We start from the raw sequence: 57,671 nt of genomic DNA, 5'->3' as shown, positions 1-57,671 counted from the left end.
CTGCCCGAACCGTCCTCGTACACCTGGTCTGCGTACTGCACGTGGTAGCCGTCGCTGTTGCCGCGGAAGTCGAACACCAGCCGGTCGTAGCAGTCGTGCCGGCCGGCACGCAGACCGGTCATCTCCCCGGTCACGGTGGGCGTCGCCGACTTGGTCAGCGATCCCCACGTGATGCCGCAGTACGGTGCCGCCGTGGCGGTCGCGGGCACGACCAGGACCATCGCGACCAGTGCCGCCACCACCAGGATTGCTTTGCGTAGCATCTCCGTCATCCCTTCCTGAACGAGCCGAGCACCCCGGCCCTGCAAAAGGTGACGTGCATCACGCGGAGAGGTTGCCTGCCGATGCCGGTCGAGGTGTGATGCTCCGCAGCCTGCTCGTGCCGCTGGGCGCCGCCCTGGGTGCGCCGCCGGCGTTCGCCGTCGTGCAGAGCGAGAGCCAGGAAGCCTACCTCGACCGGCTGGGCGACGCGAGCCAGCTCGGTGGCGAGGCGGGCCAGGCGCTGCGCCGCGAGCAGTCCGCGACCGCTCAGCCCTGAAGCTCGGACGAGTTCCGACCGGTAGGCGTCGACGGCCGCAGTCGCCAAGGCGGCGTCGACGGAGAGTTGCATGCGGGCGTCGGCCAGGTGTCGCACCGGGTTCTTCGCCTGCCTGACCACAGTGGACAGGTGCTCGACGACCTCTGCGGACTCCTCCCGGAACGCCCGCAGCACCACGGCGGCGTAGTTTGAGCAGTTCTCCTTGGATTCTGCGGTAGCCCAGCCGGGGTCTTCTCGTGCCATCCGTCCGATCAACGCCACGACGGTGTCGTCGACCGGCGGGTACCCGGTCCAGTCCGGTTCGGGTAGGCCCACTTCCTCGCGACCAGGCGTCGGTGCCATCGCAGGATGCTGCTGCCCGGTGTCGCCAACCGGCGTCCACGCAGCAGGTGGGGAGTCGCCGCACCAGTGCGGCGAGCACCGCGCGGTCGGCCCAGCCCAGCCGCGGGGGTTTGGTGTAGACGGCGGTGATGTCGTCGCTTTGTGGGTGGGCGTGGCCTGCGTAGCGGCGGGCGATGGAGGGGCCGTAGTGGCGTTCGACCCAGGTGAGGGTGGTGTGGCGTGGCCGGTGGGTGGAGGTGTTGCGGGCGGTGACCAGGGGGTCGGTCGTAGAGGCGTCCGCGATGAGCGCAGCCGCTCGCGCGTGCTGCTCGGGTGTCGACGCGACGTCGGAGCGGGTTTGGACGGCGGTGTCACGGTCGCCGAGGATGCCGGTGGGATCACGTCGTGTTCACCCCCCGCGTTGCCTCCTGGTGAACCGCGTTGCCGACAAATGAAATCCGCCACATCCGCACACGCCGATCTGGTCTTTCGCCCATATGGGCCAGTAGTGTCTGGTCTCAACAGGGCAATGCGAAACACCCATACGGACGCAAGTCGGAGTGTGACGACGGACCTGAAATCGTCCCCTGTGGCGTCCCTCACGACTTTAGGGGAGTGAGTGAGAAACATTCAGCTTGCGGGCGCACCGCAACCGTGCGCCGTCGAGACGCGATCGGTGGACGGTGTCGCCGTGACGCGCGTGACCGGCGAAGTGGACATCGGCACCTGCGATCTCGTCCGCACGGAACTGATCAACCAGCTCACGGAAAGACCGGCCGGCCTGATCGCGGACCTGTCCGACGTCACATTCGTCGGCTCGATCGGCATCGCCATGCTGGTGACCGTGAGCGGCGAGGCCAAGCAGGAAGATCTCAACTTCACCGTCGCCGCCGACTGCCGCCCCGTGCTGCGGCTGTTGCACGTCGCGGGCGCTGTCGGGTTCCTCGCGCTGTTCCCGACACTGCCCGAGGCGCTGGCCGCTGTCCGCCCGGCCCCCGCGTAGCTGAGACATCAACGCTCGCTGCTTGCGCGCGTCGGCACTGTGGCTCTGATGTGGACGTAGCGGGTGGCGACTTCGAGCACAAAAAACACGGAGACCCTTTGAGCGTGACCGCGCAGTCGACGTGGAAGAAGTCGCAGGACAACATGGCGGCGGCCTGAGTGTGCAGGAATCGAACGTGCACACATTGGCGCAGTCCCTGGTCGATCTACTCATGGCCGCCTGACCTGTCCTGGGGCGTTGGCAGGCGCTGCTGGAGCGCAACATCTGCCGCCACCACGACGTGCCAGCCCCACGCCCGGCCCTCACCCGCTGAAGACCCCCTGCTCAGCCGGGGTCGCCACGCCGTTTGCGGTGCACGACCCAGCCGAAGTCGACGACCAGAGCGACCACGATCACGGCCAGCAGCACCGCCAACCACGTCAACCCCGCCCGCACGCACAGCACCGCCGCCACGCCGTTGAAGACGATGCCGAACCCGGCCAGCCACAACCGCAGGGTCAACGCGCTGCGTGGCGGTGCGCGTGGTGGCAGATCGTCGTCGTCCGGGTAGCCGGGCGCGGTCACGTCCGCCACTCCTCCTGCCAGCCGTGGTGCGTGTCGTAGGCGGCGGCGACGAGTTCGAGCACGGACCGGTCGGACGTGCGTTCGATCTCGTCACGCAGCCACCGCGCCTTCTCCTCGAACGGCACGGCCCCCCGACCTTCCTGCGCATGCGCCGTGCCGGGCACGAGCACCAGCCGCTCGCCGTCGTCGGACCGCAGGATGTGCAGTCGCCCCCGGCGCTCGGCCTCGTCCAGGAACGGCAGCTCCTCCCGCGCCAGCCGCTCCTCGTCCTCGGCCAGCCGGTCCAGGACGAACCGGCGCAGGTCCTCATCCGACAGTCGGTTCGGCTCCACGTCCATGGCCAAGGGGTATCCACTCCGGCCCCGACCACACGCCGCTGTTGCGCCGGAGCACGCCCGTCGGGGTAGGAAGGGGCGATGGTCGAAGCACATCAGCCGTCCCCCGGACGGTGGAAGGCGCTCACGGTCACGCTCGTCGCCGGGTTCATGAGCCTGCTCGACGTCAGCATCGTGGCCGTCGCCCTGCCGTCCATCCAGCACGGCCTCGGCACCACGCCGGCCGGTGCGCAGTGGGTGGTGTCGGGTTACGCGCTGGCGTTCGGCCTGACCCTGGTACCCGCCGGACGGCTCGGTGACGCGATCGGGCGACGCACCATGTTCCTGTGCGCTTTGGGCGGGTTTGTGCTGTTCAGCGCCCTGGCCGGGCTTGCGCCGACCGCCGAGGTGCTGATCGTCGCACGGCTCGCTCAGGGCATCTCGGCGGGTGCGCTGGCGCCGCAGAACTCGGCGCTGATCCAACAGCTGTTCCGAGGCCCGGAACGCGGCCGGGCGTTCGGGTTCTTCGGCTCCACCGTCGGCCTCTCCACCGCCATCGGACCGGTGATCGGCGGCGTGATCCTGGCCGTGGCCGGCGAGGACGACGGCTGGCGGTGGATCTTCTACGTCAACGTGCCCATCGGCCTGGTCGCGCTGGTGCTGGCGGCCCGCCTGCTGCCCCGTGCCCGCGGCGGGCCGCGTGAACACGTCGATCTCGTCGGTGCGGCACTGCTCGGCGCGGGCGTGCTGGCGGTGATGCTGCCGCTGGTGCTGGCCGAGGCGGACGGGTTGGCGGAGCTGTGGTGGCTGTTCGGGCTCGGCGCGGCGCTGCTGGTGCTGTTCGTGCGGTGGGAACGGCAGGTCGCCGCGCGCGGCCGGAGCCCGATGCTGAACATCGCCCTGTTCACCGGCACGCCCGGCTACGGCAGCGGCGCGTTGCTCGGGATGGTGTACTTCGTCGGTTTCAGCGGCATCTGGCTGGTGTTCGCGCTGTACTTCCAGACCGGGCTCGGTTATTCGCCGCTGGAGTCGGGTCTGGCCGTGACGCCGTTCGCGGTCGGGTCGGCGGCGTCCGCGGTGGTCGGCGGACGGCTGGTCGAGCGGTGGGGGCGCAAGCTGACCGTCACCGGGTTGAGCCTGGTGGTGGCCGGTCTCGGGGTGACCGCGGTGGTGCTGAGGCTGACCCCGCAGCACGTGGCGGGGTGGGCGGTGGCGCCCGCGTTGCTGGTGGCGGGCATCGGCGGCGGGTGGGTGGTCTCGCCGAACACCACGCTGACGTTGCGGCACGTGCCGGTGTCGATGGCGGGCGCGGCCGGTGGCGCGTTGCAGACCGGGCAGCGGATCGGCGCGGCGATCGGCACGGCCGCGTTGACCGGCGTGTTCTACACCGTGCTGGCCGCCTCCGAACGCGATTTCCCGGTGGCGGTGTCGGTCGCCATCGGCGGTGCGGCGGTGGCCGTGGCGATAGCCCTGGCGGTGGCCATCGTGGAGTTGCGCGCCCGACCGCGCTCTCCGTCCTCTGTGGACGGTACCGGTCACGCGATCCCGGACGTCACCTGACTCCGCAGCGCCGGACGACCGGGCACGATGGCGTGATGGACCTGCTGCCCCTGACCGAGCAGCTGCTCGGCATCCGCTCGACCGCCGACCGACCCGACGATCTGCGCCGGGCGTTGGACTTCGTGCTCGACGTCGTCGGCCCCGGCTTCACCGTGGAGCGGTTCGACGCGGGGGACAAGCCGAGCGCGCTCGTCTACCCGGGCGAACGCCGCCCGCACTTCCGGGTGATCTTCAACGCCCATCTGGACGTGGTGCCGGGCGTGGACGAGCAGTTCCGGCCGCGTCGGGACGGCGACCGGCTCATCGCCCGCGGCGCGCAGGACATGAAGCTGTCCGCGCTGGTGCTGGCGTCGGTCTTCCGCGACACGGCCGCCCGGTTGCCTTACCCGATCGGGCTGCAACTGGTCACCGACGAGGAGGTCGGCGGGCGCAACGGCACCCTGCACCAGCTGGAGCAGGGCGTGACCGGGTCGTTCGTGGTGATCGGCGAGCACAGCGCGCTGCGGGTCGTGGCCGAGTCGAAAGGACTGATCAACGCACGGCTGCACGCGGTCGGGCGGGCCGGGCACAGCGCGTACCAGTGGCTGGGCGACAACGCGTTGCTGAAGGTGATGCGGGCGGTGGACGGGGTGCTCACCGCCTACCCGGTGGCGACGCGGGAGGAGTGGCGGACCACGGTGAACCTCGCCCGCATCACGTCGGGCAACCAGGCACTCAACCAGGTGCCTGCCGACGCCACCGCGTGGCTGGACGTCCGGTTCCCACCGGGGGACACCGACTTCACCGGCCGCACGCGGGAGGAGATCGCCGACCACTTCACCGCCCTGTGCCCGCCGGGTGTCACGGCCGCGGTCGACCACGTGGAGCCGCCGCACCGGGCCGATCCCGACGGCGCCGACCTGCTGGCGTTGCAGCGCGCCGCCCGTGCCGAGGGGTACTCCGGCGACCTGCTGCGCAAGCACGGCGCGGCCGACTCGCGGTTCTACTTCCAACGCGGCATCGACGCGGTCATCTTCGGTGTCGGCGGGGACGGACAACACGGGCCGGACGAGTACGCCGACCTGACCACGGTCGAGCCCTACCGACGGGCGCTGACCGCGTTCCTGGAGTCCCTTGCCTAACGCGTAACTAGGCGGTTACGCTTTCGGGTGTGGACGAGGTGGCGGGCGCGATCGCCGACCCCGTGCGGCGGGAGATCCTGGAGATGCTGCGTGACACCGCGCGGCTGTCGGCCGGGCAGATCGCCGAGCGGTTCCCGATCAGCCGGCCCGCGGTGAGCAGGCACCTACGCGTGCTGCGGGAGAGCGGGCTGGTCCGCGACGAGGTGGTAGGTAGGCAGCGGTTCTACGTGCTCGACGCCTCCCGGCTAACGCCGCTGGTCAGCTGGCTCGCCGAATTCAACCGCGATGCCGCCGCCGACCGGCGCTCCGGCTGGGAGCACCGCCTCGACGCCCTGGAAACCGAGGTCTACCGCACCCGGCGAGAACGCCGCACCGGTCAACCCGAGGAGAATCTGAATGACCCCGATCCCCACCGGCCGGCTGTTCCGCACCGACAGCGGCAGTGACCTGGTGCTCACCCGGACGTTCCGCGCGCTCGCCGACGACGTGTGGGCCAGCCTGACCGAGCCGGACCGCACCGCCCGCTGGTTCGGTCCGTGGGAGGGCGAGGGCCGGCCGGGGCGCACGGTGAAGGTGCGGATGGTGTTCGAGGAGCAGGAGCCGTGGGTGGAGGTGCGCATCGAAGCGTGCGACCCGCCCCACCGGCTGGTGCTGTCCATGGTGGACGAGGCGGGCACGTGGCGGATGGAGTTACTGCTGTCCGAAGTGGACGGTGTCACCGAGCTGCGCCTGATCCACCACCTGGCCACCGAGCAGGGCATCGGCGAAGTCGGTCCCGGCTGGGAGTACTACCTGGACATGCTGACCGCCTCCCGCACCGGCAACCCCCTACCCGCCTTCGATGACTACTACCCGTCACAAAAACCTCACTTCGAGTCCCTCGCCACCATCCCCTGACCCCCACGTTGGTCTAGTCCGAAAATCGCCGTGACCGGGCAGCCAGGGATCGCCCGGCGAAGCCGGGTTGGCGGTGGTGCGTGGTGGTCAGGCTGCCGGGGTGAGGGTGACGGTGTAGCCGAGGGCTTCAAGTTGGCGGATGTGGTTGCGTTTCCTGCGGTCGTCGCCGACGCGCTTGTCGTGGAAGTCGGGGCCGAGGTCGAGGTAGCGGGTGTCGGGGTCGGACAGCAGGTGCCAGATGATGATCAGGATGGAGCGGCCGATGGCGACCAGGGCTTTCTTCTTGCCGCGGCGTTTGGCGAGGCGTCGGTAGCGTTCGCCGAGGAAGGTGTCGGTGCGGGCGGCGCCGACGGCGGCCTCGCCGAGGATGCGGGCCAGGTAGCGGTTGCCGTGTCCGGTGCCGGCGTTGCCCTTCTTTTTGCCGGCGGATTCCTTGACCCCGGGGGCGAACCGTGCCCATGAGACCAGGTGCCCGGCGGTGGGGAACCGGCCCATGTCCAGTCCGATCTCGGCGAGGACCACCGCGGCGGCGGTCGGGCCGATGCCCGGGATCTCATCCAGCCGGGCGGTGGCCCGGGCGAAAGGGAGCACCATCTCCTCGACCTTGGCCTCCAGGGCAGCGATGTCGGCGTCGATCGCGTCGACGCGGGCCGGCATCCGCTCCAGCAGGAACGCGTGGTGGTCGGTGAAGCGCCCGGTGAACGCCTCCTCCAGCGGGCCGAGCCTGGCGCGCATCCGGCTGCGGGCCAGTTGCGCCAACCGCTTGGGGTCGCGTTCGCCGGCGATCAGGGCGGCCATCATGTCCCGCCCGGAGACCCCGAAGATGTCCGAGGCGACCACCGACAGCTTGATGCAGGCGTCTTCGAGCAGCTTCTCCACCCGGTTCTTCTCCGCGGTGCGTTCGTTGACCAGGTCGATGCGGTAGCGGGTGACATCCCGCAACCGCCGGATCTCGGGTGGCGGCACGAAGCTGGGGCGCAGCATCTGCCGTTCGGCGACCTTGCACAACCACACCGCGTCCAGCCGGTCGGTCTTCGGGCGGCCGGGCAGGTGCTTGACGTCGCGGGCGTTGACCAGCCAGGTCTCAAACCCGCCCGCCTCCAGCAGGTAGAAGATCGGCTTCCAGTAGTCCGACGTGGCCTCCATCACCACGCGGGTCACGCCCAGGTCGTGGAGGTGATCGGCCATCGCCAACAGCGACCGCGTCATCGTCGAGTACGGACGCACCTCCTGAAGACGCCTGCGGCCCGCACCGGGTACCCGGACGCAGCACATCAGCTCGGCTTTGCCGACGTCCAACGCCGCGATCCGTTCGATGATCTCCTCGTTGTCCCGCGCTTCCGCCAGCACCTGACACCTCCTTCAACCGACTCCGAAGGCGGTCGTCCGCAGGAGCTGCACGGGAGAAAGCGGAATCTGGTCCGCGTGCTCGAAGCGACACTGAAGGGCCCGTGACGCAGCTCCCGGCACCCGGCTAGACGACGGCCTCCAACGACCATAGGAGCTACGGCGTCGGCGGACGACCACCCCGATTTTCACCCCGGAACGGGCCTCCCACCAGGAGAAATGTGGCTAGACGAGTAATGCTTAGGTCGAGGCGGTAGCCGAAGACGGACGAAGGGTGTTCAAGATCAGTTTGTGACGACCGACCTGGACCTCTTTGGTCGCAGCCGCGTTCTGCCCGGCGCGTGCGACCCGGGCGATTACGCCGCCGGGTAGCCGGTAGATCGCGTTCTCTCCGAGCCTGATCACCTCAGCGCCGGTCGCGTCCACACCGACGGTGGTGGTGGCCGGTCGCGTTGTTCGCCCAGCTGACCGCCACGGCAGGCTGACGGGCGTGGGCGTCGGGCGTGACGGTGGTTCCGCCGGCTGCTTTTTAACCCGCGAGACCACCGGGGGCAGGTGTGACCCCGCCCTGTCCCAGGGAGTGCCGGCGGGGTCGGACGGCAGCCGGGCATGGCCTTGAACTGCGGGTTTATCCGCGGGCAGGTACGGTCGTAGTAGCAGCGGGTTGAGCCGGCAGCCACTGCCTTCTTCGACCCTCCGAGGAGGCTGCGGGCGTGAAAACCGAGCGGTTCGACTACCCGTTCCGGGTGGAGCGGCAGGTGCACGGCTACGCCGTCGTCGTGTGTGTCGCCGGCGAGGTGGACGCGCTGACCGTTCGCGAGTTCAGGCAGGAGATCGCGATCGGGCTGGCCCTCGCCACCCCGCCCGCACCGGTCGTGGTGGACCTGACCCGGGTCGAGTTCTTCGCCGCCGCCGGCCTGAACGAACTGCACCGCGGCTACCTGGCAGCCAAGGCGGCAGGCGTGTCGCTGCGCGTGGTCGCCCGGCACCGGCACGTGTTGAGACCGTTCGAGATCAGCGGCCTGGACCACGAACTCCAGCCGTGCGCGACGCTGACGGAGGCACTGCTCGTGCGCACACCGAAGGGTGTCCGGAGATTCGCCGTCCCGTCGTGACACCCGCTAACCCAGCGTGCTGACGTGGGCCAGTGCACCCAGCGCGGGTACGCTGGCCAAGGTCAACAGCACCGAACGGCGGCTCGGCCTCGGCCCGTCCAACGCCAACCGCACCCCGTCGGGCACGAACGCCACGCATAAGCCGACGGCCGCGACGACCGACGTGACCTCCGTGCCCTTCAGCACGCCCAACGGCAGCAGACACATCGCCGCCAGGCCGACCGCCCGCACCGGGCCGAGCACACCGCTGCGGTACGCGGCGAACGCCAGCACGAGCCAGCCGGACAGGATGGCGAACGACAGGAAGCTGAACAGGTGCAAGTCCTGGTACGACCGTCCGACGAGGTCTGTCGCGAACTCCGCGCCGTGCCGCCGCACCAGACCGTGCGCCGCCTGGTCGATCCCGGCGTGGAACGTCCGTTCGAACAGTCCGACCAGCACTAACGCCGCGCCCCAGGTCGCCAGGACCGGCCGGATCCGCCCGATCCGGTGAGCCACCGCCACCACCGCGGGCGCGAGCAGCACGTTCCCGGCGACGAACGCCGTGTGCGCCGTGGTCATCAGCGCCGGGTGCTCCGCGACGGCCGCTAACTGCTGCGGGAAGAAGTAGTGGAACGGCCACCGCAGCAGCGTCCCGACGAGCAGCAGCACCGGGCCGAGTACCATCGCGGTCGCGCCGACCCAGCGGCCGGGGAACGTGTAGTCGCTTTTCATGCCAACAACTTCCCACCCGAAGCCGCTGTCCCGCATCGGTCCACGGTCCGAAGTGGATGATCAGACCACGGTCCGATGCCCTCGGCACACCCGCCTCCGTAGGCTGCCGTCATGATCAGCTACGAGTGGCGCGGCCGGTTCGGGAACCCCGAGGTCAACGCATTGCACGCGGAAGGCTTCGGCCACCGGCCGCTGGAGGACGACTGGTGGGGCCAGGTCAACCGGCACAGCCTGGGCTGGGTGACCGCCCGCCAGGACGACGCCCTGGTCGGGTTCGTCAACGTGGCCTGGGACGGCGCGATCCACGCCTTCATCCTCGACACCCTCGTCACCGAAGCGGTGCGGAGGCAGGGCGTCGGGCACGAACTCGTCGCGACCGCCGTGGAGGGCGCGCGGGCCGCCGGGTGCGAGTGGCTGCACGTCGACTTCGACGACCACCTCAAGCCGTTCTACTTCGACAGCTGCGGCTTCCAGCCCACGAACGGGGGACTCATCGCGCTTTAGATCCGCCTGAAGTCACCGTGTGTAGGTCGCCGTGACACGGGTCGTCGCGGCGTGAGGACTGCCGACGAGGAGGAGCACGTGGATCCGATCAAGCCCGCCCAAGTCGTCAAGGACGCCTTGGAGAAGGCCGTCGAGAAGGTCGCCGACCTGGTCACGCCGCCAGTCCCGGGTACGCCGGGCAGCGTGCCGCCGCCGGTGGATCCGCCGAACGAGTCGCAGGGCCCGCTGCCGCGCAAGCCCGACCAGGCATCCCCGGCGACGCGGACCGCCACCGGCGCGGAAACCGGTGCGGCGGCGGACACCCGTGAACAGCAGGCCGAATACCTCACCACGGCACAGGGCGCGCGCCTGTACGACACCGACCACTCGCTCAAGGCCGGTGAACGCGGCCCGACGCTGCTCCAGGACCACCACCTGCGCGAGAAGATCACCCACTTCGACCACGAGCGCATCCCGGAACGGGTGGTGCACGCCCGCGGCGCGGCGGCACACGGCGTGCACGAGCTGCGCAAGACGATCAACGCGGCCGGTCTCACTCCGATGCTCGTCGCCGCACGCGGCGGGCAGTTGGAGGACGGGCTGGTGGCGCAGCGGACGTTCCTCACCGCCCGCTCGGTCGAGTTCGACGCGCTGCTGCTGGCCGCCGCGCCGCCGCCCGGCCCGGACGCGCTGCCCAGCCGTGACGCCTAGGCGGGGCACCGTCCTCCGCCGTCGACCCGCGCGTGGTGCTGATGGTCCAGGAGTGCTACCGGCACGCCAAGGTGATCGGCGCGTGGGGCGGCGGACAGGCCGCGCTGCTCGATGCCGGATGCGCGGCCGACGACCTCGGCGTGGTCGTCGGCGACACCCCCGCGGGCGTGTTCGAGGAGGTCCTGGGACTGCTCGGGACCCACCGAGTCTGGGACAGGTTTCCCGTGAGCGTCGCGTGACGGAGACCGTGAAGCCCGCCGCGTGAGGTGGGCTTCACGCTGTCGTCTCCGGGATCTCCACCACGAACCGGGCACCGCCGCCCGGCCGTCCCTCGACCCACGCCGCGCCCCGGTGCCGCTGCACGTGCTGCGCCACCAACGCCAAGCCCAGGCCGCTGCCGGTGTCCGCGCCACGACTGCCCGCCCGCGCACCCCGGTCGAACCGGTCGAAGATGCGGTCGCGCAGGTCCGCGGGCACGCCCGGCCCGGCGTCGTCCACCTCCAGCCGCGCCAACCCGTCCCCTGCCAACCCCTTTCGGCTGAGCACCGCCACCCGCACCGCGCCGCCCGCGTGGCGTTCGGCGTTGTCCAGCAGGTTGCTCACCACCCGGTCCAGCCGACGCCGGTCACCCAGCACCTGCGGTGACGCCGTCACCTCCACCGGCACCGACGGCCCCGGCCTGGCCGAGACCACGTTGCGCACCAACGCGGCCAGGTCGATCGGCTCCGGCGGCGCGTCGTCCACCTGCTGGTCGCGGGAGATCTCCAGCAGGTCCACCACCATCCGCGCGAACCGGTCGACCTCGGAGGTCAGCAGGTCCAACGCCTTGCCCGCCGTGCCCGGCACCTCGGCCCGCCTGCGGTGCAGCACCTCGGCGGCGTTGACCATCGTCGTCAACGGCGACCGCAGCTCGTGGCTCACGTCGCCGGCGAACCTCGCGTCCTTCAACACCCGCCGTTGCAGCGCCGCCGCGGTCGCGTTGAACGTCGTCGCCAGGTGTGCCAGGTCCGGGTCGGTCTGCTCGGGCAGCCGGGCCCGCAGGTCCCCGCCCGCGATCCGGGACGCCGCCCTGGTCAGCTCGCTCAACGGCCGCAACGCCCGGCGGCCCGCCCACGACCCGAGCCCCAAGCCCAGCAGCCCGCTGCACAGCACACCCATCACCAGCGCCGCGTTGAGGAACCCGAACGTCCGCTCCAACTGCACCAGCGGCACGAGTTCGACGTAAACGCCCTGAGCCGACGGGATCGGCAACGTCACCACCAGCACCGACACGCCGCCGACCACCAGCCGTCCCCGGGACGGCGCGCCGCCCACGTCGAGCACCGGACGCGGCAGCGCGTCCACGTCCACTTCACGCCCGCTGGTCAGCACCTCTCCCGGTCGCAGCAGCAGGATGGTCGAGTCGGGGCCCGTGGTGAGACCGGTCAGCAGCTCGTCGAGCCCGTTCGAGCCGCTGTGCAGCGACTCGTCCACCAGCCGCGCGTTGACCTCGGCCTGCCGCACCGCGCTCTGCTCCCGCTGCCGCAGCATGTACCCGGTCGTCAGGTTCCACACCACCAGCGCCAACGCACTGGTCAGCAGCAGCGAGCCGAACCCCAACGCCACCGCCACCCGCCAGCGCAGCGAGAACCGCGCCATCACCGGTCCATCCGGTAACCGGAGCCGCGGACGGTGACGATCAGCGTCGGGTCGTCGGGGTCGCGCTCGACCTTGCGGCGCAGGCGGCGGATGTGGACGTCGAGCAGGCGGGTGTCGCCGAAGTAGTCGTAGCCCCAGACGCGTCGCAGGAGTTGTTCGCGGGTGACGATCCGGCCGGCCGCGGCGGCGAGTTCGACCAGCAGCCGAAATTCGGTGCTGGTCAGGTGCACCTGGACGCCGTCGCGGTGCACGGTGCCGACATCCGGGCGGATGTCGAGGTCGCCGCGGCGCAGGACTTCGTCGTCGCGGCCGGTGCCGGTGCGTCTGAGCAGCGCCCGGATGCGTGCGGCCAACACGCTGGCCACCAACGGTTTGGTGACGTAGTCGTCCGCGCCCGCCTCCAACCCGGCGATCACGTCGGCGGCGTCGGTGCGTGCGGTCACGATGATGATGGGCAGGTCGCCGCCCGCTCTCAGGGTGCGGCACACCTCCAGCCCGTCGACCCCGGGCAGCATCAGATCCAGCAGCACCACGTCGAACCCGTCGGCGGACAGCAGCTCCAGCGCCGCCTCACCGGACACGGCGTCGGTGACTGCGAAACCCTCGTCACCGAGGGCCAAGCCGAGTGCCTGCCTGATGTGTTCGTCGTCCTCGACCAGCAGAACAGAGAAATCCATGACACCGCAGATCCTCCCAACCGGCCGGCACCCCACCCGGAACCGGGTCCGCGATACGAGCTGATCGCAAGGTGATCGCAAGGTTCACCGGGGTCGAAATGGATCATCACAGGGGTGCGGCGGCACCAGAATCGCAGTGGTGCACGATCAGGTGCCGACCGTGGGACGCGGCCGGCGCCCGTCCGACGCCCCCTGCCGAGAAAGCCGATAGTGACCGCCATTCCCGGTGACAGCGACACGTCCACCCTCGTGCTGATCTGCGACCACTGCGGTCGCACCTACCCGGAGGCGAGCCCCGAGTGGGCCCGGCTGTGGCGGGCCGCCACCGCCGCCGGGTGGGGAGGCCGGGGCAGACCCGTGGGGCCGCACCGGTGCCCGGTGTGCGCCGGCTGACCGGCCGCGGACACCGCCCGCGGCCGGCGCGGCAGGCCGATCACCAGGCTATGTACGTGGAGTAGTTCGCCTGGTACGTCGTCGGGTTCGCCGGCGCGACGATGTTGTGCGTCCGCGCGCCGCCGTCCGACCAGCTCCAGTACCACATCCGCAGGCGCTGCGGACTGGTCTGCGGGGTCGGTGCGCTGATCGAGTTGGTCGACCCGACGATCACCGTGCGGGTGAACGGCGTGGTGGACTCCGTGCCGCCGACGCCGAGCCGCAGCCCGCTCGGGCTGGACGTGAAGGTCAGGTCCACCGTGCGCGGGTCCAGCCGCACCTTGGTGCGCGCCGCGCGCCCGGACGAGTCCGTGGCGGTCAGCGTCAGCTCCAGGTGCGACGGGTAGTCGTGGTCGGGCGCGACGAACGAACCCGACGCCACGCCCGGGAAGTCCTGCACCACGTGCTCGTGGCACGAGCCGCCGGTCACGCAGTGCTGCACGCTCAACCGCCAGCTCAGCGCGGACGCGGGCAGCACGCCGTCCTGCGGGTCGGTGGCACGCCCGGCGAACGACACCTGCTGGCCGACCGCCCAGCGCAGCGCCGCGGTCGGGTTGTCGATCACCGGCACCGGGTCCTGCGGGATCGGTGTGCCGACCGTGACGGTGATCGAGGTGGTCCCGGACGCGCCCGACTGGTCGACCACCCGCAGGCCGACCTCGACGAACGCCTGCTCGGTGTAGGTGCGGGTCGGGGTGGCGGAGGTCGAGTCGTCGTACGCGCCGTCGCCGTCGAGGTCCCACCCGTAGGTCAGCGTGTCGCCCGCGTCCGGGTCGGTCGAGTTGGTGCCGTTGAACTGCACGGTCAGCGGCACGGGGCCGGACGACGGGGTGGCCCTGGCGACGGCGGTCGGCGCGCGGTTGGAGCCGTCGGGGTAGCCGACCCGGCGCAGCTGGCCCGCGCCCAGCGCGATGTAGAACAGGTCGCCGCCGGGGCCGGTGGTCACCTGCACCGGGATGTTCACGCCGGTCACGAACGGCACCAGTTTGGCCGGGTCCGGCTGGCCGGCGGTCGTCCGCATCGCCCAGATGCAGCCGCGCGAGCTGTCGGCGAAGAACAGCGCGCCGTCGTACTCGGCCGGGTAGTTGCTGTCCGACTCGAACGCGATGCCGGAGATCGACGACCCGCCGGTGGCGCACGGGTCGCCCGGCACGACCTTCGCCGAGTGGTTGTACGCGTAGTACGGCGCGGTCTGGCCGCCGCCGGCGTACAGCGACTCGCACAACGCGAGGTCGGCGCCGTCGTAACCGCCCTGCCGGGCCGCGCCCTCGTAGCAGGGCCAGCCGAAGTTCTCCGCCGTCGCGTCGTTCACGTCGGCAATCCGGTTGATCTCCTCCCAGGTGCTCCAGCCGACGTCGCCGGCCCACAGCTCCTCGGTGCCGGGCCGGAACGCGAACCGGAACTCGTTGCGCATGCCGTAGGCGATGACGCGCCGGGCGTTGGCGTCGGCGCGGCCCGCGAACGGGTTGCCGGGCATGCCGGCTCCGGTGTCCGGGTGCACGCGCACGATCGTGCCGTCGAGGGAGACCGGCTCGCCTGCGGGACGGCGGATCGACTGGGACCGCAGGGCGCCGCCGCGTGCGCTGGGCGGGGTGAGGTTCGTGCCGGCGGGGGAGGGCGGGTCCGCGCACGGGTTGCCGACCTGGCCGTAGTCGGCGAACGCGAAGCTCGCGCCGTCACCGCCGCCCAGGTAGAGCGCGCCGTCCGGGCCGAACGCGATGGTGCCGATGGAGTGACTCGGGTACTGCTGGCACCAGTCGGTGATCAACGGCTGCTCGGCGGTGGCCGTGCCGCCCGGCCCCATGGTCAGCTTGGAGACCCTGCCGGTGACCACGCAGCCCTGATCGGTCGCGCCGGGCGGGGTCGGGCAGGCGTCTCCCCAACGCGGCGCGGAACCGCCGGGCACGGCGTCGTAGGTGTAGACGGCGTAGACGTACGGCCGGGTGGGGAACTGCGGGTCCACGGCCAGGCCGAGCAGTCCGCGGTCCCAGAAGTCCTGCGTCTGCGGGCGCAGGTCGGCGAACACGGTGGCCGTGGTGTCGGCGAGCGAGTCGAAGACCTTGATCAGGCCGCTCTTCTCGGCGATGAACACACGGCCGTCCGGCGCGAAGGAGACGGCGGTGGGGGTGGTGAGGCCGCCGATGGCGAGGGTGTCGGTGAACCCGGCCGGCACGGCGGCCGTGGCGGTCGGCGGGAGCGCCACCGTGGTGGCCGCGAGCACGACGGCTGCGGCGGATACGGCGGTCACACGTCTCGAATGGGGCAGAAGTTGTGCGCGGCGGAGTAATCGCATGGTCCGTTTTGTTCCCTTCGTGACACTTTCGTGTAAGCACGGAAGGGTTACATGCAGGTTTCCGAAACGCACAGCTTTGTCGGGGGTGTGCCGAGCTGCCGCCCGGTCTCATCCGAGCGGACTAGCGCCAACCCCGAAAAATCGGCTTACGCCATGGGCTTTACGGGGGATGCGGGCTCGGTCAGCCCGTGACGGTGCCCTGCTCGGCCTTCGTCCGGGTCAGCAGGTACCCGGCCGCGGCGGCGAGCGGGAACATCACCACCCCGTAGACGGCGGCGGGCACGGCCAGCTGCTCACTGCCCAGCACGGTGACCGCGACGGTGATGGCCAGCGTGCTGTTGTGGATGCCGACCTCGAACGCCGACGCCACCGCCTGCCGCTTGCCGACCTTCGCCAGCCGGGGCAGCAGGTAGCCGGCGGTCAGGCTGCACGCGCAGAACAGCACCGTGGCCAACCCGATGTCGGCCAGGTAGCCACTGATGTTCTCCAGCTCGGCGATGATCGCGCCCGTGATCACGGCCACCAGCACCACCGCCGAGAAGATCCGCACCGGCCGGTCCGCGCGGTCGGCGAAGGCGGCGGACCAGCGGCGCACCAGCATGCCCAGCACCACCGGCACCAGCACGATCGCGAACACCTGGGCGACCTTGCCGAACTCCAGCCCCACCGCGCCCGCGGCCGCCGGCTCGAAGTAGTCCATCGCGAAGTTGACCACCAGCGGCAGGGTGGCCACGGCGAGCACCGAGTTCACCGCGGTCAGCGTGATGTTCAGCGCGACGTCACCGCGGAACAGGTGGCTGAACAAGTTCGCCGTGGTGCCGCCGGGCGACGCGGCGAGCAGCATCATGCCGACCGCCAGCACCGGGTTCAGCCCCAGCGCGAGGATCAACCCGAAGCACACCAGCGGCAGCAGGACCAGCTGGGTGGCCAACGCGACCGCCACCGCACGCGGCTCCCGCGCGATCCGGGCGAAGTCGCCGACCGTCAGCGACAGGCCGAGCCCGAACATGACCACGGCCAGTGCGACCGGGAGACCGACGCTCGTCAGTGCGGAATCCACCGCGATCACCTGCGTTTCTTCGTTGAACCGGGGATCGGCCGGAGCGCATCCTCCCCCAGAACCGGCCGGATCGGGAGGTTCGAGGCCAGTTCGATGGCATTCGGTGATCATCACTGGGCTGTCAGGTAACGCCTGACAACTCGGGAGCGCCCGATGACCTACGAGTTTCGGGGTGGCCGCGCTCGCCGCCGTGACCACGGTAGGGCGTTCCGAGCGTTGAATTCGCGTGTTCCGAACGTTGGACACGCGCATTCTGAAGGTTGGACACGCGCATTCCGAACGTTGGACACGCGCATTCTGAAGGTTGGACACGCGTGTTCTGAAGGTTGGACACGCGGGGTTGGGGGGTCGACTCTTGTGGTTAGGGTTTGTGGGCTGTCAGGAGGGATTGGCCGGGGGAGGTGGTCAGGGGGTGGGTGGTCGGTGCGGTGAAGCCGGCTTTGGTCAGCCAGGTGGTGATGGTGTCGGCGCCGTAGACCTGGCCGCCCTGGCCGTGGAACAGGTTGAGGCTGAAGACTCGGGCGAAGGCGTCGGACGCGCGGTCGGGGGAGTGCTCGTCGTGTTCGAGGAGGACCACTGCGCCGCCTGGTCGGAGGGCGGACGCCACGCGCTTCAGGAGTGTTTCGTTCGCGGCGGCTGGGCGGCCGTGGACGACGTTGAACAGCAGGATCGTGTCGTAGGACTCGCCTAGGTCGAGGGTGTCGTAGTCGCCGGGGAGCAGGTTGATCCGGTGGGACAGGCCCGCGTCGGTCACGGCCGCGGCACCTACGGCCAGGGCGTCGGGTAGGTCGATCACGGTCGCCTTTAGAGCGGGGTGTGCGGTGCACAGGCGGATGGCGTGCTTGGCGTGTCCGCCGCCGACGTCCAGCAATGTGGAACCCACCGGGACGATCGACGCTACTTCGGGGGCGATCGTGTCGGCGTGGCCGGACAGCATTCCTTGGAAACGGCGCAGCACGTCCGGCCGGTCGGCCAGCCACGCGTAGAAGTCGATCGCGGGCTTGCCGGTGCGCACCGACTCCTCCAGGCCCTCCCACGACTCGAACAGCACCACCGACCAGAACTTGTCCACCTCGGCGTAACCGCCACCGGCCAACCACTTCGTGGTCTGCTCGGTGTTGGCGTAACCGTCCGGCCCGCCGGTCAGGTACCCGAACGACACCAGCGCCTCGGCCAGCAGTCCGGTGCCGCGCGGGTCGGTGCCGAGGGCGTTCGCCAGGGAAGCGACAGGGCGCCGACCGTCGGCCAGCGCGTCGAACACGCCCAGCCGCAAGCCTGCCGCGACGGCCCGGTAGGCGGCGGTGGCGAGCAGGTCGTGGAACGACGGCGGCCCGTCGTCCGGTCCCGGGTGCAGTGGCATGGTCAGACCCTTTCCGGCAGCTTGCCCGCGGCGGCGAGGAAGTCCACGTGGCGGGCGATCATCTCGGCGTCCGCAGGCGGGAACGAAACCCCGCACGCCGCCGCAGCAGCCCACGTGGCCGAGCAGTCGAACACCGGGTGCGCCCGGTGGGTGGTGGTCAGGCCGAACGCCAGCGGGCCGAACGCGCTGTCCGGGCTCTCCAGCATCAACGACCGCCAGTCCGAGTACTCCACCAGGCGGGTCGGGTAGCCCTTGGCGGTGAGCACGTCGCCCAGGTCGGCGTAGCTGAACCCGTCGGCCCGGTAGTAGTGGAAGTCCCCGCCACGGGATTCGGCACCGTGCGGCTCCGGCCGCGTCGAGATGCCCGCGATGGCGGCGGCCAGCCGGTCCACCGGCAGCATGTCGATCACGTCCGACGTGCGCGGCACGACGCCCGCGTGCGCGCACGCCGTGATCTGCCTGCTCAAGTACGACTCGGTCTTCGCGGTGCCGGTGCGAACGTCGCCCATGATCGCGGCGATCCGGTGGATCGACACCGGCACGCCCCGGTCCCGTGCGTGCAGGGCCATCCTGTCGACCACCCACTTGGTGGTGAGGTAGCCGGTGTCCAGGCCGGTCGGGTCCTCGGGCCGGTCGGCCTCGGTGACCCGTTGCCGGTCGTAGTTCACGCCCAGGAACACGCCGAGCGTGGACATCAGGTGCAACGGCTTGGTCGCGTACCGGGTGGCCAGCCGCAGCACGTCCACCGTGCTGCCCACGTTCGGCGGCATCATCCACTGGTAGGTGAGCACGAAGTTCACCAACGCGCCGTTGTGGTAGATCGCGTCCATGCTCTCGGCCAACGCGGAGAAATCCTGCTCGGACAGTCCGAGCAGCGGCTGGGACATGTCACCGACCACCGGCACCACCCGGGCCAGCTGCTCCTCCGGCACGTCGAGGTGCGCGCGGCGCAGGTTGGCGCGGATGCGCGTACCGGCCGCCGCCGGCGTCTCGGCCCGGACCAGGCAGTGCACCTCGGCGCCCGTGCGGGACAGCAGTTCGCCGAGCAGGTGCGCGCCGAGGAACCCGGTCGCGCCGGTCAGCAGCACGCGTTCGGGCGGGCCGGTCCGCAACGGGTGCCGAGGCACGATGTCGTCCGGTGGGATCGCGTCCGCCCGCATCTCCGCCACGGACGGCAGACCGGCCTTGTACCGCTTGGCGAACGTGTGGTCCGACGCGGCGACCTGCTCCACCACCTCGGCCAGTTCGGCGAGGTCGGCGGTGGCGAACAGAGCACGCAACGGCACTGTCACACCCAGCAGCGCACGCACCTTGGCCAGCACGGTCGCGGCGATCAGCGAGTGGCCGCCCAGGCCGAAGAAGCTGTCCCGACGACCGACCAGCGGCGCGTCCAGCACCTCCGACCAGATCTCGGCCAGCGCCCGTTCCAAGGGTGTGCTCGGCGGCTCGTACGGCGTCAGCCGGGCCGTCGGGTCCGGCTCGGGCAACGCGGCGACGTCGACCTTGCCGTGCCGGGTGAGCGGCAGTTCGTCCAGCACCACGACCGCGCCGGGCAGCATCGCCTCCGGCAGCCGTCCGGCGCAGAACACCCGGAGCTCGTCCAACTCCGGCGCGGCGGCCTCGGCCCGCGCCACGACGTAGGCGACGAGAGTGTCGCCGCGCACCGCCACCGCCGCCTCGGCGATCGTCGGGTGGGCCAGCAGCGCCGCCCGCACCTCGCCGGGCTCGATCCGGTGGCCGCGCAGCTTGACCTGGTCGTCCACCCGGCCCAGGAACTCCAGTGTGCCGTCGGGCAGCAGCCGCACCAGGTCACCGGTGGCGTACATGCGGCCGCCCACGACGGTCGGGTCCGGCAGGTAGGCCGACGCGGTGCGCGCCGGGTCGCCCCGATAGCCGCGCGCGGGCGCGACACCGCCGATGTGCAGCTGGCCGGGCACGCCGACCGGCGCCGTCCTCAAGTGAGCGTCCAGCACGTACGCCCGAACACCGGGCAGCGGACGGCCGATGGGCAACGTGGTGGCGCGCGGATCGACCTCACCCGCGTCGATCGTGCGGTAGGCGGTGGCGCAGACCGTGGTCTCGGTCGGGCCGTAGTGGTTGACCAGCGCGACCTTCCCGCCGGTCAGCGCGGCCCACTCGGCGACCGTGGACGTCGGCACCGCTTCGCCGCCGATCATCATCACCGACAGCGGGCCGGGATCGACGACGAGGCCGTCCAGGTCCGCGACCCAGCGCTTGAACAGCGCGGCGGCGGAGTCGACCGCGGTGATGGCGTGGTCCGCGCACAGCTTGAGCAGCTCCGGGCCGCCGATCGCGGCCGGTTCCGGGTGCACGACCACCGCCGCGCCCGCGCACCACGCCGGGAACACGTCACCCACGGACGCGTCGAAGCTCAACGGCGGGATCATCAGGATGCGCTGTCCGGGTCCGAACCCGTGCAGGTCGATGAACGCGTCGGTCAGGTTGGCCAGCGTGTCGTGCTGCACCTGCACACCCTTGGGCACACCGGTCGAACCCGAGGTGTAGACGATGTACGCCAGACCGTCGGCCGGGACGATCACCGGCGGCGGCAGGTCGGCCTCGCCGGTGAACGCGTCATCCGTGGTGTCCAGCAACGTGCCGTGGAACTCGCCGAACCGGTCCCGGTTGCCCGGCGCGGTGATCACCACGGACGCGCCGCAGTCGGCCAGCAACCCGGCCAGCCGGGCGGGCGGGTGCGCCGGGTCGAGCGGCACGTACGCGCCGCCTGCCTTGAGCACGGCCAGCAGCGCCACCAGCGCGTCCGGCCCGGCCCGCAACGCCAGACCCACCGGGGTCTCCGGGCCGACACCCGACCCAACCAGCAGGTGCGCCACCCGGTTGGCCCGCCGGTCGAGCTGCGCGAACGTCAGCTCGGTCCCGTCGGCCAGGTCCAGCACGGCGGTCGTGTCGGGGTGCGCGGCGACGTGCTCGGCGATCCGGGCGAGCACCCGGGGACGGCGGATCGACAGCCCGGCGTCCAAGCCGTTCTGCGGTTCGCCGTTCAGCCGCGCGGCCGCCGATCGGTCGGCTGCACTCGTAGTGTCCACTTCGGACAGGCGGGCGGTCGGGTCCGCCACCAGCGCGGTCAGCACCGCCAGCAGGTGGTCGGCCAGCCGCGCCACGGAGTCCGGGTCGAACACGTCCATGCTGTAGTCGAGATTCGCGGGCCAGTCGCCGTCGGTCTCCCGCACGTGCAGGGTCAGGTCGAACCGGCTGGTCCCGCGGTCCACCGGCAGTTCCGCGGCGTCCATCCCGGCCCACGTGCCCGATCCGCCGCCCCGGTTGAGCACCAGCATCACCTGGAACAACGGGTGGTGCGCCAGGTCGCGGCGCGGGGCGACCCGCGCGGCGGCCTCGTCGAAGCTCACCTCGGCGTGGTCCAGGGCGTCGATCGCGGTCGACCGGGCCCGGCCGAGCAGATCGGCCACGGTCGGGTCACCGGACAGGTCCAGGCGCAGCGCGGTCGTGGTGACGAACATGCCGACCGAGCGCTCCAACTCGGGGAACGGCCGATGCGTGGTCGGCGAGCCGATCACCAGGTCGTCCACGCCCGACCGGCGCGCCAGCAGCACACCGAACACGGCCAGCAGACCGGCGAACGTGGTGCAGCCGTGCGCGCGGGTCACCTCGGCCAGTTTCCCGGCCAACGCGGCGGGCACGGTGAACCGGTGGCTGCCGCCCGCGGTCGTGCGGTTGCGGGTCCGCGGCCGGTCCAACGCCAGGTCCAGCACGTCCGGCGCGCCGGACAGCCGCTCGTGCCAGTGGTCCAGCTGCCGCTGCCGTTCGCCGTCGGCGAGCCGGTCGGCCTGCCAGTGCACGTAGTCGGGGAACTGCGCCCCGACCGGTTCCGGCGTCACGCCCGCGTAGACGTCGCCGACCTCGCGCGCCACCACACCCAGCGACAGGTCGTCGCACACGATGTGGTGCGCGCTGAACACCAGCGCCGTCCCACCGCCGACCCGCACCACCCGGACCCGCAACAACGGCGCCACGGCCAGGTCGAACGGCGTGTCCACCTCGGACACCACGAACTCGTTCAGCTCCTCCTCGCCGGCGACTTCGTGCACGGTCACGTCGGCGGGCACGTCATCGAGCACCTGCTGCTCGGGCACCCCGTCGGTCTCCACGATCCGGGTGCGCAGCGCCTCGTGCCGCCCCATCACGGTTCGCACGGCGGCACGCAACCGCGTCTCGTCGACCTCGCCCGCCACCCGCAGCGCGGCGAACATGACGTACGCGCCGGCGTCCAGGCCGAGCCGCCCGGTCAGCCACAGGCCGCGCTGGTTGCCCGACAGCGGCACGACCGCGCCCTCGGGCCGCCGGGGCACCGCCTGCCGGGGTGCGGCGGCCAGGCCGCGTTCGGCGAGCAGCTTCGCCAGCAGGCGTTCGCGGTGGTCGGACAGTTCGGTCACTGCTGGCCTCCTAATCGGAATTGAGTCGCTCGGGCGACGGGACCTCGTCGGCCACCGCGTCGGGCAGGTCGTCCACGGCCCGCAGCCGGGGCCGCGACCACGCGTAGGCCGCCAGCACCAGCATCAGCACGCCGACGACCAGGAAGATCAGGGCGATGCCACGCCCCTCGCCGGTGCCGATGAGCGTGCCGACACTGCCCGCCAACGGACCGTCGGCGGCCATCAGGGGTTCGGCCACGCCGTCGGTCAGCGGGCCGATCATGAGGAACGCGACGGGCATCGCGGCGGTGCTGAGCATCCGCACCACGGCCAGCACCCGGCCGAGCACCGCCGGGTCCACCTTGATCTGCAACAACGTCACGCAACACGTGTTGATCAACGGCAGGGTGAACAGGAACGCGGGCGCGGCGATGCCGATCAGCCACGGCGACGGCGCCAGCGAGTGCAGCACCAGGAACACCCCGCCCAGCACCACCCCCAGGTAGATGCCCTGCACCCGGCGCTTCGGCCCGCCCCACACCCCCATCACCAGGCCGCCGACGAACAACCCGCTGCCACCGGCGGCCATCAGCACACCGAGCGTCGCGGGACTGGAGAACGACAGGATCAGCGGCTGCACCAGCCCACCCGCGATGGCGAACAGGAAGTTCCACACGCCGAACACCGCGCACAACGCGAACAACCCCGGCGCGCCCCGCAACCACGCCAAGCCCGCCCCGATGCCCTCACGTTTCGCGTCCGAAGCACCGGCCGGCCGCACGGCATCCTCGGGCAACCGTGCCAGCAACAACGCCCCGACCGCGAAAACCATCGACACCAGGTCGATCAGCAGCACGCCCCGCAGCCCCACCAGACCCAGCAGCGCACCGGCCACCAGCGGCGCGGCGATCTGCACACCCTGGGTGATCTGCATCAGCCCGTTGATCCGACCCAGGTGCTCCTTGGGCACCAACGCCGGCACCAGGGCCGAGTAGGCGATGATGTGGAACGAGTTCAACGTCGCGGTCAACGCGGTGGCCACGTAGATCTGCCACACCGCCAACGAATCCGTGGACACCGCCACCAGCAGCAGCGCCGTCACCACGCCCGCCCCGGAGTCCGCGACCAGCATGATCCGCCTGCGGTCGTACCGGTCGGCCACCGCGCCCGCGTACGGGGCGACCAGAATGCCCGGCACCACCGCGCAGAACTGGATCAACACGAACGTCGTCACCGACCCCGTGCCCAGGTACACCCACACGCCGAGCACGAACGCGGTCAGCGCGGACCCGATCACCGACACCAACTGACCGGCCCACACCACCGCGAACCGCCGCAAACCGGCCTGTCCGACCAGTGTCGGACTACCTGACGCGGTCACCGCGCCTCCCCGAGCATCGACTCGACCTCCTCGGCCGACATACCGGCCAGTTGCAGGCGCAGTTCGGCGATCGCGGCCACCCGTTGCGGGTCGTCCAGTGCGACCAGCGCGGCGGCGATCCCGGCGATCGTGGGCGCGGCGAACATCCGGCCGATCGGCACGGTCACCGCGAAGGCGGCCTGCACCCTGGCCAGCACCCGCGCCGCGAGCAGCGAATGACCGCCCAAAGCGAAGAAGTCGTCGTGCACGCCCACCTCGGGCACACCCAGCACCTCGACCCAGATGCCCGCCAGCACTTCCTCCACCGCGTCACGCGGCGGCACCCGCTCACCCCCGACCGCCCACACCGGCGCGGGCAGCGCTTTGCGGTCGGTCTTGCCGTTGGGCGTCAACGGGAACGCGTCCAGCACCACCGCCGTGGCGGGCAGCATGTAGTCCGGCAGCCGTTCGGCCAGCCCGGACCGCAACCGCGGCCACAGCCCGTCCCGCACGACGTCCGAGCCCGGCACCACGTACGCGACCAGGCGTTCGTCGGAGGCCAGCACCACCGCCTCACTCACCTCGCCGGACGCCAGCAACGCGGCCTCGATCTCGCCGAGTTCGATCCGGAACCCGCGCACCTTCACCTGGTGGTCGGCGCGGCCCAGGAACTCCAGCGTGCCGTCCGACCGGTGCCGCACCAGGTCACCCGTCGCATAAAGCCGGCCGGGTTCCGCGGAGAACGGGTCGGGCACGAACCGACTCGCGGTCAACGCCGGCCGGTCGTGGTAGCCGCGCGCCACGCCCGCGCCGCCGATGTGCAACTCGCCGACCACCCCCGGCGGCACCGGCTCCAGCCCCGGACCCAGCACGTACAGCCGGGTGTTGCCGATCGGCGGCCCGAGCACCACCGGCGCGGGGGAGGGATCGACCAGACCGGCGGACGACCACACCGTGGTCTCGGTCGGCCCGTACGCGTTCCACAGCAGCGCGTTGTCGGTCAGCAGGTCGTCGGCCAGATCGCGCGGCAACGCCTCACCGCCGCAGATCCGGGTCACCACACCCGCGGGCACACCGCCCGCCGCGTGCAGCAGCCGCCACGTCGCCGGGGTGGCTTGCAACGCGGTCACCTCGCGTTCGACCAGCAGCCGTCGCAACGCCGCACCGTCGGCCGCGACCTCCGCGGGCACGACCAGCACCTCCGCGCCCGCGACCAACGGCAGCAGCAGTTCCAGCACCGAGATGTCGAACGACAGCGTGGTCACCGCGGCCAGCCGGTCCTCGACGGTGAGGGCGAACAGCCGCTGGAACGACACCAGCAGGTTCACCACCGCCCGGTGCGGCACCTCCACACCCTTGGGCGTGCCCGTCGAACCGGACGTGTAGATCACGTACGCCAGATCCTCACCGGACGCCCGCCACGGCACGGGTTCAGGTTCTACGGGGTCCGCGGCGGTGTCTGCCTCCATCTGGGAGAGGCTCAGCACCGTCCCGTCGAACGGCAGCCCGTCCCGCTCGGTCACCAGCACGGCCGCGCCCGAATCGGCGAGCATCGACGCCAACCGGTCACCCGGCCAGCCGGGGTCCAACGGCACGTACGCCGCACCGGCCTTCCACACGCCCAACACCGCGGCCACCAGGTCCGGCGTGCGCGGCAAGCACAACGCCACCGCCGAACCCAGCCCCACACCGTGCGCACGCAACAGCGCGGCCACCTGCTCGGCCCGCACGTCCAACTCCGCGTAATCCATCCGGGAGTCCACACCGGACACCGCCGTGCCGCGCCCGGTGATCAGGTCCAACGCGGTGCGCGCGGGCGGCAGGCCCAGGTCGGTGGCGTTGTAGCCCTCCAGCACCTCCCACCGCCGCACGCCGGTCAGCCCGTCCAACTCGCTGATCCGCCGCTCCGGGTGTTCGGCGGCGGCGGTGAGCAGCGCGGTGAGCCGGTCGGTGAACTCGGCGATGGTCGACTCGTCGAACAGGTCGGAGTTGTACTCGACACCCAGGGCCAGCGTGTCGCCCTGCTGGTCGGCGGCCAGCGTCAGGTCGAACTTGGCCACCTTCGGGTCGGGCACCAGCGCGTCGATCTCCAGCCCGGCCATCCCGATGTCCAGCGGCGGGGTGTTGGTGAAGATCAGCTGGGCTTGGTAGATCGGCGCGTGCCCGGTGCTGCGCTGCGGGCTCAGGTGCTCCACCAGCCGTTCGAACGGCAGGTCGGCGTGCGCGAGACCGGCCGTGGCGACCTGCCGGATCCGGCCCAGCAGTTCGGTGAACGTCGGATCACCGCCCACGTCGGCGCGCAGCGCGAGCGTGTTGACGAAGAACCCGATCAGGGCCTCCAGGTCCGGGTGCGAACGCCCGGCGACCGGCGTGCCGACCACCACGTCGTCCTGACCGGCCAACCGGCCGAGCCTGGCCGCGAACCCGGCCAGCAGCACCATGAACACCGTGACGCCGTGCGCCCGGGCCAACTCCTCCAACGGGCGGATCGGGACGTAGCCGTACCGCAGCGCGCCCCGGTGGGTGACCACCGGCGGCCGTGGCCGGTCGGTCGGCAGGGTCAGCAGCTCCGGCGCGCCCGCGAGGTGCCGCGCCCAGTAGTCCAGGTGCTCGGCGGCGACGTCGTCGGCCATCCGGTCCCGCTGCCACACCGCGAAATCCGGGTACTGCAACCGCAGCGCGGGCAGGTCCGGGTCCCGGTCCTCCAGCGCCGCGTCGTAGGCCTGCCCCAACTCGCCCAGCAGCACCGACAGCGACCACGCGTCGGCGATGATGTGGTGCATGTTGAGCACCAGCACGTGGTCGTCGTCGGCGAACCGGCCCAGGCTCGCCGCGAACAGCGGCCCCTGGTGCAGGTCGAACCCGATGCCGCCGCGTTCGTCGGCGAACCGCTGCGCCTGAGCGTCCCGGTCTTCGCCGAAAAGATGGTGCACGGTGAGGGTGGCGGTGCCGGTGGGCGCGACGAGCTGCACCGGTTCGCCGCCCGAGTCGGGGAACGTGGTGCGCAGCGCCGCGTGCCGGTTCACCAGCACGTTCAGCGCCCGTCGCAGCGCGACCGGGTCCAGCGGGCCGCGCAGCCGGAACGCGACGGGCACGTTGTAGACGGCGCTGCCGGGCGAGAACCGGTCCAGGAACCACAGCCGTTGCTGCCCGAACGACAGCGGGAACGCGGTGGGCGCGGCGGCACGGGCGCGCAGCCGTCGGGCCAGCAGTTCCCGCTTCCGCGCGGACGCCGTCGTCCGGTCGGACGCCGGGAGATCGGTCATGGCGTGCTCCCCGATCTGGTGAGTCGGTCGGCGGCGGCGCGCACGTGCTCACGCAGGTGCGTGGGCACGCGGTCGCCGAACCGTTCGAGGTACGCGGCGACGGTGGTGTCGTCGTCCCGCAGGAACGGGAAGTCGGTCGGCACCATGTGCCGGATCGCCAGCAGCGGCACCGGGCTGTGCAGCGGCCGGAAACCGGGGTTCCACAGGCCCGCTTTCTGCGGCGGTCCGGGGTGGAACTCGCCCAGCATCAACCCGTCCCGGGTGTACTGCGGCTTCAGCAGCTCCTGGGCCCGGTCCACCACGCCGAACTCGGTGAGGTCCGGGAACAGGATCAGGATGGTCTTGAACTGCGCCCCCGGCCCCCGCGTCGGTTCGAGCTCGGCGAACCAGTCGCGGTAGTGCAGCAGCAGGGCCGCCAGCTCGTCCGGCTCCTGCGGTGTGCCGGAGTGCACGGACATGTAGAACAGGCCACGCTGGAGGGACGTGTCGGTGAAGGGGCACACCGCACCCCTCCGCCCCAGTTCCGGGTGCGGACCGCACAGGTACTCGCCCGCCCAGCCGAACACGGTCCGCAGCGGCAGTTCGTGCGCCACGACCGCGTCGGGAAGCCGAGGTGCGGCGAAGTCCGCCGGCTCGACCAGGGGGTAAGCCTGGTGGGTCGGATGGATCAGCATCAACTCACCTGCCTTTGGCTTGTAATCGGTGGGTCAACCCCGCCAGCGCCGCGCCGGTCAACGCGGCCGTGACGCCACCGAGCAGGCGGTCCTGGCGCCGGGCCCGCGCCAACGCCTCGCCGTAGGGGACCGTGGTGTGCGCGATCAGGGTGTAGAGCGGCACCCACGCGTTCGGGAGCAGCCGGTGCAGCGCCAGGTCCACCTTCTTGCGGACGGTGAACAGCGGTGAGCGCAGCTTGTCGCGCAGCTCCACGAAGTTGCGCTTGGACAGCTCCGCGAGCACGTCCGTGTGCGGCCGGCGGGAGTCCTCGAACGCGGCCAACGCCTGCGGCAGGTCGTGCGGGTGCGTGGCCAGGCACCGGTTGAGCACCGAACAGTCCTCGAACGCGGCGTTCATGCCCTGCCCGAAGAACGGGTACACGGCGTGCGCGGCGTCCCCGATCAGCACGACCCCGCGTCCGTCGTCGGTGGTGACGTGCCACGGCGCGGTGCGCACGGTGACCAGACTGGCCGGCGGGTGCGCGAGGAACTGCTCGACCACGTCCGGGATGAGGGTGAGCGTGTCGGGGAAGCGGCGGGCGAAGAACTCCCGCACCCGCCCGGCCTCGGTGAGCCCGGCGAACCCGTGTTCGCCCTCGAACGGCAGGAACACGGTCGCGGTGAGCGAGCCGTCCGCGTTGGGGTGCGCCACGATCAGGCCCTCGTCACCCGGCCACACGTGCAGCGCGCGCAGTTCGGTGCGTGGCTCGCCGTCGTCGCCGACCGGGATCAGCAGCTCCTTGTAGCCCCACTCCAGGAACTCCTGGTGCAGGTCCATCCGCAGGCCGCGGCCCAGGTGCGTGCGCACGGCGGAGAACGCGCCGTCCGCGCCGACGACGAGGTCGGCGGTGTGCACGGCCTGGTCGTCGGTGGTGACCGCGGGTTTGGTGCGGTCCACGGCGGTGACCCGTTGGCCCCAGGAGAACTCGACGCCGAGCCGTTCGGCCTCGTCCACCAGCGCGACGTTGAGGTCGTGCCGCAGGATGGAGTGCAGGATCTGGTCTTCCGCCAGGCCGTAGGGCTGGAAGCGGAGCGTGCCGTCGGGCAGGTGCACGACCCGGCCGCGCATCGGCACGGTCAGCGGCGCCAACCGCTCCAGCAAGCCGACTTCCCGCAACGCGACGATGCCGCGTTGCGAGAGACCCAGGTTGATCGAACGGCCCTCTTCCTTCGCTCCCGGCGCCCGAGGATCGCCCCGCCGCTCCAACACCCGCACCCGGAACCCTCGCCGGGCCAGGTAGACAGCCGTCAGCGAGCCGGCGAGCCCCGCGCCGACAACAATCGTTTCGTGGTTCCTGGCTGCTTCCCTGCTCATGTCTCGTCCTCGTCGTCGATCAAGGTGCCGAGCAGGCGGTCGATTTCCGCGTCGGACAGCTCGTCCAGCTGATCGAGCAGCGGCACCGGACCGCGGGTGCCCGCCGTGCCGCCGCCCAGGTTCGAGCACAGCTCGGCGATGGTGGGCGCGGCGAACAGCGTCGCCAACGGCAGGTCCACGTCCAGCGCTACCCGGACACGGGCCAGCATCTGGGTCGCGGTCAACGAGTGGCCGCCCAGGGCGAAGAAGTTGTCGTGCACGCCCAGCGGCGCGTCCACGGGCATGCTCAGCACCTCGCGCCAGATCTGCGCCAGCCGCCGTTCGTTGTCGTCACGCGGTTCGACCCGCTCGACGTCGTCGGTCGTCCACACCGGATCGGGCAACGCGTCCCGGTCGATCTTGCCGGTGCCGGTGCGCGGCAGTTCGGGCAGCACGACGACCGCAGCCGGGAGCATGTAGTCGGGCAGGCGCGCGGCCAGGTGCGGTCGCACCCGACGGCGCAACTCGTCCTCGTGCAGGCCAGGGTCGGCGGGCACCGCGTACGCGACCAGCCGCACGTCGGCGGCGTGCGCGGACCAGGCGATCACGACCGCGTGCGCCACGTCCGGGTGAGCGCGGAGCACGGCTTCGATCTCGCCCGGCTCGATCCGGTAGCCGCGCACCTTGAGCTGCCGATCGGTGCGGCCCAGGAACTCCAGCGTCCCGTCGGCGTGCCGGCGGACCAGGTCGCCGGACGCGTAGAGCCGACCGCCCGCCGAACCGAACGGGTCGGGGCGGAACCGGTCCGCCGTCATCCCGGGCAGACCGTGGTAGCCGCGCGCCACGCCCGCGCCGCCGATGTGCAACTCGCCGATCACACCAGGCGGCACCGGGCGCATGAGCGGGTCCAGCACGTACAGCGAGGTGCCCTTGACCGCCGGCCCGAGCCGCACCGGGTCCGGCCCGTGCGATACGACACCGGCCGCCGAGTACACCGTGGTCTCGGTGGGGCCGTAGCCGTCGATCAGGGTCGCGCCGTCGGTCTGGAGGTCGTCGGCCAGGTCGCGGGTCATCGCCTCGCCGCCGCTGATCCGCAGCCGCACGCCCGCCGGCACACCACCGGCCGCGACGACCATCCGCCAGCTCGCCGGACCGCCCTGTACGACGGTCGCTTCGGTATCGGCGATGCGTGCCCGCAACAGCGCGCCGTCCGCCACGTCATCCGCCGGGATCACCACGAGCGTCGCGCCGCTGATGAGAGGAGCGAGCATTTCCACTGTGGACACATCGAACGCAGGCGTGGTGATGGAGGCGAGCCGGTCCGCGGGCGTCAGCTCCATCATCTCGCCCATCGCGCGCAGTAACGCGGCGAGACCGCCCTGGGTGCACCGGACGCCCTTGGGTTTGCCGGTGGACCCGGAGGTGTGGATGACGTAGGCCAGCATCTCCGGGTGTTGCTTCGTCGCCGGTGGCGGAGTGTCCGGTTGGGCGTCGAGGTCGGCGGTGTCCAGGTCCACCTCGGTCCACGGGCCGGTCAACGGCCCGGTGACCTCGCGCGACGCGCCGTCGGTGACGAGCACCGGCACGTCGGAGCCGGTGGCCATGGCGGTGAGCCGTGCGGCGGGCCACGACGGGTCCAGCGGCAGGTAACCCGCGCCCACGCGCCACGCGGCGAGGATGCCGACGACCATCTGTGCGCCGCGGTCCAGGCACAACGCCACCGGCTGATCCGGCCGCGCGCCCGCGGCGAGCAGCACGTGAGCGAGCCGGTTGGCCGCACGGTCCAGTTCACCGCACGTCAACGCGCCCTCGACGGCGACCGCGTCCGGGTGCTCGGCCAGCGCGGCGAACACCAGGTCGGCGGCCGTCTCCGCGGGCACCTCGACGGCCGGTTCCTGCGGTGAGTCGTCGGTCAGCAGCAGTTCGGCGACCCGGTCGGCGGGGGAGGCGTGCACGGCGGCGGCGAACACCGCGTGCAGCGCGGCGATCGTCTCCGGCGTGAACAGCTCGGAGTCGTACTGCCAGCGCGCGAACCACCGTTCGCCCGCCTGCTCGACGGTCAGCGACAGGTCGAACTTCGCCCCGCCGTTGGCCACCGCCTCGGGTCGCAACGTGATCGGACCGGCCTTGCGCGCCGGCGGCACCGGCTCGACGGCGAACATCACCTGCACCAGCGGCGCGTGGGCCAGTGTCCGCTGTGGCGAGACGATGTCCACCAGCTGCTCGAACGGCAGGTCCTGGTGGACGAGCGCGGCCACGGTGGCGTGCTCGGTCGCCGTGACGACCTCGCCGAACGTCGTGTCCGGGGTGAACTTCGCGCGCAGCGGCAGGGTGTTGGCCACGAAACCGACCAGGCCCTCGGTCTCCGGCCGGGTGCGGGCCGCGACGGGCGTCGCCACCAGGAAGTCCGCCTGCCCGGTCACCCGGTGCAGCACGCACTGGAACACGGCCAGCAGCCGGGCGAACGACCCGTTGTCGACGCCCAGTTCCGCCCGCAGCTCGGCGCCGTGCCCGGTGGGCGTCGCCGGTCGGGTCTTGTCGGTCGGCAACGGCAGCACGGTCGGCACGCCGTGCAGCGCCTCACGCCAGAACTCCGCGTCGGCGGCGAAGGCTCCACCGTCGGCCTGTTCCCGTTGCCACACCGCGTAGTCCGGGTACTGCACGGGCAGGTCGGGCAGGTTGTGCGGTTCGCCCGTGGCCTCGGTGGCGTACAGCCGGGCCAGCTCGTCGAACAGCACCGCGCACGACCAGCCGTCGGCGATCGTGTGGTGCAGCACCAGGACCAACACGTGCTCTTGAGACGTGACCTCGATCAGACCGGCGCGTAACAGCGGCCCGTGGTGCAGCACGAACGGCCGACCCACCTCCTCGCGCACCGCCGCGTCCACGTCCGCCGACGACAACCGCACCAACGGCACGGTCAGCGTCGCGGACACCACCTGCACCGGCACGCCGTCCTCCGCGGCGAACCGCGTCCGCAACGCCTCGTGCCGCGCCACCAGCGCGTTCAACGCCGCCTGCAACGCGTCCGCGTCCAGCGGGCCGTCGACGCCGACCCGCCAGCCGATGTTGTAGACCGGGCTCGCGGGCAGCAGCTGGTCGACCAGCCACAACCTGCGCTGCCCGGACGAAGCCGGGAACCGGAACACCTCGTCCGCCCGTCCTTCGGGTATCACCGCGCTCACCGCTGTCCCCCTCCCCAACCCCGGTCGCCCTTGTCCGGCCAGCCCCTCCGGTCGACCGCGACGACCCGGAACTCCGCCGTGTGCCGGGCGCCCGCGGCGTCGGTCAACCACAGCTGGTCCGGGCCGGGCAGCATCTCGCCCACGCCCATCGGCGCGTCCGGCTTCTCCCGGTCCAGCGCGCGCACCGCGTGCGCGAACAGCTCGACCGACGGCTGGCTCTCCAGATCCACGTAGAACGGCTTGTGCTCCACCGGGCTCTTCACGAACACGAACCTCGGCATGCCGTGCTCACGGCGCCAGGCCTGTGCCCGCAGGAACCGGGTCCCTTCGTCGGGGGCGAACGCGAACGCCGAACGCGCGGTCGGCAATCGCCAGCCCTCCCTGGCCACGACCAGCCGGTCCAGGCTGACCCGGGGCGTGTGCTCGCCCGCGGGCAGCAGCCGGAAGTGCTGCACCAACTGCGCCATGATCTGCTCGTTCAGCAGCTCGACCAGGTCGACGTCCACCCGGCCGTCCCGGCTGCGCGCCACCAGCCGCCCGCCGCTCTCGGTCACCTCGCACGCGCCGACCGGCACCGCGTCGCGCAACCCCGGGCCGCAGGCGTCGTGGCCGAACACGATCTTCAGGTCGTCCGGTGACACCAGCGCGTCGGCGAGCCGTTGCGGCGTGCCGCCCTGCTCGCGGGTGGTGGCCAGCACGATCCTCGGCCCGGCCATGTCGTGGCTCATCGCCGCGCGCAGTTGGCCAGGATCGGGGTGCTGGGACACGAACAACGCCGACCGCATGGTGTTCACGCCGGGGTGCACCTCGCCCAGCACCCACCGGTAGTCGCCGGCCCGGATCGCGTCCTCGTCCTGGGCCGCGATCAGCACGTCCGGGCTGTGCTGCACCGCGCCACGCCACCCCGGTCGCGGCGCGGCGAACGCCTTGAGCACGGCGTCCCGCACATCACCCACTCGGTAGTGGACATCGCGCCCGTCCGGTTGGGGTCCCAGGGCCTTGGCCCAGCGGTCCTGCAACGCCCGGACGAGCCGGTCGATCAGCCGTTCGTCGAGCCGGAAGATGGTGTCGTTGGCCCACAACCAGAAGTCCGCCAACCGCACCCGGTCCGAACCGGTGGCCGCGACCCGCTCCCGGTACACCTCCCGCAACGCGCGCCCGTACAGCGCCGCGCCCGCGGAGGTGAACCAGCGTGCCGCCTCCAGCACCAGCGACAACGGCGACCACAGCGTTTCCATCAGACCGGGGGAGAGGGTGACGTCGAGATCGCGTCGGCACTCCTCGTGCACCACCGTGCGGCCGGCGTAGAACAGGCCGGGTCGACGCACGGCCGCCGTGCCGGTGATGGCGGTGAACTTCTCGTGCAAGTCGTCGATCGCGTGCACCAACCGGTCCGGATCGCCCACGGCGGCGGCCACCCGGTCCCGCCCCTGCTCGACCTCGGTCAGTGCCTTTTCGGCTTCGGCTCGTGCGTCGGGGTCCCCGATGGCCGCGATCTGCGCGCGCAACGCCGTCTCCGGCACCAGCGCCTCCGGCGGCACCTCCAACGACCAGGCGATCCGCTTGGCCTGCCGCAGCCGTTCGAGAGCGGCCAAGACGTCCTGGACCGGTTGGTCGAGGTCGCCGGCGATCGCGTCCGCTCGGGTTAGTCCGTCGCACGCGGCGAGCACGGCGGCGTCCAACGCGGGCAGGCGCACCGGATCGGTCATCGGGACGTGCATCGTGTCGCCGACGACGTCCACGAACGGCATCCGCCGGGGCACCGCCCACGGCCGCACGGCGTCCGTGGTCAACGCCTCGGCCAGTTGTTGGACCGCCCAGTTCTCCAGGTAGACGGTCCGCGAGTCGATCAGGTCGGGGCCGGGTTTCGCGGTGATCGCGGCGGGCGCGTCGTCCTCGACCCGGGCCCAGCCGACCGGCCCGAAGAAACCGATCGTGTCGTTCTTGGCGCAGTAGCGCTGGAGGTAGCTGACGACCGTGTGCTCCCAACGGCGGTAATCGACGTTGCGGGAGGAGGGCCGGTCGCCGGAGAGCGCCTTGTGCAGCGAAGCGACGGCGGTCCGGAGGGCGCTCGGGTTCTGCCAGGCAACGGCTTCGCGGAACTTCGCGTCCCCGCTGACCACCCGCAACACGTCGGCGGCGGCCTTGCGCCCCGCCTCGAAACAAGCCGTGTAGTCGGCGAGCAGCGCGTCGTGCCGTGCGGCGGCCTCGGCAGCCACGGCCAACGCCGCGTCCACTGCTGTCGTCCCTGTCGTCCCTGTTGTCGGCACGGCGGCCAGTGCGGCGCGTGCTTCGGTGAACCGTCCCTTGCGGACCCGCCGCCCGATCCGCCGCAGCGCGGACCGCTGCTCGCCCTGAGCCCGGTCCTCGACCTCGCGCAACACCTGGAACGCCGTCCACCGCGCCTCGCTCGCCGCGTCCTCGGCCGCCAGCACCGCCTCGGCCGCACGTGCCGCGTCCGGGCTCGCCACCGCCAGCAACGGCTCGATGCCGAAGCCCGTCCCGCGCAGTTCGACGCACCGCCACGCCGCCCAGTCACCGTCCCCACCCGGCAGCACCAGGTGATCCGCCACCGGCCGCACCGACGTGCGCTGCGTGGGCACCACGTACGCCGACCGGTCCCGCCGCGTGATCCCCACCGACACGGCACCCGACGAGGTGCTCAGCGACGCGTCCACCACCGCCGCGCACGCCGCCAGCGTCCGGGCCCGGTGCAGTTCGGCGACCGGCATCTCGACCCCGAACTCCTCCTGCACCCGGAACGCCAACCGCACCGCGAGCAGCGAGTTGCCGCCCACCGCGAAGAAATCGTCCTCGGCGAACACCTCCGGCGCGTCCAGCAGGTTCTCCCACAGCTTCGCCAACCGCCGTTGCGTGGCGGTCGCGGGTTGGGTCCGGTCCGTGCCCCGCGCGCCCGGGGCACGGACCGAGCGCAGTGCCGCCCGGTCCACCTTGCCGCTGCCGTTGAGCGGCAGCTCCGGCAGCGGTACGTACCGCGCCGGGCAGAGGAAGGCGGGCAGCCGTTCCGCGACGTGCGCGCGCACGTCCTCGATGTCCAACGAGCCGGTCGGCACGACGTAGGCCACCAGGTGCCTCGCGTCGCCGTCGCCGAACGGCAGCACGGCCGCCGCGCCGACCGCCGGGTGCTCCCGCAACACGGCCTCGACCTCGGCCGGCTCCACCAGGAACCCGCGCACCTTGACCTGCCGGTCCGCGCGACCCAGGAACTCCAGCACCCCGTCCGGCCGCCACCGGGCCAGGTCACCCGTCCGGTACAGCCGCCCACCGGGCGCGGCCCCGAACGAATCGGACACGAACGGGTCGGGCACGAACTTCGACGCGGTCAACGCGGGCGCGCCCCAATACCCGCGCGCCAGCCCGTCACCGCCGGTGTACAGCTCACCCGGCACACCCACCGGCACCGGCCGCATCGACTCGTCCAGCACGTACACCGTGGTCCGCTGGATCGGCGTGCCGATCGGCACGGTCGCGCCCACGTCCTCGGCCGACCCCACCACGTGGCACGTGGTGAACGTGGTGTTCTCCGTCGGCCCGTACCCGTTGACCACCGGCTTCCCGCCACGCGCCTTGAGCGCCGCCCGCACCGCGTCCGGGGCCAGCACGTCACCACCGGCCAGCAGTTGCTCCACGTCGGCCAGCAGCGCCGGGTCCAGCTGGTGGAACAGCCCAGCGGTCAACCACAACACGCTCACCCGGTGCGTCCGCAGCAGCTCGCCCAGCACCGCCGGATCGGGCGGACCGGACGGCGCGGCCACCACCCGGCCACCGGTCAGCAGCCCGCCCCACACCTCCAGCGTGGTCAGGTCGAACGCGGTCGCGGACAGGTGCAGGAACGTCTGCCCCGGCCCGAAGCGCCCGAACGTCGGCCGCGTCACCAGCCGCACCACACCCCGGTGCGGCACGGCCACACCCTTCGGCCTGCCGGTCGACCCCGACGTGTAGTTCACGTACGCCACGCTCAGCGGATGCACCGCCGTCACCGGAAATACGGGCGATTCCGATGATTCCGGCGAAAGGTCCACTTCGGACAGCACCACCGAGGTGACCCCGTCCGGCAGCGCGCGCGGCCGGTCGGCCACCACCAGCGGCGTGCCGGACTCGCGCAACGCCGCCGCGTCCCGTGCCGCCGGGTTGTCCGGGTCCAGCGGCAGGTACGCGGCACCGGTCTTGAGCACGGCCAGCATCGCGGTCACGAAGTCCGCCCCACGCGGCAGCGAGAGCGCCACCGGACGGTCCACCTGCGCGCCCCGCGCCACCAGCACGTGCGCCAACCGGTTCGACCGCGCGTCCAACTCCGCGTAGCTCAGCCACCGCTCACCGTCGAAGACCGCGTCCGCGTCCGGCCGCAGCCGCACCTGCTCGGCGAACAGGTCCGGCACGGTCGCGTCCGCCGGGTAGTCGACCGCGGTGTCGTTCCACTTCTCCAGCACCCGCACGAGCTCACGCGGCCCGGTCAGCTCCCGCACCGGGCGGTCCGGCGCCTCGGCCATGCCCGCGAGCAGGTCCCGCACCTGCGTCAACAGGGCGTCCGGCGCCCAGTCCGGGAACCGGCCGGTGTCGTGGATCAGCCGGAAGCTCAGGCGCGGCTCGGCGAAGGCGTACAACGTCATGGCGTAGACGGGGGTGCGCAGGATGCGCACCTGTCTGCCCGCCGGCGCGGACGGCCGAGCGGACAGCACCGTCCCCAGTTCGCGGTGCTCGAACAGCACCAGGCTCCGCATCAACGGCACGTCGTGACCGGCCGCGCGTTGGATCACCGGCAGCGGGCACAGCTGGTGGTCGCGCGCCCGCACCGACCGTTCCCGGACCGACCGCAGCCAGTCGGCCACCGACGCGTCCCACTGAACCGGCAGCCGCAGCGGCACGGTCGCCAGCAGCAGCCCCAGCATGTCCTGCGCGCCCTCGACGGTGCCGTGCCGGGCCGCCCTGGTCACCCCGAACACGGCCTCGTCGGCGTGCGCGTGCGTGGTCAACACCAGACCCCACGCGGCCAGCACCACCGTGTTCACCGTGACGCCCGCCCGCGCGGCCAACGCCCGCACGGCCTCGGTCTCGGTGTCGGACAGGTCGAGCACCGCGGTGGCCATGACCGGCGTGTCCGGCCCGGCGTGCTCCAGCGGCAGCGGACCGGGCTCGGGCAGCCCGGCCAGTTCGGCGGCCCAGAACCGTTCGTCGGCCAGCGCCTCGGGGTGGTCCGGCGCGATCCGGGCGTCGTACCAGCGGGCGTAGTCGGTGAAGTCCGGGCGCGGCGCGAAGTCCGGTGTGCCACCCGCGAGTCGGGCCGCGTAGTCGTCGTCGATCTCGGCCAGCAGCATGGCCAGCGACCGGCCGTCGAGGATCGCGTGGTGGAAGGTCGCCACCACCACGTCACCGGGCAGCGACACCACCCGCAGCGGCGGCGCGGACACCGGGTCCACGCCGGCCCGCCGGTCGGCCGCCAGGAACGCCGGCAGGTCCGTCACCGAATCGTCCACCAGCACCGGGACGTCCTCGGCGGGTCCGGACCACTGGTCCATGCCGCCGTCCGCGCGCCAGGTGAACCGGGTCCGCAGCAGCGGGTGCCGTTCGACCGCCGCCCGCCACGCCGCCAGATAGGTGGCGGTGTCCAGGCCGTGCGGCCAGTGCTGGACGCACTGGATGACATCCGTCCCGGCCGACGGGTCCCGCAACCCGGCCGCGATCATTCCGCTCTGCAACGGCAGAGCGGGCGCGAGCCGCGAATCCGTGTGCACCAAATCCTCCCCGGCGAAATGTGTTTCGGGCGCGCACGACCGAACCGGTCACCGGGAATTCCGGAGACCTTTTCCGGGCAGCGGTAGGTGCCCCTTTGCGCGGCGTGCGGTAATGCGCGAGTCGAGGTGCCGGGTGGAGCGTCAGTCGCGGTGCGCGGCGACGTGCTCGCGGACGCTGCGCGGGCGCATGTCCGTCCACACCCGGTCAATGTGGGCCAGGCACTCTTCCCTGGTACCCCTTGTCCCTTCGGCCCGCCATCCCGGCGGGAGGTCGCGGTCGGCGAACCAGACCGAGTACTGCTCCTCGTCGTTCAGCACGACCAGGAATTCCGGGTAATTGGTCTTCTCGTCACTCATGCAGGATCTCCTGCCCCTTGGCGGATGCGGGCGGGTCGCCGTTCGCGCAACATTACGCGCCGGCTCTCGTAAACTGGAATCCACTGAACGGTCGAACCGCTCATTGGGGATGCGTGGCGCGAACTATTCGACCTTCCTATGGAGCGTCTCCCGCTGTGTTCGACCGGTTACGCGATGGTTTCACCGGCGCGACCGCGTCAATTCTCGGTAGCCGTGGAATCGCCGGATCTGTTATCGCTAACAGGCGCCCGCCATGCGGCCGAACGGGCGAACGTGTCGAACGCCTTCGACTCCAGAGGGTTGCGCCGGGTGCTGGGCGATCCGGCTATTGAACCGCTCCCGATCGTGCTGTTAGCGTTAACAGCCGGGCTGTGGAGTAGCCGGTGATCCCGTCCACCCGTACCCGCGAACCACCCGTCACGCCACCCCAACCGGCCCGCACCAGGCTCGATGCCGCGGGTCGATCGCGTTCTGTCCATGCAGCGTCGCAGGGAGAGCAACCCATGAGATCGACTTATCGGCGCGCGCGCCGCGCAGGCCTGGTCCTCGCCACCGTCACCACGCTGCTCGGTGCGGTCACCGCGGCCGTGCCGACCGTCGCGTCGGCGGCGGTGGTCGACACCAACGCCTCGTACGTGCTGGTCAACCGCAACAGCGGCAAGGCGCTGGACGTCTACGACCTCGCCACCAACGACGGCGCACGGATCTCGCAGTTCACGCGCAACGACGGCGCGTGGCAGCAGTGGCAGTTCGTCGACTCCGGTGGTGGCTACTACCGGTTGAAGTCCAAGCACAGCGGCAAGGTCCTCGACATCGAGGGCGCTTCGACCGCCGACCGCGCCAACCTGATCCAGTGGACCGACCGCAACGCCACCAACCAGCAGTTCAGGTTGGCCGATTCGGCGGGCGGGTTCGTCCGGCTGATCAACCGCAACAGCGGCAAGGCGCTGGACGTGCTGGACTTCTCCACCGCCGACGGCGCGCAGATCATCCAGTGGCCCGACACCGGTGGCACGAACCAGCAGTGGCAGTTGGTGAAGCTGGGTGCCCCCGCGCCGGGGACGTTCACCAACCCGATCAAGCGCAACGGCCCGGACCCGTGGCTCCAGTACTACAACGGCTACTACTACCTGGCCACGACGACGTGGAACTCCACGATCACGATGCGCAAGTCGCCGACGTTGGCCGGGCTGGCGACCGCGGCGGACACGGTGGTGTTCAACCTGTCGCGGCCCAACGGGTGCTGCAACATGTGGGCGCCGGAGTTCTTCCTGCTCAACGGCCGCTGGTACCTGTACTACGTGGCCGGGCAGAACGTGTCGGACTACAACCCGACGCAGCGGCTGCACGTGCTGGAGAGTTCCGGCACCGACCCGATGGGCCCGTACACGTTCAAGGCCGATCTCGGCAGCACCTGGGAACTGGACCCGAGCATCCTCCAGGTGAGCGGCAAGCTGTACCTGATGGGCAGCGCGATGGACGGCACCCAGAGCCTGACCATCACCCCGTTGTCCAACCCGTACACGATCAGCGGCGCGCGCCGGACGATCTCCCAGCCCACCCTGGCGTGGGAACGGCAGACCGCCCCGGTCAACGAGGGCGCCGAACCGCTGTACCACAACGGGAAGACCATGATCGTCTACTCGGCCAGCGCCTGCTGGGGCCCGGACTACAAACTCGGCCTGCTCACCCTCACCGGCACCGACCCGCTCAACCGCGACCACTGGACCAAGTCCCCCAACCCGGTGTTCCAGCGCAACGACGGCAACGGCGTCTACGCCCCCGGCCACAACGGCTTCTTCAAGTCGCCCGACGGCACCGAGGACTGGATCGTCTACCACGCCAACGACTCGGCCTCCGGCGGCTGCGACATGAACCGCTCCACCCGAGCCCAGAAGTTCACCTGGAACTCCGACGGCACACCGAACTTCGGCACCCCCGTCCGACTCGGCACCACCCTCACCGCCCCCTCCGGCGAATGAGACCACCCGGGGCGGGTGTCTCCCGCCCCGGGCCCCACTCGCTCCACGGTGGTCCGGTGGGAAGCGGGCGCACGCGAACCGCTGCCGTACCAGCGCCCGAAGCTCGCCCGACTGCTCAAAGTCACCCTGAACGAACTCGATGCCCTCCTGCACCCTGAGGACACGGTTGCGCCGGCACAAGCTCTGGCACTACGGCTTGGTCATGGACGCGCTCACCCTTGGTGCGAGTCAGCGCACCGTCGCCGTGGTCGACGCTGAGGTCTTCGGCCAGGTGTTCAGCGGCATGGTGACGACCAATGACGAAGGACGGGTGGTGGGTGCGAACGGTCGGTCCGACATGCCGTTCACCGGCGACGCCATCGACCGGCTCGAACCTCGTCTGTCAGCCAGTTCGCTGACGTTGCTGCGTCTGGCGTGGCGGGATCGCCGGCTGCTCCTCGGGTGACGGCAGGTCTAATCGGGCAGCTGGGACAGGGTGCGGCGGATGTTGTCCTCGACGATCGCCAGCATTCCAGCCCGGTGTGGGAAGTCGCCGTCCAGCAGCCTCAACGGCCCGGCCACCAGTGACAGGTAGTTGGCCAACCGGTAGAGGCGCAGTCGGGCGGGGTCGAGGTCGGGGTTCGCGAAGTGGTGGTAGTGGGGGCCGAAGCGCAGTTCGAGGAAGGCGTGTTCCCACTCGACGTCGAAGAACATCGTGCCCTCGATGTCGATGAGCACCGGCTCGTCCCGGTCCTCGGCGATCAGAACGTGATCGGGACCCAACTCGTGGTGGATCAGGCCGAATCGTGATCGTGGCGCCACGGCGGCGTGCCGCGTCCTCAGCAGATCGTCCAACCGTTCCCGCACGACCGCGATGCGTTCAACCCGAGCGGCGGCTTCGGCGAGGTCGGTGAGTGCCCGACGCAGCACGGCGTGCTCGACGGCGTCGTGCTGCGCCGGGTCGGCGGTATGGGCGTGCATGTCCCGCACCGCTGAACCGAGCCGAGTCAGCACACTTTCGGCACGTCCCGGATCACGGGCCATCAGCTGTTCCAACGTGCCACCGCGAACGTCCTCGACCACCGCCACGTCACCCAACGCCCCACCGGGTTCACGCATGAGCGGCCGAGGTGCCCGGACGCCCACGGCCGACAGCCGGGCGTGCGCGGTCTCGAACAGCTCCAACCCGGTGGTGTGCCCGAACGGGTTGCCCGGATCACCGGCCGCCTTCGGCCAGAAGTCCTCGTCGGGGTGCCAGACGTAAGCGATACCGCCAGTGCCGTCCGCCAACCCCAGCCGGTAGACGCCCTTCTTGGTCCCGCCGCGCAACCGCTCGACCGACACCAACCCCCGCGCCCCGAACGCCGCCCGCGCCACATCCCGCAGATCGTCGACTCCGAGATGCTTCCTCACCGCAGAACCGCGTCCACTCTCCTCTGTCCCCACACCGACCATGATCGCGCACCAACGGCCGGTCGGTTGCGATCGGGCGGTGCCACGTGGACGCACTCGGGTGGAATTGCGCCCGCCCCGTGCGGCCTGGCGGGCGTGCTTGCCTTGAGGTAAGCGATCCCGGCTACAGCAGGATCGAGTCGACGTACCCACCGTCCACCCGCACCGCCGCACCCGTCGTCGCCGAAGCCTTCGGTGACGCCAGGTACACCACCAGGTTGCCGATCTCCTCCGGCTCGATCAGCCGCCCCAGCAGGGACTGCGGCCGGTGCACGCGCATGAACTCCCGCTGCGCCTCCTCCCACGGCAGCGAACGGTCCACCAGCTGGTAGACGAAATCCTCCACGCTACCGGTGTGCGTGGGGCCCGCGATCACGCAGTTCACCGTCACCCCGCTGCCCGCCGCCTCCTTGGCGAACCCCCGCGACACACCCAACAGCGCCGTCTTCGACACCCCGTAGTGGATCATCTCCGCCGGGATCACCACGGCCGAGTCGCTGGAGATGTACTGCACCCGCCCCCACCCGCGCTCCCGCATCCCGGGCAGGTAGGTGCGGGTCAGCCGAACGGCCGCCAACACGTTCACCTCGAAGTACCGCCGCCACTCGTCGTCGTCGATCTCCAGCGCCGGCCGCGCCTCGAAGATGCCCACGTTGTTCACCAGCACGTCCACCTCGGGCAGCGCGGAGGCCAGTTCGGCGGCACCGGAAGCCGTCGACACGTCCGCCGGCACGCCGATCACGTTCGCCCCCGGCACCTCCTCACGCACCCGCGTCACCGCGTCGTGGACCGCCTCGGCCTTGCGCCCGTTCACCACCGTCCGCGCACCGGCCCCCGCCAACGCCATCGCGATCGCCTCGCCGATGCCCTGCGTCGAACCGGTGACCAGCGCCGTCTTCCCGTTCAGATCCAGCTGCATGTCACGATGATCGCGCACACGGCACAACGTCGCCGAAGGCGAACCCAGCACCCGCAACCCGTCGATCTCGGCGATACCCGAGCGCAACACCCGCGTGCTCTCCAACGCCCGCAGCGCCAGACCCCGATCCCCATCGTCACCGACGTGCCGCAGCACCGCCCACGCCGCCGCCAACGGTCCACCGGATCGGGTGGACTGCGTGGTCGAGTTCGACATCGTGTAACCGGACCAGGCGGCCGACGCGGAGTACTGCGGCCGGCGCAGGTCGGCCGACGCGTGCAGCAGCACATGAGGTCGGCGAGGGTCAGGGGAATGTGTCCCGGTCGCCGCTCGTGGGTATGACCTTGGTGCGCGATGTCCACGAACACGAACAGGAGCCGACAATGCCTTGGGTCAGGCGACACCGCCGCCACGTGCCGTACAGCTGGTTCCGCACCACCACCGTGCAGAGCCACTACCGCCGATCGCCGGCCACGATTCCCACGATCATCGCCGTCGCGCTCGCCGTGATCCTGCTCCTCGTCGTGATCTTCTGAGGCTCGGCCGCACCCTCCGGACGTCCGGGCACCGGTGGAGGTCCGCGGTCCTGTCCACCCTGCGATATGCCGCACGTGCTGCCAGGATGGGCGCGCCTGTACGACCTCCCGAGGAGGATCCCGTGACCTCTCGACTCAACCCGTACATCAGCTTCCCCGGAAACGCCCGTGAGGCGATGGAGTTCTACGAATCCGTTTTCGGCGGCACCCTCCAGGCCAACACCTTCGGCGAGTACGGCGACCCGGACGCGCCCGAGGCGCAGAAGATCATGCACAGCCAGCTGGAGACGCCCAGCGGCTACACCCTGATGGGCGCCGACACCCCGCCCGGCATGTCCGTCACCGCCGGCGACAACATCACCATCAGCCTCAGCGGCGACGACGCCGACGAGCTGCGCGGCTACTGGGACAAGCTGTCCGACGGCGGCAACATCACCATGCCGTTGGAGAAGCAGATGTGGGGCGACGAGTTCGGCGCCTGCCAGGACAAGTTCGGCATCTCCTGGATGGTCAACATCAGCGCCTCCTGACCGGGCGTGTCGCTCTTCGCCGACCTGGCCGCGCTCGGCTCCCGTGCCGGGGTCGGATGACTGCGGCGTAGGGGCCGACCGGGGGTTGCCGGCGTGGCCTGGATCACCTACCGTCCAGTAAAGGTGAAGAGGTTTCGCGTATCTCGGTCGGGGAGTGCGGATGCGGGTCTCTCGGCGGTCATTGGCGGCATCCGCGCTGGTCAGCGCACTGGTGGTGATCGGCCTGCCGGTGGCGGACGCGGCACCGCAGCCCTACCTGGTCGGGCGGGGCATCTCCGACGTCACCGGACCCGCCGCCGAGAACGGGATGATGGGGTACTCGGCGTTCGACCAGAAGACCACCGGCGTGCACCAGCGCCAGCGGTCACGGGCGTTCGTCGTGGTCGACCAGGCCACCGGCAAGCGCGTCGTCTACGTCAACGCGGACCTGGCGATGATCTTCCGGGCGGTGCAGGAAGCGGTGCTGGCCAAGCTCCAGGCCCGCTACGGCTCCCTCTACACCCGTGAGAACGTGCTGCTCTCCGCCACCCACACGCACGCCGGACCCGGCGGCTACTCGCACAACCTGGCCTACAACCTGTCGATCCTCGGCATGCAGCCGCAGACGTTGAACGCCATCACCGACGGCATCACGGAATCGGTCGTGCAAGCGCACGAAGACCTCAAACCGGGCGAGTTGTCCCTGGGACGCGGCGAGTTGACCGACGCCAGCGTGAACCGGTCGCGGGTCGCGTTCGAGCGGAACCCGGCGGCGGACAAGGCGTACTTCCCGCGGGCGATCGACCCGGCGATGACCGTGCTGCGGTTCCGGCAGAACGGCGCGGACGTCGGGGCGATCAGCTGGTTCGCCACCCACAACACGTCGATGACGAACAAGAACACCCTGATCAGCCCGGACAACAAGGGTTACGCGGCCTACCAGTGGGAGCACGACGACCGCGGTGTGCGGTACCTGGAGGACCGGGCCGGGTTCGTCGCGGCGTTCCCCAACACCAACGCCGGCGACATGTCGCCCAACCTCAACCTGCGGCCCGGTTCCGGGCCCACCGAGGACGAGGTGGAGAACACCCGCATCATCGGCGAGCGGCAGAACCGCAAGGCGCAGCAGGTGTTCGCCGGTCCGCAGACGCCGGTCACCGGCGGAGTGGACTACCGGATGCGGTTCGTGGACATGTCGGCGGTCGCGGTCGACGGCCGGTACACCACCGACGGCAGGCCGGGCACGACGTGTCCGGGCGTGGTCGGCGCGTCCACCATGGCCGGCAGCGTGGAGGACGGTCCGGCGATCCCCGGTTTCAGCGAGGGCATGACCAGCCCGTGGAAGGCGCTGTTCGAACCGCTGGACGTCGAGGTGCCGCAGTGGCTGCGGGACTGCCAGTACCCGAAGGCGTCGCTGGTGCCGACCGGTCTGGTGCAGGCCACGCCGAACGTGGTGCCGTTGCAGATCGTGAGGATCGGGCCGCTGCACCTGGTCGCGGTGCCGGGTGAGGTGACGATCGTGGCCGGTCTGCGCCTCCGGCGCGCGGTGGCCGCCGAGGTCGGGGTGCCGGTGGAGAACGTGCTGGTGCAGGGCTACGCCAACGACTACAGCCAGTACGTGACCACACCGGAGGAGTACGACCTCCAGCAGTACGAGGGCGGCTCGACGTTGTTCGGCCGCAACACCCTGCCCGCCTACCAGCAGGAATTCACCAAGCTGGCCGCGTCACTGCGCGCGGGCACGCCGCTCGCGCCCGGCCCGACGCCGGCCAAGCCGCCGTTCACCGATATCAACCTCCAGACCGGGGTGGTGTTCGACGACAAGCCGTCGGGGCGCTCGTTCGGCGACGTCCTCACCGAGCCGGCCGCGACCTACGCCCGCGGCCAGACCGCCACGGCGGTGTTCGTGACCGGGCACCCGAAGAACAACCTGCGCCGCAACGGCACGTTCCTGGAGGTACAGCGCCTGGTCGACGGCCAGTGGACCCGGCACGCCGACGACGGCGACTGGTCCACCCGGTACCGCTGGCAACGCGAGGGCGTGGCGAACTCGAACGCCACCATCACGTGGACGATCCCGGCAGGCACACCCGCGGGCACGTACCGGATCGTGCACCACGGGGACTGGAAGAGCGGCTGGACCGGTGCGATCACCCCGTTCACCGGCACGACCAGGACGTTCACCGTCGGTTAGCTCTCCCGGTCGAGCGGCCCCCAGTTGGTGTCCGCGTGCACCTCGACCAGGTCTTCGCACTCGGTCATCACCTCATCGGCGATCCACCCGACCGGGTGACGGCAAAGGACCAAGGGCTCGTTGTCCGGACCCCGCCCGACCTCCTCGCCCTCCAACACCCACGGCCGCACCCCCGGTCCACGACGTTCCCGCAGGTGGCGGTAGTCGTGCAGGCGACGGGCCACCCACAGCCGCAGGGGCCGGTCCCCCCACCACGGCTCGACCGCCAGCGGGTTGGCGGACAGGCCGGGCAGCCGCCCACCGGTCAACCCGTCCCGGCTGCTCCGCCCGCCGTCCGCGTCGGGACCACGCGACCAGCGCACGAACAACTCGTGCGCGGGCGCCCGGTCCTCGATCAGCGCGACGAGGTCGTCGAGGTCGGCGAAGGTGCGCATGAAGCCTGGGTAACCCGCCTGTCGAGGTTCGAACACGAATTGCGCGGGTATGAGCTAGGCATGACGGAAGCGACCACGACGGCCCGGCACTCGCTGTGGTCGGAGGCGATCCCGCACGGCCGGTTTCCCGTGCTCACCGGCGAGACGACCGTGGACGTCGCGGTCGTCGGGGCCGGTATCACGGGTGTCACCACGGCGTTGCTGCTCAAGCGCGCGGGTCTGCGGGTCGCGCTCGTGGAGGCCGATCGGGTGGGCAGCGGGGTGAGCGGCAACAACACCGCGAAGGTGACCGCGCTGCAGTCCACTGTGTACTCGACCATCGAGCGCAAGCACAGCGCCGAGGCAGCGGCCGACTACGCCACCGGGAACGCGGCCGCGGTCGAGCGGGTGGCGGCGCTGGTGTCCGAATTGGGCATCGCGTGCGACCTGCGGCGGATGCCCGCCTACACGTTCGCGTTCAACGTGAAGGAGCTGCCCGCCGTCGACAAGGAGGCCACCGCCGCGATCAGGGCGGGTCTGCCGGTGTCACGCGATCGCGGTGAGCTGATGGGCGTGCCGTTCCCGGTGGCGGGCGCGGTGCGGCTCGACGACCAGCTGCTGATCCACCCGGTGAAGTACGTGCGCGGCCTCGCGGAGGTCGTGGACGGCGACGGGAGCCGCATCTACGAGGGCAGCCGGGTGCTGGGCATCGAGGACGGCACGCCGAGCCGCGTCCACACCGACCGCGGCACGGTCGTGGCCGAACGCGTCGTGATCGCCACGCACTACCCGATCCTGGACCGCGGCCTGTACTTCGCCCGGCTGGAGCCCTCCCGGTCCTACTGCGTGGCCGCGACGCTGCGGTCCGGCACGCCGCCGACCGGGCTCGCGATCAGCGCGGGCAGCCCGTCGTGGTCGCTGGCGAGGTCCGGCGACCTGCTGGTCGTCGCCGGGCGCAGCCACCCGACCGGATCGTCCCCAGGCGACCCGTACGACGAGCTCACCGCTTTCGCCCGCGAACACTGGGACGTCGCCGAAGTCACCCACCGCTGGTCCGCGCAGGACCCGAAGTCCTACGACAACCTGCCGATGATCGGCCCCTACACGCCGGGCTCGACCACGTTGTACGTCGCGACCGGGTTCATGAAGTGGGGATTGAGCAACGGCACCATGGCCGCCGAGCTGCTGACCGACCTGGTCGTGGGCCGGGAGAACCCGTTGAAAGCGCGGTTCAGCCCGCACCGGCTGAGCCTGGGCGCCACGCCGAAGTTGGCCAAGCTGAACGCGAAGGTGGCCGTGGACCTGGTCGGCGACCGGCTGAAGTCGGCCGAGGTCGAGTCGGTCGCGCAGGTGCCGGTCGGCGAGGCGCGGGTGGTGCGTGACGGCACGGGCAAGGCCGGCGTGTACCGCGACGAGGCGGGCGGCGTGCACGGCGTGTCGTTGCGCTGCACGCACCTGGGCTGTCTGGTCCGGTTCAACTCCGCCGAGCACAGTTGGGACTGCCCGTGCCACGGCTCGCGGTTCGACGTGGACGGCGCCGTGCTCGAAGGCCCGGCGACCAAGCCGCTGCCCCGGCGTGATCCGGCCTGATGACGGTGGGTGTCGAGGAGGAATTCCTCCTCATGGACCCGTTGACGCGTCGTCCGGTGGCACGCGCGGCGGACGTGCTGGCGCGCGTGGGCGCGTTGCCACCGGGCGCGGAGGTGCACCGTGAGCTGAGCGGCACCCAGGTGGAGTTCGCCAGCGGTGTGTGCGAGGACCTGGACGAGTTGCGCGACCAGCTCGTGCGGGGGCGGCGTGCGTTGGCCGATGCCGCCCACGCCGAGGGACTGCTGCTGATCCCGTCCGGATCGCCGCCGCTCGCCGACCCGGAACCGCGGTTGAGCGCGGGGGAGAGGTTCGCGCGGATCGAGTCGATGTACCGCGGCCAGGTGAGCGAGTACCAGTGCTGCGGCTGTCACGTCCACATCGGCGTGCCCGATCGGGAGACGACGGTGCACGTGGTCAACCACCTGCGGCCGTGGCTGCCGACGCTGCTGGCGTTGGGCGGTAATTCGCCGTACGACCGGGGCCGGGACACCGGGTACGCGAGTTGGCGGATGATGGACCAGGCGGGGTTCCCCGGCTCGGGCGTGCCGCCGTTCTTCCGGACGGCCGCCGAGCACGACGTTCGGGTGGCCCGGCTGGTGGCGTGCGGGGTGCTGGTGGACGCGACCATGACGTTCTGGCTGGCCCGGCCGTCACCGCGGTACCCGACCGTCGAGGTGCGTGCCGCCGACACCGCGGCGACTGTGGACGACGCCGTGCTCCAGGCCGGTCTGACCAGGGCCCTCGTGGACACGGCACGGGAAGCCGGAACCGCTCCGGAACCGGACGAGCAGGTGTTGGCGGCGGCGGTGTGGTCGGCGGCCCGGTACGGGTTGTCCGGTCCGGGCGTCGATCCGAACGCGGCACGTCAGGTGCCCGCTGTCGAGCTGGTGGAAGCGTTGCTGGAGCACGTGTCCGACGCGCTGGGCGACGACCGCGACCGCATCCGGTCCCTGGTGCGCGGCGTGCTGGCCAACGGGACGGGCGCACAACGGCAGCGCCGGGCCGGATCACCGGAGGCGGCCGTGAACCTGCTCGCGCGCGTCTCGACCGGCGTGCACCTCGACCGGAACGGGTAACCCCCGGCCATGACCACTGTGGACCCTGCCGTCGACCAGGCCGTGCTGCCGACCCCGCGCGGCCCCCTGTCCGCCGCCGTGATCGACGCCCTGCGCGCCGCCCCGCAGGCCGACCTGCCGTCGCGGGTTTCGGCGGACCCGTACGGCGAAGACCTGCAACTGGCCCTGCACGTGTGCTACGAGCTGCACTACCAGGGCTTCGCGGGCGTGTCGGACGAATGGGAGTGGGACCCGGAGCTCCTGCGGTTCCGCGCCGCCCTGGAACGGGTGTTCCTCGACGCGCTGCGCGCGGACGTCCCCGGCGGTGCGGACATCGGCGACGTGTTGGACGAACTGCTGGTCGAGCCGGTCGACGGCGTCGGCGTGAGCCACCACCTCAAGGACGAAGGGGAGTGGTGGCAGATGCGCGAATACCTGGCGTTGCGGTCGATCTACCACCTCAAGGAGGCCGATCCGCACGCCTGGGTGATCCCACGCCTGCGCGGCCGGGCGAAGGCGGCGCTGGTGGCCGTGGAGTTCGACGAGTTCGGCGGCGGGCACGGTGACCGCATGCACTCGACGCTGTTCGCGAACCTGCTCGTCGGCGCGGGTCTGGACGACGGCTACCTGCACTACCTGGAGCACGCACCGGCCGCGATGCTGGCCACGGTGAACCTGATGTCGCTGTGCGGGCTGCACCGGTCGTTGCGCGGTGGCCTGGTGGGGCACTTCGCCGCCGCCGAGATCACCACCGCGCCCAGTGCCGCGCGGATTGCGAAGGCGTTGGAGCGCATGGACGCGCACCCGGATTGCGTGGAGTTCTTCACCGAGCACATCGAGGCGGACGCGGTGCACGAGCAGGTGATGCGCCGGGACGTGATCGGCGACCTGCTGGCCCGTGAGCCGGAGCTGACCGAGTCCGTGGTGTTCGGGGTGCAGGCAACGGAGTTGTTGGAGCAGCGCCTGGGGGAGCACCTGTTGAGGGCGTGGAAAGAGGGGCAGACGGCGTTGCGCCTACCCCTCTGAGAGCCAGGGTCTCAGCGTCGTTTGCGGTGGCTCGTGTCGCACAGCGGGTAGCGCTTGCTGCGGCGGCACGCGCACACCGCGACGACGAACCGGTCCGAGCAGACCACCGTGCCGTCGTCCAGCCGCAGCTCGACGGGCCCTTCCACCAGGAGGGGTCCGCCGGGCACGACGGTCACCACTCGGGCGTCACGCGGCGTCGGCACGGATCACCACCAGTTCCTCGTGCTCCTGGTCGTCCTCGATGAGGCCGCGCCGGGCCAACCACCCGGCCCGCTCACGCATGACCGGCCCGAACGGGACCGTGCGGCGGGCGACCACCGACGCCTTCAACCCACCACCGCGCAACTGCCGCAGCGTGACGTCCGAATCGCACAGCGACGAGTGCACGATCAGCCCGATGCCCTTCGCCGCCAACAACAACGGCATCACCGCGCACAACCGGTCGAGCACCGAGCGTCCCCTCAACCCGGCGTCCCACGCCCGCGCACGCCCCCGTTCCGGCACCTCGGTGCTGGGCACGTAAGGCGGGTTGGCCATGACGAGGTCGAATTCCCCGTCACCGACCAGATCGCCGAAGTCACCGTGCCGCACGCGCACCGCGAGACCGCGCACCCGGGCGTTGAACCAGGTGGCGGTCACCGCACGGCGACACCGGTCCACCGCCGTGACGGCACCCGCACCGGCGAGTCCCGCCGCGATCGCCAACGCGCCGGTACCGGTGCACACGTCCAACACCCGCCCACCGCGCGGTATCCCCGCGCCCGCTAACGCCTCGGCCATCAGCCACGTGTCCTCCTGGGGCCGGTACACGCCCGGCGGCCTCCACAACCACATAGGACTGTGGTTCCCGTCGTTCTCCAGGGCAAACGAAAGCGATTTTGAGGCATGGACCGCCCATGACGGGGAATCCCCGTGTCCTCTGGACGAGGAGGTCGGATGAGCGTGGTCGAGGCGACACGTGCGGTGGCCCGGGAGCAGGTGCTGGTGGCGATGCTCGGCATCCCCCGCCTGCTGACCCACCAGGCATGGCGCGCTGCCGACCCCGGTGAAGGCCGCGGCCTGGGTGTCCTATTAGTGCCCGGCTTCGGCTTCGGTGACGCGAGCCTGCACATGACCAGGACGTGGTTCCGCAAACGCGGTTACGTGCCCATCGGCGCGCGCATCGGCCTGAACGTCGGCTGCACGACCGAGCTGGTCGACCGCCTGGAACGCCGGCTGGAGGCGCACGCCGAGGCGACCGGCGGCCCGGTCGTGCTGTTCGGGCAGAGTCGCGGCGGCGGTCTGGCCCGGCTGCTCTCGGTGCGCAGGCCGGAGTTGGTGCGTGGCTTGGTGATGCTCGCCAGCCCCGTGCTGGATCAACTGGGCGCGCACCCCAGCGTGGTGCGCGTGGCGCGGAAGTTGGCACGCCTGTCGGCGGCGGGTGTTCCGGGTCTGCTCGACCAGGACTGCTTCGCGGGCACGTGCTACGACACGAACTCCGCCGCCATGGCCCAGCCGCTGAAGGTGCCCGCCATCGCGGTGTTCTCCCGCAACGACAGGATCGCGCCGTGGGATCTGTGCGCGGACCCGTGCGCGGAATGCGTGGAGGTGAACAGCACGCACACCGGCATGGGCCTGGACCCGGAGGTGTACCGGCTCCTCGCACCGCGCCTGGCCGCCTGGGTGCGCGGTAGGGAACCGGTGCCCGCGCCGAGCGAGCTACCGCGACGGCGATACGCGGAGGCATGAGCCGACGGGCCTCGGTGCTCTACCACCACGTGTGAGACCCGAGCCCTGGCTTCTCGATGGGTTCCGCAGAGCTTCAGTGTTAAGTGAAGAACATTGGAGTCTCGTTACGAATATTCGTTGATCATTCACTCTGACGTGTGATTTTTCGTGCGATCCTGCCTGCGTGCGGCCACCCTGCGACGCCGCGCTCCGGGAGGAGACACCCCATCGTGCGACTACGTCCCCTGCTCAGTCCCCTTGCCGTTGTCGTTTCCGTCGTCGCCATCGCGGCGGCCCTGCTGATCCCCACCGCTGCCTCCGGCGCCACGCCGATCACCGTCGCCCAGGCCATCGGGCAGCAGACCGGCGCGTCCGCCACCGTTCGCGGTTACGTGGTCGGGCAGCCCACCGCCACCAACACGGTGGTGCGGTCCGGCTTCCCGTCCGACTACGCGTTGGCGCTGGCCGACTCGCCGAGTCAGACGAGCACCGGCCAGATGCTGTACGTGCAGATCACGTCGGCGTTCCGGGCCCAGTGGGGCCTGCGGACCAACCCCGGCCTGCTCGGTGCGCGGATCGACGTGACCGGTCCTCTGGGCGCGTACTTCTCGCACCCGGGCCTGACGTCGCCGACCGCGTTCGCGAACGCCGGCACCACGCCCACCACCAGTACCACCACCAGTGGCGGCACGACGACGACCACCGCACCCGGTGGCGGCTACGACGACACGTACTACCGCAACGCGATCGGCAAGACGGGCTCGACGTTGAAGACCGCGTTGAACGGGATCATCCGCACCAACACCAAGCTGTCGTACGACCAGGTGTGGGACGCCCTGAAGGCCACCGACCAGGACCCGAACAACAGCGCCAACGTGATCACGCTCTACGAGGGCCGTTCGCAGAGCAAGACCAGCAACGGCGGTGATCCGAACGACTGGAACCGCGAGCACGTCTGGGCCAAGTCGCACGGCGACTTCGGCACCGCGACCGGTCCGGGCACCGACATCCACCACCTGCGGCCCAGTGACGTGTCGGTGAACGCCGAGCGCGGCAACAAGGACTTCGACATGGGCGGTTCGCCGGTCGGCGAGGCTCCCGGCAACTACACCGACGCCGACTCGTGGGAGCCGCGCAACGCCGTGAAGGGCGACATCGCGCGGATGATCTTCTACATGGCGGTGCGGTACGAGGGTGGCGACGGCTACCCCAACCTGGAGATGAACAACAACGTCAACAACGGCACCGCGCCGTACCACGGCAGGCTGTCGGTGTTGTTGCAGTGGAACGCCCAGGACCCGCCGGATGCGTTCGAGAAGCGCCGCAACCAGGTCATCTACGACAGCTACCAGCGCAACCGCAACCCTTTCATCGACCACCCCGAGTGGGCGACGTCGATCTGGGGTTAGCCCTGGTCGGCCCCGCACGTCGAACGCCCGTCCTCGCCTCCTGGGACCGAGAGCGGGCGTTCTTCTTTGCCCGCCCTCTCCGTTCCCGCGCTGTACCACCTGGTCAGGTGTTGACCAAGAACGTCATCTCTGTTCGAATGAACATGGAACCTGTTCAGATAGAGGGGGCGTCATGAGGGCCGGGATCACCATCCTTCCGGAGTACCGCTGGGCCGAGGCGAAGCCGAGGTGGCAGGCGGCGGAGGCGTACGGGTTCGCTCACGCGTGGACGTTCGACCACTTGGGCTGGGGTGCCCTGGTCGGCGAGCCGTGGTTCGGTGCGGTGCCGACGTTGAGTGCGGCCGCGCTGGCGACATCGCGGATCGAGCTGGGCTTCATGGTGGCGTCGCCGAACCTCCGTCACCCGGTGCCGTTCGCGAAGGACGTGATGGCCCTGGACGACCTGTCGGACGGCCGGATGACGGTGGGCGTCGGCGCGGGCGCGGCGAAGGGCTACGACGTGGAGGTGTTCGGCGGCACCACGGTCCCGGCCAGTCCGTCCCGCCGCTTCACGGAGTTCGTGGAACTGCTGGATGCCCTGCTGAGCAAGGATCGGGTCGACTACTCGGGCGAGTACTACACCGCCGTGGGCGCCCGCAACGCCCCGGGCTGTGTCCAACGACCACGCACGCCTTTCGTGGTCGCCGCGAACGGCCCGAAGGCGCTGGCCCTGGCCGCCCGCCTGGGTCAGGGCTGGGTCACCTACGGCAACGATCTCGGCACCCTCGACGGCTGGTGGCGGTCCCTGGCCGAGGTGTCGGCCCGCTTCGACGACGCGCTGGCCGCCCAATCACGCCGCCCCGCCACAGTCCGCCGCTTTCTCCAGACCGACGCCGCACCGGTCTTCTCCCTGTCGAGCATCGAGTGCTACCGGGACTTCCTGGGCCGAGCGGACGAACTCGGCTTCACCGACGTGCTCGCCCCGTGGCCGAGGGACGAAGGCCCGTTCGCCGGCGACGAGGCAATCCTGGAGACCGTGGCCACGGACGTCCTGCCCACCTTGTCCTGACCACCGCGCTCTGCAGACCCTTGCAACGGACAGCCGGCTCTCAGTGCCGGCTGTCCGTTGTAGACGGTGAGGGATGAGGAAGCGCCGCTGGCCGATGTCCGGACCCTGAGCGCGGCCGACGACGGGTATCCCGCCCGCCATCTTGCGGTTTCGTCACGCCGTGCTACTGACCTCCTTCTTGCCCGGCCGGGACGATGACTGGGTGTCGCTCGACTGCGTGAACCCGATCGGTGGTCGCGTCACCGACAACCGCACCGGTCAGGCCTGTCTTGACCAACCGGATGAGCTCACGCGGGCCGGGTGCAACCTGCCCGAGTGATGTTTGGTTTCGTCGCTGCTTCTTGCTCTGGGTAACTGTTAGCTTGCCGAGAGCAATGACTCCTAGCGAGGAGACGACGGATGAAACGTGTGTTCGGCGTGCTGCTCAGCGCGCTCGCGGCGGGTGCCCTGCTGGTCCCGCTCGGCACCGCGGCGCAGGCGGCCACGGGCAAGGTGGTCGTGTTCTCGGTCGAGATCGTTCCACTGGAGACCTACGAGAACCCCAAGGGCTGCAAGCAGCTCCCGGACGGCGCGCACGTGCTGGCCAACCTGACCGACGGCGACGTCACGATCTACAGCGACCCGATGTGCTTCGCGCCCCTGGTCACGGTGGAGAAGGGCTACGGCACGCACGTGCCCCCGGTCGGCGCCACCTTCCGGGCCTGACCGCCGCGGCCGGCAGTCCACATCCCGGCAACCCACACCCCGGCAACACCAACCGATGTCGTGGAAAGGGCGCACGTGTCCTTCGATCTGGTCGTGGTCGGAGTCGGCTACGTAGGGCTGCCGCTTGCGGCGGCGGCCACCGCCGCGGGCATGGCGGTGGCCGGGTACGACACCAGTCCGGACGTGGTCCGCACGCTCACCGAGAGCCGTTCGCACGTGCCGGACGTACCGTCCGCCGAGCTGCAAGCCATGCGCGCCAAGGGTTTCACCGCCACGACCGACCCGGCCGTCGTCGCCGGCGCCGAGACCGTGGTGATCTGCGTTCCCACCGGTCTGGGGTCTGACGGACGACCGGACCTGGCCGAGGTCCGGGCCGCCGCCGAGACCGTGTCCGACCACTTGCGACCCGGAACCCTGGTGGTGCTGGAGTCCACCAGCTTCCCCGGCACCACCGACGAGGTGCTGCGGCCCATCCTGGAGAGGCACGGCCTGGTGGCCGGCGAGGACTTCCCGCTGGGCTACTCACCCGAACGCATCGACCCGGGCAACCGGCGCTACGGCATCCGCAACACCCCCAAGGTGGTCAGCGGGCACACACCGCTGTGCGCCAAGCACTGCGCGACCTTCTACAGCCGGTTCGTCGACTCGGTCGTGGTGGCCCGCGGCACCCGCGAGGCGGAGATGGCCAAGCTGCTGGAGAACACCTACCGGTACGTGAACATCGCCCTGGTCAACGAGATCGCGGTGTTCTGCGACCGGCTCGGGGTCGACGTCTGGGACGTGCTGCACTGCGCGGCCACCAAACCGTTCGGCTTCCAGCCGTTCACCCCCGGACCCGGCGTCGGCGGGCACTGCATCCCCGTGGACCCCCGCTACCTGCTGGACAAGGCCCGTCGTGAGGGCGCCCGGCTCGGCGTGGTGGAGGCCGCACGGCGGGTCGACTCGACGATGCCGTCCTACGTGGTCGAACGCGCGGTGCGGATGCTGACCCGTAACGACGTGTCCGTCGACGGCGCGCGAATCCTGTTGCTGGGCGTGTCCTACAAGGCCGACGTGCCGGACACCAGGGAATCCGCCGCGTTCCGCATCGCCGACGAACTGCGCGCCCTCGGCGCCACGGTGACCTACCACGATCCGGTGGCTGGTGAGGTGCCCGCGCTCGGGCCGCCCGCCGCCGACCTCGACTCCGCGCTGCGCACGAGCGACGCCACCGTGCTGCTCGTCGCGCACAGCGGTTACGACCTCGGCCACTTGGCCAGGAGCGCACGGCTGCTGCTCGACGTCACGGGCAGCGTGCCGGGAGGGGAGGTCATGCGCCTGTGAGATCCCCCTGACCGGGGAGCCGGTCTCCGGACCGTGTTCGCACGACAGGTTTCTCTGAAATACCTTTTCTTCACAATGAGGAGTGTCCCGAATGGTCATGTCCACGTCGGTCAAGAGCGATCGGCTCAAGAAGCGCTTCCAGAAGTGGGACGTGAACGGCAACGGCCGGATCGAGAAGTCCGATTACGAGGCCGAGGCGCACCGCATCATCAAGGCGTTCGACGAGGATCCGTCGACGCCGCAGGCGCGGGCGCTGATCGACGCCTACATCGCCATGTTCGAGTTCCTGGCGACCAAGGCGGGTGTCGGTGAGAACGGCACGATGACCGAGGACCAGTTCCTGAGCGTCGTCGAGGCGCAGGTGTTCGCCGAAGGCGACGCCGGCTTCAACCGCGTGATCCGGCCGACGGTCGCGGCCATGGTCGGGCTGTGCGACATCGACGGCGACGGCGAGGTGAGCCCGTCGGAGTTCCGCAAGTGGCTGGAGGCCATCGGGGTGGACGCCTCGTCCGCGGTGGAGGCCTTCCGCACGATCGACACCAGCGGCAACGGGACGTTGACCGTGGACGAACTGGTGGCGGCGGTCCGCGCCTACCACTTCGGCACCCTGGACGTGCCGCTCCTGGGTCACTGACCTGACCAAGCCAACGGCGCCCCGGGACGATCCCCGGGGCGCCGTTGGCGTAAGAAGCCCGTGTCAGAGAGCGGGCACGACCGCCGGGCTGAACACCACACCCGTCTCGGGACGCAGGCCCAGTTCCGACCCGGTGCGCGGGGTCGGTGTGGTGATCAGGATGTTGTAGTGGTTGGGGTGGTGGCAGGCGTCGAAACCCAGCACGATGCCGACCAGTTCGCCATCGCACCACACCTCGTCGCCCCGGTCGATCACGCCCGCGTTGTCGATCTCCACGAACCCGAGGAACGCGACCCGGTCGATGCGCGCGCCGGGCTCGGTGTCGTCGTGGTCCGTGGTCACCAGCTCGTGCACCTCACCCCGGCGCACGCAGCGGCTGGCGAACGGCTCCAGGCTCATCCCGCGATCATCGCGGCGGTGCACCAGGACCTTCACCACCCGGCTGCCGACTGCTCGCTTCTCGCCGTCCTCCAGCATCACGCACCCTCTCGTCGGTATGCCTCGTCCACCAGGTCCAACGCGGCCAGGCCGCCGTCCCGCCATGCCGACCGCCGCGCCACGGCGTGCGCGAAGTCGTGCAGCACGCCCGTGTACTCGTGCCACAGCGAGCCCTTGAACTCCTCGTAGCCCGCGAGCATGTCCGCCCGCATCACGGTCCCGTCGGTCAGCCGCACGGTCACGTCCTTGGTCTCGCCGGGGTGC

49 protein-coding genes and 2 pseudogenes (2 of these 51 running past the window's edge) are annotated in these 57,671 nt (G+C 70.9%); 25 read left to right on the top strand and 26 right to left on the bottom strand.

Features of this window, described 5'->3' with window-relative positions:
• Window positions 1–263 carry the 5' portion of an AMIN-like domain-containing (lipo)protein gene (locus ALI22I_RS24995; protein WP_077007995.1) on the bottom strand. Its footprint begins 262 nt before the window's first position, so only the first 263 of its 525 coding nucleotides appear in the window; it begins with the start codon at window positions 261–263; its stop codon lies off the left edge, out of view.
• Window positions 264–268: 5 nt separating this feature from the next.
• Window positions 269–880 (bottom strand): hypothetical protein, encoded by a 612-nt coding sequence (locus ALI22I_RS51160; protein WP_238598554.1) that lies wholly within the window; start codon window positions 878–880, stop codon window positions 269–271.
• Between the two features lie 598 nt (window positions 881–1,478).
• Between ALI22I_RS51160 and ALI22I_RS24985 the strand changes: the two genes are divergently transcribed.
• Window positions 1,479–1,862: an STAS domain-containing protein gene (locus ALI22I_RS24985; protein WP_083751982.1), complete on the top strand. Its 384-nt coding sequence runs from the start codon at window positions 1,479–1,481 to the stop codon at window positions 1,860–1,862.
• Between the two features lie 324 nt (window positions 1,863–2,186).
• On the opposite strand, the gene ALI22I_RS51155 is transcribed toward ALI22I_RS24985, so the two are convergent.
• On the bottom strand, window positions 2,187–2,426 hold the full coding sequence (locus tag ALI22I_RS51155) for a DUF6343 family protein (RefSeq protein WP_179118346.1): 240 nt from the start codon (window positions 2,424–2,426) through the stop codon (window positions 2,187–2,189).
• Window positions 2,423–2,764, bottom strand: a complete 342-nt coding sequence (locus ALI22I_RS24975) for a hypothetical protein (protein ID WP_077007945.1) — start codon at window positions 2,762–2,764, stop codon at window positions 2,423–2,425. Before ALI22I_RS24975 ends, ALI22I_RS51155 begins: the two co-directional genes overlap by 4 nt.
• Window positions 2,765–2,842: 78 nt before the next feature.
• On the opposite strand from ALI22I_RS24975, the gene ALI22I_RS24970 reads away from it, so the two are divergent.
• The 4 genes from ALI22I_RS24970 to ALI22I_RS24955 are packed head-to-tail and all read left to right on the top strand — an operon-like array spanning window position 2,843 to window position 6,318.
• Window positions 2,843–4,300 (top strand): MFS transporter, encoded by a 1,458-nt coding sequence (locus ALI22I_RS24970; RefSeq protein ID WP_077007944.1) that lies wholly within the window; start codon window positions 2,843–2,845, stop codon window positions 4,298–4,300.
• Window positions 4,301–4,335: 35 nt separating this feature from the next.
• On the top strand, window positions 4,336–5,421 hold the full coding sequence (locus tag ALI22I_RS24965; RefSeq protein WP_077007943.1) for a M20 family metallopeptidase: 1,086 nt from the start codon (window positions 4,336–4,338) through the stop codon (window positions 5,419–5,421).
• Window positions 5,422–5,450: 29 nt separating this feature from the next.
• Window positions 5,451–5,867 carry a metalloregulator ArsR/SmtB family transcription factor gene (locus ALI22I_RS24960; protein ID WP_077007942.1) on the top strand — a complete coding sequence of 139 codons (417 nt, stop codon included), beginning with the start codon at window positions 5,451–5,453 and terminating at the stop codon, window positions 5,865–5,867.
• Window positions 5,818–6,318 carry an SRPBCC family protein gene (locus ALI22I_RS24955; RefSeq protein WP_077007941.1) on the top strand — a complete coding sequence of 167 codons (501 nt, stop codon included), beginning with the start codon at window positions 5,818–5,820 and terminating at the stop codon, window positions 6,316–6,318. Before ALI22I_RS24960 ends, ALI22I_RS24955 begins: the two co-directional genes overlap by 50 nt.
• 87 nt (window positions 6,319–6,405) lie before the next feature.
• On the opposite strand, the gene ALI22I_RS24950 is transcribed toward ALI22I_RS24955, so the two are convergent.
• The gene (locus tag ALI22I_RS24950; protein ID WP_077007940.1) at window positions 6,406–7,668 is read right to left on the bottom strand and encodes an IS110 family transposase; all 1,263 of its coding nucleotides are present in this window, start codon (window positions 7,666–7,668) and stop codon (window positions 6,406–6,408) included.
• A 710-nt stretch (window positions 7,669–8,378) separates the two neighbouring features.
• On the opposite strand from ALI22I_RS24950, the gene ALI22I_RS24945 reads away from it, so the two are divergent.
• Window positions 8,379–8,780, top strand: a complete 402-nt coding sequence (locus ALI22I_RS24945; protein WP_077007939.1) for an STAS domain-containing protein — start codon at window positions 8,379–8,381, stop codon at window positions 8,778–8,780.
• 6 nt (window positions 8,781–8,786) lie between these two features.
• On the opposite strand, the gene ALI22I_RS24940 is transcribed toward ALI22I_RS24945, so the two are convergent.
• Window positions 8,787–9,494: a hypothetical protein gene (locus tag ALI22I_RS24940; protein WP_077007938.1), complete on the bottom strand. Its 708-nt coding sequence runs from the start codon at window positions 9,492–9,494 to the stop codon at window positions 8,787–8,789.
• Between the two features lie 111 nt (window positions 9,495–9,605).
• On the opposite strand from ALI22I_RS24940, the gene ALI22I_RS24935 reads away from it, so the two are divergent.
• The 3 genes and pseudogenes from ALI22I_RS24935 to ALI22I_RS54790 all read left to right on the top strand — a co-directional run bounded on the left by ALI22I_RS24935 (window position 9,606) and on the right by ALI22I_RS54790 (window position 10,927).
• Entirely contained in the window at window positions 9,606–9,998 is a 393-nt protein-coding gene (locus ALI22I_RS24935) for a GNAT family N-acetyltransferase (RefSeq protein WP_077007937.1), read from the top strand.
• 78 nt (window positions 9,999–10,076) lie between these two features.
• Window positions 10,077–10,496: pseudogene (locus ALI22I_RS54800) on the top strand (catalase); the annotation flags it as partial.
• Between the two features lie 233 nt (window positions 10,497–10,729).
• Window positions 10,730–10,927, top strand: a complete 198-nt coding sequence (locus ALI22I_RS54790; protein WP_274522998.1) for a hypothetical protein — start codon at window positions 10,730–10,732, stop codon at window positions 10,925–10,927.
• A gap of 34 nt (window positions 10,928–10,961) precedes the next feature.
• Here ALI22I_RS54790 and ALI22I_RS24920 read toward each other — a convergent pair whose 3' ends face one another.
• Both ALI22I_RS24920 and ALI22I_RS24915 read right to left on the bottom strand, forming a co-directional pair.
• On the bottom strand, window positions 10,962–12,326 hold the full coding sequence (locus tag ALI22I_RS24920) for a HAMP domain-containing sensor histidine kinase (RefSeq protein ID WP_143532414.1): 1,365 nt from the start codon (window positions 12,324–12,326) through the stop codon (window positions 10,962–10,964).
• Window positions 12,326–13,003 carry a response regulator transcription factor gene (locus tag ALI22I_RS24915; RefSeq protein ID WP_077007934.1) on the bottom strand — a complete coding sequence of 226 codons (678 nt, stop codon included), beginning with the start codon at window positions 13,001–13,003 and terminating at the stop codon, window positions 12,326–12,328. The genes ALI22I_RS24920 and ALI22I_RS24915 overlap by 1 nt, the downstream gene beginning before the upstream one ends.
• 210 nt (window positions 13,004–13,213) lie before the next feature.
• On the opposite strand from ALI22I_RS24915, the gene ALI22I_RS24910 reads away from it, so the two are divergent.
• A complete protein-coding gene (locus ALI22I_RS24910; protein ID WP_077007933.1) occupies window positions 13,214–13,396 on the top strand; it encodes a hypothetical protein in 183 nt (60 codons plus the stop codon).
• A gap of 40 nt (window positions 13,397–13,436) precedes the next feature.
• Here the strand turns inward: ALI22I_RS24910 and ALI22I_RS24905 are convergent, their stop codons facing one another.
• The 11 genes from ALI22I_RS24905 to ALI22I_RS24855 all read right to left on the bottom strand — a co-directional run bounded on the left by ALI22I_RS24905 (window position 13,437) and on the right by ALI22I_RS24855 (window position 38,488).
• Complete coding sequence (locus ALI22I_RS24905; RefSeq protein ID WP_238598553.1) at window positions 13,437–15,683, bottom strand: PQQ-dependent sugar dehydrogenase; 2,247 nt, start codon at window positions 15,681–15,683, stop codon at window positions 13,437–13,439.
• A 226-nt stretch (window positions 15,684–15,909) separates the two neighbouring features.
• Window positions 15,910–16,788, bottom strand: coding sequence for a bile acid:sodium symporter family protein (locus ALI22I_RS24900; protein ID WP_077007993.1), 879 nt, complete (start codon window positions 16,786–16,788; stop codon window positions 15,910–15,912).
• Window positions 16,789–17,149: 361 nt separating this feature from the next.
• A complete protein-coding gene (locus ALI22I_RS24895) occupies window positions 17,150–18,148 on the bottom strand; it encodes a class I SAM-dependent methyltransferase (RefSeq protein WP_077007932.1) in 999 nt (332 codons plus the stop codon).
• Between the two features lie 2 nt (window positions 18,149–18,150).
• Complete coding sequence (locus ALI22I_RS24890) at window positions 18,151–22,581, bottom strand: non-ribosomal peptide synthetase (protein ID WP_077007931.1); 4,431 nt, start codon at window positions 22,579–22,581, stop codon at window positions 18,151–18,153.
• Between the two features lie 10 nt (window positions 22,582–22,591).
• Window positions 22,592–23,941 carry an MFS transporter gene (locus ALI22I_RS24885; RefSeq protein WP_238598552.1) on the bottom strand — a complete coding sequence of 450 codons (1,350 nt, stop codon included), beginning with the start codon at window positions 23,939–23,941 and terminating at the stop codon, window positions 22,592–22,594.
• Window positions 23,938–27,186, bottom strand: coding sequence for a non-ribosomal peptide synthetase (locus tag ALI22I_RS24880; protein ID WP_077007930.1), 3,249 nt, complete (start codon window positions 27,184–27,186; stop codon window positions 23,938–23,940). Before ALI22I_RS24880 ends, ALI22I_RS24885 begins: the two co-directional genes overlap by 4 nt.
• The gene (locus ALI22I_RS24875) at window positions 27,183–27,860 is read right to left on the bottom strand and encodes a DUF6875 domain-containing protein (RefSeq protein WP_077007991.1); all 678 of its coding nucleotides are present in this window, start codon (window positions 27,858–27,860) and stop codon (window positions 27,183–27,185) included. Before ALI22I_RS24875 ends, ALI22I_RS24880 begins: the two co-directional genes overlap by 4 nt.
• 4 nt (window positions 27,861–27,864) lie before the next feature.
• Window positions 27,865–29,214, bottom strand: a complete 1,350-nt coding sequence (locus ALI22I_RS24870) for an FAD-dependent oxidoreductase (protein ID WP_077007929.1) — start codon at window positions 29,212–29,214, stop codon at window positions 27,865–27,867.
• Window positions 29,211–32,378: a non-ribosomal peptide synthetase gene (locus ALI22I_RS24865; protein WP_202971065.1), complete on the bottom strand. Its 3,168-nt coding sequence runs from the start codon at window positions 32,376–32,378 to the stop codon at window positions 29,211–29,213. Before ALI22I_RS24865 ends, ALI22I_RS24870 begins: the two co-directional genes overlap by 4 nt.
• A complete protein-coding gene (locus ALI22I_RS24860; RefSeq protein ID WP_143532413.1) occupies window positions 32,375–38,131 on the bottom strand; it encodes a non-ribosomal peptide synthetase in 5,757 nt (1,918 codons plus the stop codon). Before ALI22I_RS24860 ends, ALI22I_RS24865 begins: the two co-directional genes overlap by 4 nt.
• Window positions 38,132–38,272: 141 nt before the next feature.
• Window positions 38,273–38,488, bottom strand: a complete 216-nt coding sequence (locus ALI22I_RS24855) for an MbtH family protein (protein WP_077007927.1) — start codon at window positions 38,486–38,488, stop codon at window positions 38,273–38,275.
• 503 nt (window positions 38,489–38,991) lie between these two features.
• On the opposite strand from ALI22I_RS24855, the gene ALI22I_RS24850 reads away from it, so the two are divergent.
• Window positions 38,992–40,470, top strand: a complete 1,479-nt coding sequence (locus tag ALI22I_RS24850) for an RICIN domain-containing protein (protein ID WP_077007926.1) — start codon at window positions 38,992–38,994, stop codon at window positions 40,468–40,470.
• A gap of 166 nt (window positions 40,471–40,636) precedes the next feature.
• Window positions 40,637–40,915, top strand: coding sequence for a hypothetical protein (locus tag ALI22I_RS24845; protein ID WP_238598551.1), 279 nt, complete (start codon window positions 40,637–40,639; stop codon window positions 40,913–40,915).
• A gap of 8 nt (window positions 40,916–40,923) precedes the next feature.
• Here the strand turns inward: ALI22I_RS24845 and ALI22I_RS24840 are convergent, their stop codons facing one another.
• Window positions 40,924–41,862 (bottom strand): phosphotransferase family protein, encoded by a 939-nt coding sequence (locus ALI22I_RS24840; RefSeq protein ID WP_238598550.1) that lies wholly within the window; start codon window positions 41,860–41,862, stop codon window positions 40,924–40,926.
• Window positions 41,863–42,025: 163 nt separating this feature from the next.
• Complete coding sequence (locus ALI22I_RS24835) at window positions 42,026–42,820, bottom strand: SDR family NAD(P)-dependent oxidoreductase (RefSeq protein ID WP_077007988.1); 795 nt, start codon at window positions 42,818–42,820, stop codon at window positions 42,026–42,028.
• A gap of 383 nt (window positions 42,821–43,203) precedes the next feature.
• On the opposite strand from ALI22I_RS24835, the gene ALI22I_RS51150 reads away from it, so the two are divergent.
• The 3 genes from ALI22I_RS51150 (at window position 43,204) to ALI22I_RS24820 (ending at window position 46,059) form a co-directional block, all read left to right on the top strand.
• Window positions 43,204–43,356 (top strand): hypothetical protein, encoded by a 153-nt coding sequence (locus ALI22I_RS51150; RefSeq protein WP_179118345.1) that lies wholly within the window; start codon window positions 43,204–43,206, stop codon window positions 43,354–43,356.
• Between the two features lie 122 nt (window positions 43,357–43,478).
• A complete protein-coding gene (locus ALI22I_RS24825) occupies window positions 43,479–43,886 on the top strand; it encodes a VOC family protein (protein WP_077007924.1) in 408 nt (135 codons plus the stop codon).
• Window positions 43,887–44,046: 160 nt separating this feature from the next.
• The gene (locus ALI22I_RS24820; RefSeq protein WP_077007923.1) at window positions 44,047–46,059 is read left to right on the top strand and encodes a neutral/alkaline ceramidase; all 2,013 of its coding nucleotides are present in this window, start codon (window positions 44,047–44,049) and stop codon (window positions 46,057–46,059) included.
• Here the strand turns inward: ALI22I_RS24820 and ALI22I_RS24815 are convergent.
• Window positions 46,056–46,493 (bottom strand): DUF6098 family protein, encoded by a 438-nt coding sequence (locus ALI22I_RS24815; protein WP_077007922.1) that lies wholly within the window; start codon window positions 46,491–46,493, stop codon window positions 46,056–46,058. The genes ALI22I_RS24820 and ALI22I_RS24815 overlap by 4 nt on opposite strands.
• A 60-nt stretch (window positions 46,494–46,553) precedes the next feature.
• On the opposite strand from ALI22I_RS24815, the gene ALI22I_RS24810 reads away from it, so the two are divergent.
• From ALI22I_RS24810 to ALI22I_RS24800, 3 genes are read left to right on the top strand one after another with little or no spacing between them, the layout of a single operon-like run.
• Window positions 46,554–48,062 carry an FAD-dependent oxidoreductase gene (locus tag ALI22I_RS24810; RefSeq protein ID WP_077007921.1) on the top strand — a complete coding sequence of 503 codons (1,509 nt, stop codon included), beginning with the start codon at window positions 46,554–46,556 and terminating at the stop codon, window positions 48,060–48,062.
• Complete coding sequence (locus tag ALI22I_RS24805) at window positions 48,062–49,138, top strand: carboxylate-amine ligase (protein ID WP_077007920.1); 1,077 nt, start codon at window positions 48,062–48,064, stop codon at window positions 49,136–49,138. The genes ALI22I_RS24810 and ALI22I_RS24805 overlap by 1 nt, the downstream gene beginning before the upstream one ends.
• A 9-nt stretch (window positions 49,139–49,147) precedes the next feature.
• Window positions 49,148–50,143 carry an iron-containing redox enzyme family protein gene (locus ALI22I_RS24800; RefSeq protein WP_077007919.1) on the top strand — a complete coding sequence of 332 codons (996 nt, stop codon included), beginning with the start codon at window positions 49,148–49,150 and terminating at the stop codon, window positions 50,141–50,143.
• An 11-nt stretch (window positions 50,144–50,154) separates the two neighbouring features.
• Here the strand turns inward: ALI22I_RS24800 and ALI22I_RS24795 are convergent, their stop codons facing one another.
• Window positions 50,155–50,346, bottom strand: a complete 192-nt coding sequence (locus ALI22I_RS24795) for a CDGSH iron-sulfur domain-containing protein (RefSeq protein WP_077007918.1) — start codon at window positions 50,344–50,346, stop codon at window positions 50,155–50,157.
• Window positions 50,330–50,977 carry a HemK2/MTQ2 family protein methyltransferase gene (locus tag ALI22I_RS24790; RefSeq protein WP_077007917.1) on the bottom strand — a complete coding sequence of 216 codons (648 nt, stop codon included), beginning with the start codon at window positions 50,975–50,977 and terminating at the stop codon, window positions 50,330–50,332. Before ALI22I_RS24790 ends, ALI22I_RS24795 begins: the two co-directional genes overlap by 17 nt.
• Before the next feature lie 102 nt (window positions 50,978–51,079).
• Between ALI22I_RS24790 and ALI22I_RS24785 the strand changes: the two genes are divergently transcribed.
• From ALI22I_RS24785 to ALI22I_RS24760, 7 genes and pseudogenes are all read left to right on the top strand, one after another.
• Window positions 51,080–51,871: an alpha/beta hydrolase gene (locus tag ALI22I_RS24785; protein WP_077007916.1), complete on the top strand. Its 792-nt coding sequence runs from the start codon at window positions 51,080–51,082 to the stop codon at window positions 51,869–51,871.
• Between the two features lie 137 nt (window positions 51,872–52,008).
• A pseudogene (locus ALI22I_RS54785) lies at window positions 52,009–52,479 on the top strand (DUF6359 domain-containing protein); the annotation flags it as partial.
• Window positions 52,471–53,259 carry an endonuclease gene (locus ALI22I_RS24780; RefSeq protein WP_202971072.1) on the top strand — a complete coding sequence of 263 codons (789 nt, stop codon included), beginning with the start codon at window positions 52,471–52,473 and terminating at the stop codon, window positions 53,257–53,259. The pseudogene ALI22I_RS54785 and the gene ALI22I_RS24780, both read left to right, overlap by 9 nt.
• A gap of 172 nt (window positions 53,260–53,431) precedes the next feature.
• Window positions 53,432–54,307, top strand: a complete 876-nt coding sequence (locus tag ALI22I_RS24775; protein ID WP_077007915.1) for an LLM class flavin-dependent oxidoreductase — start codon at window positions 53,432–53,434, stop codon at window positions 54,305–54,307.
• A gap of 399 nt (window positions 54,308–54,706) precedes the next feature.
• Window positions 54,707–55,012, top strand: a complete 306-nt coding sequence (locus tag ALI22I_RS24770; protein WP_077007914.1) for a hypothetical protein — start codon at window positions 54,707–54,709, stop codon at window positions 55,010–55,012.
• Window positions 55,013–55,087: 75 nt separating this feature from the next.
• Window positions 55,088–56,335, top strand: coding sequence for a nucleotide sugar dehydrogenase (locus ALI22I_RS24765; protein WP_077007913.1), 1,248 nt, complete (start codon window positions 55,088–55,090; stop codon window positions 56,333–56,335).
• A gap of 97 nt (window positions 56,336–56,432) precedes the next feature.
• Complete coding sequence (locus tag ALI22I_RS24760; RefSeq protein ID WP_077007986.1) at window positions 56,433–56,969, top strand: EF-hand domain-containing protein; 537 nt, start codon at window positions 56,433–56,435, stop codon at window positions 56,967–56,969.
• A gap of 63 nt (window positions 56,970–57,032) precedes the next feature.
• Here the strand turns inward: ALI22I_RS24760 and ALI22I_RS24755 are convergent, their stop codons facing one another.
• Window positions 57,033–57,446, bottom strand: a complete 414-nt coding sequence (locus tag ALI22I_RS24755; protein WP_077007985.1) for a DUF6917 domain-containing protein — start codon at window positions 57,444–57,446, stop codon at window positions 57,033–57,035.
• Window positions 57,446–57,671, bottom strand: partial view of a Gfo/Idh/MocA family protein gene (locus ALI22I_RS24750; protein WP_077007912.1) — the final stretch only. Its footprint extends 674 nt past the window's final position; 226 of the gene's 900 nt are visible here — the last part of the coding sequence; its start codon lies off the right edge, out of view; its stop codon occupies window positions 57,446–57,448. The genes ALI22I_RS24755 and ALI22I_RS24750 overlap by 1 nt, the downstream gene beginning before the upstream one ends.

The sequence above is a fragment of the Saccharothrix sp. ALI-22-I genome, from assembly GCF_001984175.1.
Classification (GTDB): Bacteria; Actinomycetota; Actinomycetes; order Mycobacteriales; family Pseudonocardiaceae; genus Actinosynnema.
Note: the sequence above shows the minus strand (reverse complement) of the source record. Positions and strands in the feature narration are given on the sequence as shown.

What these genes read in the sequence shown, in the direction of transcription:
- ALI22I_RS51160 (WP_238598554.1), bottom strand. Translation starts at nt 880, where the DNA reads ATGGCACCGACGCCTGGTCGCGAGGAAGTGGGCCTACCCGAACCGGAC.
- ALI22I_RS24975 (WP_077007945.1), bottom strand. Translation starts at nt 2,764, where the DNA reads ATGGACGTGGAGCCGAACCGACTGTCGGATGAGGACCTGCGCCGGTTC.
- ALI22I_RS24970 (WP_077007944.1), top strand. Translation starts at nt 2,843, where the DNA reads ATGGTCGAAGCACATCAGCCGTCCCCCGGACGGTGGAAGGCGCTCACG.
- ALI22I_RS24965 (WP_077007943.1), top strand. Translation starts at nt 4,336, where the DNA reads ATGGACCTGCTGCCCCTGACCGAGCAGCTGCTCGGCATCCGCTCGACC.
- ALI22I_RS24955 (WP_077007941.1), top strand. Translation starts at nt 5,818, where the DNA reads ATGACCCCGATCCCCACCGGCCGGCTGTTCCGCACCGACAGCGGCAGT.
- ALI22I_RS24940 (WP_077007938.1), bottom strand. Translation starts at nt 9,494, where the DNA reads ATGAAAAGCGACTACACGTTCCCCGGCCGCTGGGTCGGCGCGACCGCG.
- ALI22I_RS24935 (WP_077007937.1), top strand. Translation starts at nt 9,606, where the DNA reads ATGATCAGCTACGAGTGGCGCGGCCGGTTCGGGAACCCCGAGGTCAAC.
- ALI22I_RS54790 (WP_274522998.1), top strand. Translation starts at nt 10,730, where the DNA reads ATGGTCCAGGAGTGCTACCGGCACGCCAAGGTGATCGGCGCGTGGGGC.
- ALI22I_RS24920 (WP_143532414.1), bottom strand. Translation starts at nt 12,326, where the DNA reads ATGGCGCGGTTCTCGCTGCGCTGGCGGGTGGCGGTGGCGTTGGGGTTC.
- ALI22I_RS24915 (WP_077007934.1), bottom strand. Translation starts at nt 13,003, where the DNA reads ATGGATTTCTCTGTTCTGCTGGTCGAGGACGACGAACACATCAGGCAG.
- ALI22I_RS24895 (WP_077007932.1), bottom strand. Translation starts at nt 18,148, where the DNA reads ATGCCACTGCACCCGGGACCGGACGACGGGCCGCCGTCGTTCCACGAC.
- ALI22I_RS24880 (WP_077007930.1), bottom strand. Translation starts at nt 27,186, where the DNA reads ATGACCGATCTCCCGGCGTCCGACCGGACGACGGCGTCCGCGCGGAAG.
- ALI22I_RS24875 (WP_077007991.1), bottom strand. Translation starts at nt 27,860, where the DNA reads ATGCTGATCCATCCGACCCACCAGGCTTACCCCCTGGTCGAGCCGGCG.
- ALI22I_RS24870 (WP_077007929.1), bottom strand. Translation starts at nt 29,214, where the DNA reads ATGAGCAGGGAAGCAGCCAGGAACCACGAAACGATTGTTGTCGGCGCG.
- ALI22I_RS24855 (WP_077007927.1), bottom strand. Translation starts at nt 38,488, where the DNA reads ATGAGTGACGAGAAGACCAATTACCCGGAATTCCTGGTCGTGCTGAAC.
- ALI22I_RS24850 (WP_077007926.1), top strand. Translation starts at nt 38,992, where the DNA reads ATGAGATCGACTTATCGGCGCGCGCGCCGCGCAGGCCTGGTCCTCGCC.
- ALI22I_RS24835 (WP_077007988.1), bottom strand. Translation starts at nt 42,820, where the DNA reads ATGCAGCTGGATCTGAACGGGAAGACGGCGCTGGTCACCGGTTCGACG.
- ALI22I_RS51150 (WP_179118345.1), top strand. Translation starts at nt 43,204, where the DNA reads ATGCCTTGGGTCAGGCGACACCGCCGCCACGTGCCGTACAGCTGGTTC.
- ALI22I_RS24820 (WP_077007923.1), top strand. Translation starts at nt 44,047, where the DNA reads ATGCGGGTCTCTCGGCGGTCATTGGCGGCATCCGCGCTGGTCAGCGCA.
- ALI22I_RS24815 (WP_077007922.1), bottom strand. Translation starts at nt 46,493, where the DNA reads ATGCGCACCTTCGCCGACCTCGACGACCTCGTCGCGCTGATCGAGGAC.
- ALI22I_RS24810 (WP_077007921.1), top strand. Translation starts at nt 46,554, where the DNA reads ATGACGGAAGCGACCACGACGGCCCGGCACTCGCTGTGGTCGGAGGCG.
- ALI22I_RS24805 (WP_077007920.1), top strand. Translation starts at nt 48,062, where the DNA reads ATGACGGTGGGTGTCGAGGAGGAATTCCTCCTCATGGACCCGTTGACG.
- ALI22I_RS24800 (WP_077007919.1), top strand. Translation starts at nt 49,148, where the DNA reads ATGACCACTGTGGACCCTGCCGTCGACCAGGCCGTGCTGCCGACCCCG.
- ALI22I_RS24790 (WP_077007917.1), bottom strand. Translation starts at nt 50,977, where the DNA reads ATGTGGTTGTGGAGGCCGCCGGGCGTGTACCGGCCCCAGGAGGACACG.
- ALI22I_RS24785 (WP_077007916.1), top strand. Translation starts at nt 51,080, where the DNA reads ATGAGCGTGGTCGAGGCGACACGTGCGGTGGCCCGGGAGCAGGTGCTG.
- ALI22I_RS24775 (WP_077007915.1), top strand. Translation starts at nt 53,432, where the DNA reads ATGAGGGCCGGGATCACCATCCTTCCGGAGTACCGCTGGGCCGAGGCG.
- ALI22I_RS24770 (WP_077007914.1), top strand. Translation starts at nt 54,707, where the DNA reads ATGAAACGTGTGTTCGGCGTGCTGCTCAGCGCGCTCGCGGCGGGTGCC.
- ALI22I_RS24760 (WP_077007986.1), top strand. Translation starts at nt 56,433, where the DNA reads ATGTCCACGTCGGTCAAGAGCGATCGGCTCAAGAAGCGCTTCCAGAAG.
- ALI22I_RS24755 (WP_077007985.1), bottom strand. Translation starts at nt 57,446, where the DNA reads ATGCTGGAGGACGGCGAGAAGCGAGCAGTCGGCAGCCGGGTGGTGAAG.